This window comes from Paenibacillus hodogayensis (assembly GCF_039536325.1).
Taxonomy (GTDB): Bacteria; Bacillota; Bacilli; order Paenibacillales; family NBRC-103111; genus Paenibacillus_AB; species Paenibacillus_AB hodogayensis.
In genome coordinates this window covers 1-57089 of sequence record NZ_BAAAYO010000013.1, presented here as the reverse complement: position 1 = coordinate 57089, position 57089 = coordinate 1, and the positions used below count along the sequence as shown (strand labels likewise).

At 58.5% G+C, this 57089-nt stretch carries 55 protein-coding genes, 1 other RNA gene and 1 riboswitch (1 of these 57 running past the window's edge); of the genes, 36 read left to right on the top strand and 20 right to left on the bottom strand.

Features of this window, described 5'->3' with window-relative positions; all coding sequences use genetic code 11:
• Positions 1–1526: the 5' portion of a hypothetical protein gene (locus tag ABD796_RS26415; protein ID WP_344913792.1), read on the bottom strand. It extends 118 nt beyond the left edge of the window; only the first 1526 of its 1644 coding nucleotides appear in the window; it begins with the start codon at positions 1524–1526; its stop codon lies off the left edge, out of view.
• 217 nt (positions 1527–1743) lie between these two features.
• On the opposite strand from ABD796_RS26415, the gene ABD796_RS26410 reads away from it, so the two are divergent.
• On the top strand, positions 1744–2136 hold the full coding sequence (locus ABD796_RS26410) for a VOC family protein (protein WP_344913789.1): 393 nt from the start codon (positions 1744–1746) through the stop codon (positions 2134–2136).
• Positions 2137–2559 (top strand): DUF6157 family protein, encoded by a 423-nt coding sequence (locus tag ABD796_RS26405; protein ID WP_344913786.1) that lies wholly within the window; start codon positions 2137–2139, stop codon positions 2557–2559.
• A gap of 77 nt (positions 2560–2636) precedes the next feature.
• Here the strand turns inward: ABD796_RS26405 and ABD796_RS26400 are convergent, their stop codons facing one another.
• The 6 genes from ABD796_RS26400 to ABD796_RS26375 form a co-directional block, all read right to left on the bottom strand.
• Positions 2637–4190: an MDR family MFS transporter gene (locus ABD796_RS26400; RefSeq protein WP_344913784.1), complete on the bottom strand. Its 1554-nt coding sequence runs from the start codon at positions 4188–4190 to the stop codon at positions 2637–2639.
• Positions 4191–4383: 193 nt separating this feature from the next.
• The gene (locus tag ABD796_RS26395) at positions 4384–5415 is read right to left on the bottom strand and encodes a FecCD family ABC transporter permease (protein WP_344913781.1); all 1032 of its coding nucleotides are present in this window, start codon (positions 5413–5415) and stop codon (positions 4384–4386) included.
• Complete coding sequence (locus ABD796_RS26390; protein ID WP_344913779.1) at positions 5412–6479, bottom strand: FecCD family ABC transporter permease; 1068 nt, start codon at positions 6477–6479, stop codon at positions 5412–5414. The genes ABD796_RS26395 and ABD796_RS26390 overlap by 4 nt, the downstream gene beginning before the upstream one ends.
• On the bottom strand, positions 6476–7474 hold the full coding sequence (locus ABD796_RS26385) for an ABC transporter substrate-binding protein (protein WP_344913776.1): 999 nt from the start codon (positions 7472–7474) through the stop codon (positions 6476–6478). Before ABD796_RS26385 ends, ABD796_RS26390 begins: the two co-directional genes overlap by 4 nt.
• Positions 7475–7623: 149 nt before the next feature.
• Positions 7624–7950 (bottom strand): antibiotic biosynthesis monooxygenase, encoded by a 327-nt coding sequence (locus ABD796_RS26380; RefSeq protein ID WP_344913773.1) that lies wholly within the window; start codon positions 7948–7950, stop codon positions 7624–7626.
• Positions 7951–8052: 102 nt separating this feature from the next.
• Positions 8053–8508: a DinB family protein gene (locus tag ABD796_RS26375; RefSeq protein WP_344913770.1), complete on the bottom strand. Its 456-nt coding sequence runs from the start codon at positions 8506–8508 to the stop codon at positions 8053–8055.
• A 210-nt stretch (positions 8509–8718) separates the two neighbouring features.
• On the opposite strand from ABD796_RS26375, the gene ABD796_RS26370 reads away from it, so the two are divergent.
• Positions 8719–10008: a WD40/YVTN/BNR-like repeat-containing protein gene (locus ABD796_RS26370; RefSeq protein ID WP_344913767.1), complete on the top strand. Its 1290-nt coding sequence runs from the start codon at positions 8719–8721 to the stop codon at positions 10006–10008.
• A gap of 90 nt (positions 10009–10098) precedes the next feature.
• Here ABD796_RS26370 and ABD796_RS26365 read toward each other — a convergent pair whose 3' ends face one another.
• The 6 genes from ABD796_RS26365 to nikR form a co-directional block, all read right to left on the bottom strand.
• Positions 10099–10704 carry an ABC transporter ATP-binding protein gene (locus ABD796_RS26365; RefSeq protein WP_344913764.1) on the bottom strand — a complete coding sequence of 202 codons (606 nt, stop codon included), beginning with the start codon at positions 10702–10704 and terminating at the stop codon, positions 10099–10101.
• A complete protein-coding gene (locus ABD796_RS26360) occupies positions 10694–11617 on the bottom strand; it encodes an ABC transporter ATP-binding protein (protein ID WP_344913760.1) in 924 nt (307 codons plus the stop codon). The genes ABD796_RS26365 and ABD796_RS26360 overlap by 11 nt, the downstream gene beginning before the upstream one ends.
• Before the next feature lie 28 nt (positions 11618–11645).
• A complete protein-coding gene (locus ABD796_RS26355) occupies positions 11646–12515 on the bottom strand; it encodes an ABC transporter permease (RefSeq protein ID WP_344913757.1) in 870 nt (289 codons plus the stop codon).
• Positions 12512–13504 (bottom strand): ABC transporter permease, encoded by a 993-nt coding sequence (locus ABD796_RS26350; protein WP_344913754.1) that lies wholly within the window; start codon positions 13502–13504, stop codon positions 12512–12514. Before ABD796_RS26350 ends, ABD796_RS26355 begins: the two co-directional genes overlap by 4 nt.
• 88 nt (positions 13505–13592) lie before the next feature.
• Positions 13593–15161 carry an ABC transporter substrate-binding protein gene (locus ABD796_RS26345; protein WP_344914583.1) on the bottom strand — a complete coding sequence of 523 codons (1569 nt, stop codon included), beginning with the start codon at positions 15159–15161 and terminating at the stop codon, positions 13593–13595.
• Positions 15162–15473: 312 nt separating this feature from the next.
• On the bottom strand, positions 15474–15992 hold the full coding sequence (nikR, locus tag ABD796_RS26340) for a nickel-responsive transcriptional regulator NikR (RefSeq protein ID WP_344913751.1): 519 nt from the start codon (positions 15990–15992) through the stop codon (positions 15474–15476).
• Positions 15993–16116: 124 nt separating this feature from the next.
• On the opposite strand from nikR, the gene ABD796_RS26335 reads away from it, so the two are divergent.
• Both ABD796_RS26335 and ABD796_RS26330 read left to right on the top strand, forming a co-directional pair.
• Positions 16117–16362, top strand: a complete 246-nt coding sequence (locus ABD796_RS26335; RefSeq protein ID WP_344913748.1) for a DUF7662 domain-containing protein — start codon at positions 16117–16119, stop codon at positions 16360–16362.
• 165 nt (positions 16363–16527) lie between these two features.
• Positions 16528–17091 (top strand): FAD-dependent oxidoreductase, encoded by a 564-nt coding sequence (locus ABD796_RS26330; protein ID WP_379119182.1) that lies wholly within the window; start codon positions 16528–16530, stop codon positions 17089–17091.
• 128 nt (positions 17092–17219) lie between these two features.
• On the opposite strand, the gene thrC is transcribed toward ABD796_RS26330, so the two are convergent.
• Positions 17220–18467 (bottom strand): threonine synthase, encoded by a 1248-nt coding sequence (gene thrC / locus ABD796_RS26325; RefSeq protein WP_344913746.1) that lies wholly within the window; start codon positions 18465–18467, stop codon positions 17220–17222.
• 127 nt (positions 18468–18594) lie between these two features.
• On the opposite strand from thrC, the gene ABD796_RS26320 reads away from it, so the two are divergent.
• The gene (locus tag ABD796_RS26320; protein ID WP_344913743.1) at positions 18595–19491 is read left to right on the top strand and encodes a LysR family transcriptional regulator; all 897 of its coding nucleotides are present in this window, start codon (positions 18595–18597) and stop codon (positions 19489–19491) included.
• Between the two features lie 7 nt (positions 19492–19498).
• Here ABD796_RS26320 and ABD796_RS26315 read toward each other — a convergent pair whose 3' ends face one another.
• Positions 19499–20890: a cryptochrome/photolyase family protein gene (locus ABD796_RS26315; RefSeq protein ID WP_344913740.1), complete on the bottom strand. Its 1392-nt coding sequence runs from the start codon at positions 20888–20890 to the stop codon at positions 19499–19501.
• Positions 20891–21171: 281 nt separating this feature from the next.
• Between ABD796_RS26315 and ABD796_RS26310 the strand changes: the two genes are divergently transcribed.
• From ABD796_RS26310 to ptsP, 10 genes are all read left to right on the top strand, one after another.
• Positions 21172–23208, top strand: coding sequence for a BglG family transcription antiterminator (locus ABD796_RS26310; RefSeq protein WP_344913737.1), 2037 nt, complete (start codon positions 21172–21174; stop codon positions 23206–23208).
• Positions 23205–24347, top strand: a complete 1143-nt coding sequence (locus tag ABD796_RS26305; protein WP_344913734.1) for an amidohydrolase/deacetylase family metallohydrolase — start codon at positions 23205–23207, stop codon at positions 24345–24347. The genes ABD796_RS26310 and ABD796_RS26305 overlap by 4 nt, the downstream gene beginning before the upstream one ends.
• Entirely contained in the window at positions 24338–24700 is a 363-nt protein-coding gene (locus tag ABD796_RS26300; RefSeq protein WP_344913731.1) for a hypothetical protein, read from the top strand. Before ABD796_RS26305 ends, ABD796_RS26300 begins: the two co-directional genes overlap by 10 nt.
• Before the next feature lie 43 nt (positions 24701–24743).
• Entirely contained in the window at positions 24744–25115 is a 372-nt protein-coding gene (locus ABD796_RS26295) for a glycine-rich SFCGS family protein (protein WP_344913728.1), read from the top strand.
• A gap of 10 nt (positions 25116–25125) precedes the next feature.
• Positions 25126–25917 carry a DUF4311 domain-containing protein gene (locus ABD796_RS26290; protein WP_344913725.1) on the top strand — a complete coding sequence of 264 codons (792 nt, stop codon included), beginning with the start codon at positions 25126–25128 and terminating at the stop codon, positions 25915–25917.
• Positions 25917–26567 carry a DUF4310 family protein gene (locus tag ABD796_RS26285; protein ID WP_344913722.1) on the top strand — a complete coding sequence of 217 codons (651 nt, stop codon included), beginning with the start codon at positions 25917–25919 and terminating at the stop codon, positions 26565–26567. Before ABD796_RS26290 ends, ABD796_RS26285 begins: the two co-directional genes overlap by 1 nt.
• Before the next feature lie 126 nt (positions 26568–26693).
• Positions 26694–27806, top strand: a complete 1113-nt coding sequence (locus tag ABD796_RS26280) for a DgaE family pyridoxal phosphate-dependent ammonia lyase (RefSeq protein ID WP_344913719.1) — start codon at positions 26694–26696, stop codon at positions 27804–27806.
• Complete coding sequence (locus ABD796_RS26275) at positions 27803–28534, top strand: KDGP aldolase (RefSeq protein WP_344913717.1); 732 nt, start codon at positions 27803–27805, stop codon at positions 28532–28534. The genes ABD796_RS26280 and ABD796_RS26275 overlap by 4 nt, the downstream gene beginning before the upstream one ends.
• A gap of 15 nt (positions 28535–28549) precedes the next feature.
• Positions 28550–28810, top strand: coding sequence for an HPr family phosphocarrier protein (locus ABD796_RS26270; protein ID WP_344913715.1), 261 nt, complete (start codon positions 28550–28552; stop codon positions 28808–28810).
• Positions 28811–28957: 147 nt separating this feature from the next.
• Complete coding sequence (gene ptsP, locus ABD796_RS26265; RefSeq protein ID WP_344913713.1) at positions 28958–30667, top strand: phosphoenolpyruvate--protein phosphotransferase; 1710 nt, start codon at positions 28958–28960, stop codon at positions 30665–30667.
• Positions 30668–30759: 92 nt separating this feature from the next.
• On the opposite strand, the gene ABD796_RS26260 is transcribed toward ptsP, so the two are convergent.
• From ABD796_RS26260 to ABD796_RS26250, 3 genes are all read right to left on the bottom strand, one after another.
• Complete coding sequence (locus ABD796_RS26260; protein WP_344913710.1) at positions 30760–31230, bottom strand: C40 family peptidase; 471 nt, start codon at positions 31228–31230, stop codon at positions 30760–30762.
• 5 nt (positions 31231–31235) lie between these two features.
• Positions 31236–31375: riboswitch (cyclic di-AMP (ydaO/yuaA leader) on the bottom strand.
• 363 nt (positions 31376–31738) lie between these two features.
• Complete coding sequence (locus ABD796_RS26255; protein WP_344913707.1) at positions 31739–32563, bottom strand: hypothetical protein; 825 nt, start codon at positions 32561–32563, stop codon at positions 31739–31741.
• A 15-nt stretch (positions 32564–32578) separates the two neighbouring features.
• On the bottom strand, positions 32579–34558 hold the full coding sequence (locus ABD796_RS26250; protein ID WP_344913704.1) for a M1 family metallopeptidase: 1980 nt from the start codon (positions 34556–34558) through the stop codon (positions 32579–32581).
• Between the two features lie 127 nt (positions 34559–34685).
• Here ABD796_RS26250 and ABD796_RS26245 point away from each other — a divergent pair, with 127 nt between their 5' ends.
• Positions 34686–35180: a YwhD family protein gene (locus tag ABD796_RS26245; protein ID WP_344913701.1), complete on the top strand. Its 495-nt coding sequence runs from the start codon at positions 34686–34688 to the stop codon at positions 35178–35180.
• Between the two features lie 185 nt (positions 35181–35365).
• Here the strand turns inward: ABD796_RS26245 and ABD796_RS26240 are convergent, their stop codons facing one another.
• Positions 35366–37438 carry a transglycosylase domain-containing protein gene (locus tag ABD796_RS26240; protein ID WP_344913698.1) on the bottom strand — a complete coding sequence of 691 codons (2073 nt, stop codon included), beginning with the start codon at positions 37436–37438 and terminating at the stop codon, positions 35366–35368.
• Positions 37439–37673: 235 nt separating this feature from the next.
• Here ABD796_RS26240 and speE point away from each other — a divergent pair, with 235 nt between their 5' ends.
• The 3 genes from speE to argS all read left to right on the top strand — a co-directional run bounded on the left by speE (position 37674) and on the right by argS (position 40728).
• Complete coding sequence (speE, locus tag ABD796_RS26235) at positions 37674–38504, top strand: polyamine aminopropyltransferase (RefSeq protein ID WP_344913695.1); 831 nt, start codon at positions 37674–37676, stop codon at positions 38502–38504.
• 113 nt (positions 38505–38617) lie between these two features.
• Positions 38618–39058, top strand: coding sequence for a YwiB family protein (locus ABD796_RS26230; RefSeq protein WP_344913692.1), 441 nt, complete (start codon positions 38618–38620; stop codon positions 39056–39058).
• Positions 39055–40728 (top strand): arginine--tRNA ligase, encoded by a 1674-nt coding sequence (gene argS / locus ABD796_RS26225; protein WP_344913689.1) that lies wholly within the window; start codon positions 39055–39057, stop codon positions 40726–40728. Before ABD796_RS26230 ends, argS begins: the two co-directional genes overlap by 4 nt.
• Positions 40729–40789: 61 nt before the next feature.
• On the opposite strand, the gene ABD796_RS26220 is transcribed toward argS, so the two are convergent.
• Positions 40790–41953: a S8 family peptidase gene (locus ABD796_RS26220; RefSeq protein ID WP_344913686.1), complete on the bottom strand. Its 1164-nt coding sequence runs from the start codon at positions 41951–41953 to the stop codon at positions 40790–40792.
• Between the two features lie 432 nt (positions 41954–42385).
• Here ABD796_RS26220 and rpoE point away from each other — a divergent pair, with 432 nt between their 5' ends.
• The 16 genes from rpoE to ABD796_RS26140 all read left to right on the top strand — a co-directional run bounded on the left by rpoE (position 42386) and on the right by ABD796_RS26140 (position 56691).
• Positions 42386–42961: a DNA-directed RNA polymerase subunit delta gene (gene rpoE, locus ABD796_RS26215; protein ID WP_344913683.1), complete on the top strand. Its 576-nt coding sequence runs from the start codon at positions 42386–42388 to the stop codon at positions 42959–42961.
• A gap of 397 nt (positions 42962–43358) precedes the next feature.
• A complete protein-coding gene (gene pyrG, locus ABD796_RS26210; protein WP_344913680.1) occupies positions 43359–44993 on the top strand; it encodes a CTP synthase in 1635 nt (544 codons plus the stop codon).
• Between the two features lie 167 nt (positions 44994–45160).
• Positions 45161–45553: a response regulator gene (locus tag ABD796_RS26205; protein ID WP_344913676.1), complete on the top strand. Its 393-nt coding sequence runs from the start codon at positions 45161–45163 to the stop codon at positions 45551–45553.
• A gap of 146 nt (positions 45554–45699) precedes the next feature.
• On the top strand, positions 45700–46554 hold the full coding sequence (gene fba, locus ABD796_RS26200; RefSeq protein ID WP_344913673.1) for a class II fructose-1,6-bisphosphate aldolase: 855 nt from the start codon (positions 45700–45702) through the stop codon (positions 46552–46554).
• Between the two features lie 94 nt (positions 46555–46648).
• The gene (locus tag ABD796_RS26195; protein ID WP_344913669.1) at positions 46649–47935 is read left to right on the top strand and encodes a UDP-N-acetylglucosamine 1-carboxyvinyltransferase; all 1287 of its coding nucleotides are present in this window, start codon (positions 46649–46651) and stop codon (positions 47933–47935) included.
• 66 nt (positions 47936–48001) lie between these two features.
• Complete coding sequence (gene rho / locus ABD796_RS26190; protein ID WP_344913666.1) at positions 48002–49279, top strand: transcription termination factor Rho; 1278 nt, start codon at positions 48002–48004, stop codon at positions 49277–49279.
• Between the two features lie 30 nt (positions 49280–49309).
• A complete protein-coding gene (locus ABD796_RS26185; protein ID WP_344913663.1) occupies positions 49310–50563 on the top strand; it encodes a radical SAM family protein in 1254 nt (417 codons plus the stop codon).
• A 116-nt stretch (positions 50564–50679) separates the two neighbouring features.
• Positions 50680–50877, top strand: coding sequence for a 50S ribosomal protein L31 (gene rpmE, locus ABD796_RS26180; RefSeq protein WP_344913659.1), 198 nt, complete (start codon positions 50680–50682; stop codon positions 50875–50877).
• A 74-nt stretch (positions 50878–50951) separates the two neighbouring features.
• Complete coding sequence (locus ABD796_RS26175) at positions 50952–51341, top strand: hypothetical protein (protein WP_344913657.1); 390 nt, start codon at positions 50952–50954, stop codon at positions 51339–51341.
• Positions 51342–51394: 53 nt separating this feature from the next.
• Positions 51395–51660, top strand: an RNA gene (gene ffs, locus ABD796_RS26170) — signal recognition particle sRNA large type.
• 166 nt (positions 51661–51826) lie between these two features.
• The gene (locus tag ABD796_RS26165; protein WP_344913654.1) at positions 51827–53248 is read left to right on the top strand and encodes an ATP-binding protein; all 1422 of its coding nucleotides are present in this window, start codon (positions 51827–51829) and stop codon (positions 53246–53248) included.
• A 76-nt stretch (positions 53249–53324) separates the two neighbouring features.
• Positions 53325–55064, top strand: a complete 1740-nt coding sequence (gene dnaX / locus ABD796_RS26160; protein WP_344913651.1) for a DNA polymerase III subunit gamma/tau — start codon at positions 53325–53327, stop codon at positions 55062–55064.
• A 19-nt stretch (positions 55065–55083) separates the two neighbouring features.
• On the top strand, positions 55084–55395 hold the full coding sequence (locus ABD796_RS26155) for a YbaB/EbfC family nucleoid-associated protein (protein WP_344913648.1): 312 nt from the start codon (positions 55084–55086) through the stop codon (positions 55393–55395).
• Between the two features lie 23 nt (positions 55396–55418).
• Positions 55419–56018, top strand: coding sequence for a recombination mediator RecR (gene recR, locus ABD796_RS26150; protein WP_344913644.1), 600 nt, complete (start codon positions 55419–55421; stop codon positions 56016–56018).
• 138 nt (positions 56019–56156) lie between these two features.
• Entirely contained in the window at positions 56157–56426 is a 270-nt protein-coding gene (locus tag ABD796_RS26145) for a YaaL family protein (protein WP_344913641.1), read from the top strand.
• 1 nt (position 56427) lies between these two features.
• The gene (locus tag ABD796_RS26140) at positions 56428–56691 is read left to right on the top strand and encodes a pro-sigmaK processing inhibitor BofA family protein (RefSeq protein ID WP_344913638.1); all 264 of its coding nucleotides are present in this window, start codon (positions 56428–56430) and stop codon (positions 56689–56691) included.
• The last annotated feature ends 398 nt before the right edge of the window (positions 56692–57089 follow it).

Sequence of the window (57089 nt, the reverse complement as noted above, 5' to 3'; positions counted from 1 at the left end):
TAATATTCGTAGAGATGGATGTCGAACAGAAAGGTGCGCTCATCGGGTTTTCGCTTTCCGCTCAATTCGAAGGCCATATGATGCGGGTTGGAAGTGCCGCGGAAATAAGCGTCCGCTTCCAGCGGTTCTTTTACGGCCTTCCACGCATCGCTCACCCATCTCAGGCCATTTTCCGGATCGCGATGAGTCCAGGCCGTTGCAAATTCGTTGGCCGCCTGCAGAGCGAACAAGTAATCCCGCGTAACCGGCAGCGCCGTGTTTGTTGCCGTGCCGTCGGGCAGCTTAAGCTCCTCCAGCGGTACAAGCGAAGCGGCAACGAACAGCAACTGGTCCGCATTGTACGGCTTAGCCGTGCTGATGGAAATAAACGTCGATCCCCGCTGTAAATACCACCCGCCCCCGCCTTCATCCGGTCCGATCCATTGTGCGGAGAAGCCCGGAAAGAAATGTTTGGTTCCGGAAGCGGGATCGACTTCCGGCGGCTTCAAGTCCGTTTTGGACTGATAAATGGAGAAGTGGGGGAAAGTCATCTTTAGAACTCCGTTCGGCTCTTCCCGCACGTCCACCCCGTAGTCGGTCGCGATGCCTTTGCGCGGCACGAGCGGCTCGAAGATGCGCAAGGCGTCCGCCTGGTTGCGAATCTGCAATGCCTCTTCGGGAGTGTACGGAATCGTGACGAACCGATCGGAATAGTATTCTTCGCTTGAATATGAAGCAAATTGGGATAGATGGTTCTCCTTCAACCAGTACAGGCGCACTTGAGACAAATCGGTGCCGAATGACGCCTCTATCGCTCCCTCGTCGGTTATACGGACTGCTTCGGCCTGCAAGGCGTCATTAAGCCTGGACCGTTCGATATGACCGTCCTTCCAACGGTAAATGGTGGTGTAAGGGATCGTTCCCGAACTGGCCGTCACTTCGGGCAGACCGTCGTGATCGACGTCAATTTGTACGGCATGCCCGTCCTCCACAAGCAGCAGCGGCTTCGGAATCCCGTCCTCCACATCGATGTAACGCGTCATCGAGGCAGCCGCGCCGACCATGCCCTGTATTTGGATGACCTGCTTGCGGAACAGCATGATGTTCCTGACGATCAAATTGTCGTCTTGGTCATAGCGATAGCCGGCTACCGTTCCAATGTCGTAGGTGATGCCGTCACGGATCAGAGCCGCATGGAGATAGTCCGGGTCCGTCTTATGCGCGTAGATGACGACTTTTATTTCCTTGGCTTGGCCGGCGGCATATAGAACGACTTCCTTTACGATGCGTTCCGCCTGTTCAAACCCTTCTTTCAGCACGCGGACATCCCCTGTAGTCGGGTAGGTCTCCCAGGATAGCGGCAGCGGTACGTCTTTCGTATCCGGACCGGCATCCGCGGGAAGGAGGGAGACCGCTCGGGCGATGGAGGTTCCCTCCGAATATTCAGGCAGCGATGTCGCGGCACTCCCTGCCGGTGCGAGAGAAGACTGGCATCCCAGGGCCAGAACGCATAGCGTAGCAGCGGCTGCAAGTCGCGTTGCTTTCATGGAAATCACTCCCAATTTATACTATACTAGTTGGACGTAAGCAAACGGTTGTCGGTTTAGTTAACCCCGAACAAGCAGCCGCAATCGATGCCGTAGTAGCCTGCATGGCCTGCCTGTTATGTTAAAATAACAATAGCGCCACTAAGAAAGCACACAAGCCAGATTCGGGACGAGCTTAGGGAACGGAATCTGCTGCGAGTAAGGAGCGGATGAAAGATTGAGAATAACCGGAATTGACCATATGGTGCTAACTGTCGCCGATGTGGACGAAACGTGCCGATTTTATAACCGGGTACTGGGTATGGAAGTCGCGACATTCGGCAACGGAAGGAAGGCGCTCCAGTTCGGCCGGCAAAAAATCAACCTGCACCCGCACGGCGGCGAATTCGAGCCGAAAGCGCACCGGCCGGTGCCCGGATCCGCCGATCTGTGCCTGGTGACCGATATTCCTCTCCGCGAGGTGGCGGAGCATCTGGAGCGCTGCGGCGTTGCGATCGAGGAAGGGCCTGTCGTCCGGACCGGAGCGGCCGGGCCGATCTTGTCGATTTACGTCCGCGATCCGGACCTCAACTTGTTGGAGATTTCCAATTATGAATGGGAGGGACCTTGAATGGAGTGGAACTACTACAATACCTTTATTACGTTAGCGCCGGATTGTCCGGCGGAGGAAGGTACGGTACCGCCGGACAAGAAGGACGGGAAGACGAAAGCGGGCATCGAATACGAGCTGGTTTCCGCACATCCGTACGGATATTCCCAGGAGGAGCTGATGTTCGAGGTTCATGTCCGTCATAAAGGGATATCGCCGGAGGAACTGGAAGCGAAAGGGACGCAGATTCGTGACGAGTTTTTTCAGAAGTCGCATGCATGCATGAGGGCGTCGATGCTGCCCAAGAAGTTCGGTTGGGGACTGCATTTCAACGAAGCCGGCAAAGTCGCGCTCGTACCTGCCGATTCGGAGCAGTACCGCAGCTTCGTCGAAGGCCGGCAGGGCGAGCTGAAGCTGCTGGCCGCTATGCGGAACAGCCGATAAGTAAAAGCCTCCAAACCCACTTAAGGAGTGGGGATGGAGGCTTTTGTTTGAATCGGGTGACGGGGTCTGCTCGTGCTTCATCCGTGCGACGCCGCATAGGGCTCCGATTCCCCGTCGGGTGCGGAGGGGGCCGCGACGGGAGCGAGCTTTTCCTTGCTCATCATAATCGCGGCAACGACGGCCAGAACGGCAGGCAGCAGGCTGCACAGAAAGGTGAAAGCGATGGAACCGGACAGTCCGCCCGTAATGGTCTCCAGCAAGGAGCTGGGGATTTGCCCTCGTGTGGCCGGGTCCAACAGCGCATGGGGATCGCTAAAGGCAATTCCTCCTTCGGAGGGCCCGCCGTTTCCGGCAAAAGCGTCCGTGAGCCGGCTCGTCATGGAATGGCTTTGGATGATGCCGCAGATCGTAATGCCGAGCGCCATGCCGAGCGAACGAAGGAAGTTGAACGTGGAGCTGGCGGCGCCCCGTTGGCTGGCCGGGAAGCCGTGAATGACGGCGTTGCTGAGAACGGAGAACGAAGCGCCGATGCCCAGCCCGACCATAATCATATAGATCGTTACTTCCAGTCTCGATGAGGCTGCAGACAGCGTCGTCAGCATGGCCAGCCCGACCACAAGCAGCAGCAGCGTCGGAATCATTACAGTACGGTACGGGATTTTGGCAATAAGAAAGCCTCCGACGGTAGCGGTGATGACCGAGGCGAGCATCATCGGCAGCAGCACCAGTCCGGAATTCACTGCGCTACCGCCGAGCACTCCCTGCATGAAGATCGGAATGTAGACGGATGCGGTGACGAATGCCGCTCCGCTCAGCATGCCGATCGCATTGCTGGCGGCATACAGCCGGCTGCGGAACATGCGGAACGAGATGATCGGCTCTTCGGCCCGCGTTTCGGCGAGCACGAACAGAACGGCCAGCATGGCGAAGCCCGCGAATAAGCCGATGATCGGCAGGGAGCCCCATGCATACTGTTTGCCGCCGAGCTCTAACGCGAACATGAGACAGACGGTCGCTCCGATGAGCGTCGCGGCTCCGCCCCAATCGATGCGTTGTCTGGCGTGAACCGGCGATTCCTTGTAGTACCCGAAGATCAGGACAAAGGACAGAAGACCGAGCGGCAGATTGATGTAAAAGATCCATTCCCAATGCAGGTAGTCGGTCAGATAAGCGCCCAGCAGCGGTCCGAAAATGCTCGACATGCCGAATACGGCGCCGAACAGCCCGCCCAGCTTCCCGCGATTTTCCGGAGCGACGACGTCGAACATGATCGCGAAGGCGATCGGGACGAGCGCGCCGCCGCCGATTCCTTGAACTGCCCGGTAAATGCTGAGCTGGACGATCGAGGTCGCCGTTCCGCATAGCATGGAGCCCAGAATAAATACCACGATGCCAAAAATAAAAAACCGTTTGCGTCCGTACATATCGGACAGCTTGCCGAATATCGGCATGCCGGCCATTTCCGCGACCATATAGGCCGATGTAACCCAGACGAATTTATCGAGCCCGCCGAGCTCTCCGACGATCGTGCCCATAGCGGTGGCGACGATGGTGTTGTCCATAGAAGCCATCAGGATGGCAAGCAGAAGGCCTGCCAGGACGACGCCGGTTTTGTTTGTTGCTGTACGCATGAGTTTCATTCCTCTCCTTGACCCTTGGTTTGATGTCTTTCCTGTTTTCAGTATAGCCCCCTTCCCTGACAGTCTGTGTCAGTGGTCCGAAACGCCTTCGGGCAAATTTTCGCAGCGTTTCCGAGCCGCTTTTCGCATCGTAAAATGAACAGGACTGCGCCGGCCGCTCCAACGGCAGTACGCAGTCCTGTTCTTATTTTCGCGTCAACAAATAAAGAAAGTACGGGGCGCCGACGGCCGCCACCACGACGCCGACGGGAATCTCCAACGGTTGTACGAGCACCCGGCCGATCGTATCGGCGGTCACGACGAGCGCGGCGCCGAGCAGGGCGGAGGCCGGCAGCAGCAGCCGGTACTGAAGGCCGATCGTCCTGCGAGCCAGATGGGGAGCGATCAGTCCGACGAAGCCGATGCTCCCGGCTACGGCTACGGCCGTACCGGCCAGTCCGGCGGCAATCGCCATGAACAGCACGCGCTCCCGCTGGACGCTCACTCCCAGACCGACGGCCAGCTCGTCTCCAAGATCCAGCAGATTGAGCCGGTTCGCTTTGTAGATCGCGAAGGGGAGCAGGGCGGCAATCCAGACGAAGGCGACGAGCACGTACGTCCAGTTCGTGCCCCAGATGCTGCCCGTCATCCATATTTTGACGAAATCGTAATTGTAGGCGTTCATGCGGTAGGTCAAAAACAGCATCAGTGCGCTGATGCCGGAGCCGACGGCAATGCCGACCAGCGCGAGCCGCAGCGGGGCGATTCTCCCCTTGCGGTAGGACAAGGCGAAGACGAGCGTCGCGGCCGCGGCCGCCCCCGTAAACGCCATCAGGGGAAGCATGTAGACCGGTGCGTATTGGATTTTGCCGTATCCGAAGGCGATGTAGGCCACGACGGCGAGGCCCGCGCCCGCATTGATGCCGAGAATGCCGGGGTCGGCGAGACCGTTTTGCGATACGCCCTGCATGATCGCTCCGGAAGCGGCGAAAGCGGCTCCGACGAGGATGGCGATGGCGATGCGGGGCAGCCGGATATGCAGCAGCACGATCGAACTGTCGCCCGTCCCCATGCCGAACAGCGTACGGACCGTTTCGGCGGGCCCGATGCGCAGCAGTCCCGTATTCAGACTGATCAGAACGGCCGCGATCAAGAGAACGAGCAGCAGCGTAAAATAGGCAAGCTTGCCGAAGGAGCTTGCCCGCCGGCGGCGGCTGATGGTCGCTGCGCTTTTCATGTGCCGCCGTTCCTTTCTTTGCGGGCCAAGTACAGGAAGAACGGAACCCCGATCAACGCCGTAAGGATGCCGACCGGCGTCTCCTGCGGAGGATTGACGAGTCTGGCGATCGTGTCGGCCGTCACGAGCAGCGCCCCGCCAAGCATGCCGGAGCAGGGGATGACGTAACGGTAATCGACGCCGATCAGAAACCGCGTCAGGTGCGGGATCACGAGTCCGATGAAGCCAATCGGCCCGGCCACGGCGACAGCAGCGCCCGTCAGCATAAAGACGGTGAGCGAGCCGAGCAGCTTTACTCGTTTCAGCCGCTGGCCCAGTCCGGCCGCCACTTCGTCGCCGAGGCTAAGCAGCGTGATGCTGCGGGACAGCATCAGGGCGGAGAGGACCCCGGCGACCGTCCACGGCAGTATGGCGCGCACGTCCTCCCATTTCACCCCGGCGATTCCGGCCGCATACCAGTACATGACCTCCTGCGCGATGCCGTAGTAAATTTGGATGCCCTCGGACAGGGCATGCAGCATGGCGCTGACGGCGGCGCCGGCAAGCGCCAGCCGAACGTGCGCGTTGGCTCCCGAGGCAAGGGAGGAAGAGATCGTGCCGGCGGCATAGACGATCAGCGTGCCGAACGCGGCCCCGAGCAGGGAGACGAAGATCATCCGTTGATACGAAAGCCCGGGGAACAGCGCCATGGCGATGACGAGCGCGAAGCCCGCTCCGGCGGATACGCCCATCAGACTCGGGCTGGCCAGCGGGTTGCGGGTCATGCCCTGCATCATCGCGCCCGATATGCCGAAGCAGGCGCCGACGAGAACGGCAGTAAGAGCGCGCGGCAGACGGACCGACATCACGGTATAGTGCTGCACCTGGTTTTCGTCGTAGTGCAGCAGGGCGTTCAGCGCAGTGTCCAGTCGGATATCGGCCGCGCCCGTAGTGACGGATAGCGCGAGACCCGCCGCAATTGCCGTGCCGGACAGCAAAAGAAGAAAAGAAGGACGGAGCCTTCTTTTCTCGGAAATGGCGGCGGGACCGCCGCTCGGTTTTGAGGGATGCGCGGCGCCGCTCATCCGCCCAGCAGTTCCTTATTGACTTCGTCCACGAACAGATTGTATAGCGTCAAGCCGAAGCCGGTTTTCGTGCCGCGGATCGGCTTCATATACATATGTTTGTTTTGAACAGCTTTCAAGCTTTTCCAGAGTGGAGTCTGAATGGTCGCGTTCATTTTATCCACGTAGTCGGGAACGTTGATATCGAGCAGGAAAATATGGTCCGGGTTAATTTCCGGCAGTTTCTCCAGCGCGATTTTGATTTCGTTGTCCTCGTCGGCCAAGCCGGCCGGATATTTGAGGCCGAGCTGCTCGTAGGCGATTTTGCCGAGCGGACTCTTGTTGCCGAGAATCCGGGTATCCTTATCCGTTACTTTGAAGAAAACGACGGTTTGGTCGCCCATTTTGGCGGCAAGCTTATCCTTCAGCACCTTGGTCTTGTTGTCAAACTCCTGAAGCTTCTGCTTGGCCAGATCGGTTTTCCCTACGGCTTCGCCGACGTCGAGAAACACCTTGCGCCAATCTCCTTCCATATCCTTGGTGGAGAAGATCAGAGTCGGAGCCATTTTGCTCAGGGCGTCGTAGGGTTTGGAATGGTTCTTTTCTTCCCCGAGAATCAGATCGGGCTTCAACTGCAAGATTTTCTCCAGACTCGGAGCGGCCGATTGCCCGACGGATTCGGTGCCGCTTAGTTGGGGAGTGATGTAAGGCTCGAAGTCGCCGGCTTCGCGTACGACGGCGCCCACCGGCTTGATGCCCAAGGTGATCAGATGATCGGTCAGATGCGGCGTCAAAGCGACGACGCGGGCAGGCGCAGCGGGCACTTCCGTTTGGCCCATCGTATGGGCGACGGTCCGTTTCTTCGCCTCGGGGGCTGCGGGGGATGAAGTCCCGGATGACGAATCGGGTTTTGCAGCTGTCGGGGCGGCGCTATTGCCGCCGCTGCAAGCGCTGAGGAGCAGCAGAACGGCCAGAGCCATCATAAAGCCAGGCACAAATTTGTGGAATGAACGCATGAAAACGAACCCTCTCTTTTCTATAATGATAATGATAATCTTTATCATTATCATTATAATGGCAATATTTTCATCCGTCAATGGACATAAAAAAAACGCCGCCTCCGGTTTCCCTGGTGGGCGGCGCTTCCGTGCAGCAGCGATTCGCGTTACTGACGGGGCCCGTCTATGACGGTTTTGACATCGAACATGTTGACGGTCGTGCTGATCAGATAGTCCGGCTTCGGCTGTCCGCGGCTGTTCCGATGGCCTTGGATATGGGCATCGCTCTTCTCCCAGTTTTTCCACGCCTGTTCGGACTCCCAGCGGATCAAGATCATCACCTCGTCCGTCTCTTCCTTTTTGCCCCGGTTGACCATGACGGTAAAGTCGATCAAGCCTTCCATCCCGTGGACAGGGCTCTCCCGGCTGAACCGTTCCACGACCTGCTCGGCATGTCCTTTCGCAACCACGATCGTTCTTGTTTGAATAAGCATATGCGCCCTCCTGTATCCAAACGAATCTCAAAGCCAGTGAGACATTTCCTCTTCATTCTAAATGATAACAATAATCATTGTCAAAGGAGGTTGGCTTATCCGTTAAGGTTTATGGCGGAGCAGGAAAGCTTCGATCTGGGCTTCATGATGCCGGTCGTGCTCCACTACGTATTCGCGGATGTAAGACTCCATCTGAAGGCGCCGGGCTCCAATAAAAAAGCTAATGCCGCTCTCGTGAACGAAAGAACAGGCTTCGGCAAGCTCGTTCCTCGTGGCGGCAAAATGATCGATCATCTCGGCTTTTTGAATACGGAGGGAGAACAGTTCGGCATTGCGGTTAATCGATTGCCGGTTGGCCATTTGCAGCACGGCTCCTTGCGTCATTTCGGGAATCATCTGCTCCAGAGCGTACGTATCCCATAGCCAAATATGGCCGACGATTTCATGGATCGACCATTTGCCGGGCAAGATCGGGTTGTACCAGCTATCCGCGGCTCGCCGGCCGGCTTCCTCCACGAATGCTGTAAAGCGACGCAGCTCCTTTAACGCTGCTTCCATCGGTATATCACTTCTATCGGTCCTCTTTCGATTGGATTTAAGCAAACACATTCGCCTCGGGGCTCCGATTTCCTTCCCGGCCGTAGAGGAATTTCATGGAATCGCCGTGAAAGATGGACGCAAATCCAGCAACACTTTGTGTGGAGCGCACGTCTATTGGGTATATAAAGAGAAAGCCTATTTGAGCTAAAGAGCGGAGGAGTAACCATCATGACCTTTACTAGACTATTCCGAATGTTTCTATTAACCTGTGCGTTGGCCGTTGTGCTCGGGGCTTGCAGTCCGAAAGCAGGCGAGTCGGCACAGCCGGCATCCCCGCCAGCTTCGGGGACCGGAACGAACGGCGGCTCGCAGAGCCCTGATAAGCCGGCGGACGGCGGCGCCGGAACGCCGGGCACGACATCTCCGGTTACGGGTTCTCCGGCACCGGGAGAAGCAGCGGGAGGATCGGCACAGAAGCCCCCGGCCGCAGTCAAGATGGACCGCATTACGGCGATGCGATTGGCGGACGCCAAGTCCGGCTGGGTTGGCGGCGACGGCTGGATCGCCCGCACGGACGACGGAGGTGCTACATGGACGAAACCTTATAGCGTGAAGGGCATCGTTCATCAATTGTTCGCCTTGAACGGGCAGGACGTTTGGGCGGTTGTCGGAGCGGAAGGTGCTGCGGCAGACGCCAAAAAGGTCGAGCGCAGCCTGCTCGTCTCCAAGGACGGTGGTTCATCCTGGACAGCCGCGGGCACCGTGCCGAACGCCGGTTTCCTCCACTTCGTAGCGAAAGAGGAGGCGTACAGCGCCAACGCCAAAACGACGGACGGGGGAAAAACGTGGACGACCTTGCCCGTTCCGGAAGAATTGGCGGTCGATCCGTACTTTCATGACGCCGCCAACGGCTGGGCCGTCGCGCTGGAGAAAGACATGATCGTCGTGAAACGAACGACCGACGGAGGAAAGACGTGGCAGGACGTCATGTCCCGAAAGACGGTATCTCAAGTGACCGGCGGATCGATCCGTTCGGCCGGCGCGGAGGACGCCTGGGTCGAGCTGATCGGGGAATCGGGCATGACGCAGACGTCCTACTCCTTATTCCATACGACCGATGGGGGCAAAACGTGGCAGACGGTGCTGGCCAATTCGACGGCAGGAGCCGGTCCGGCTCCCGGATTCCCGATCGATCATTCGGACGGGCCGAAAAACGGCGGCAACAAGCCCGGTCCTCTGTACGTAGTCAATCCGCAGGTAGCCTTCATGGGCGGCCAGTGCATGGCATGCGACAAGCCGAATACAATCGGTTGGACGACGGACGGCGGCAAGACATGGGTGAACGGCGAAACGGCCTTCACCGGCTACGGCGAGCAGCTGCTTGCGATCTCCGATGCCCATAACGGCTGGTGGATCTGCACGGACAACGCGGAGCCGGCGGTCATGTATACGACGGCGGACGGCGGGAAGACGTGGAAAAAGGCGCATACGTTCGAGAAGCCGTCCCCGCAGTCTTAACGAACGAAGAGCTGGAAGAGACCGTCTTGTACCCGATACGACAAAAAAGCTTTCCAAGCCGATGCGCACAGCGGCTGGGAAAGCTTTTTCTCATGACCGGGAGTCCAGTTGGATGAACGAATCGCAAAGCCGCTCGAGCAGACTCCGCTCGTGACTGACGACAAGCACGCCCAGATTGCGCTGCCGCGCGACGTCCAGAATGGTGTGCCAGAGCTGGGCTTGCGTAATGGCGTCCAGCATCGTTGTCATCTCGTCGGCGATCAGATAACGGGTGTGCGGGCCGAGCGCCCGTGCGACGCAGATGCGCTGCAGTTCCCCGCCGGACAATTCGTTCGGATACCGGTCCAGCCACGAATCGGCGATGCCGAGCATCGCGCGGAGCGAGGCATCCGGCGTCCAGCCCTCGTTCAGGCTGTATTTGACGCGGAGGCGGGGGTTAACCGCCTTTTCCGGATGCTGGAAGACGAGCTGGACCGGCGAGTAGCCTCCGTCCGGCAAAGCCTGTCCGTCCAATAGCACCTCTCCCTCCGTAGGCGAGACGTATCCGGCCAGCATGCGTCCGACGGTCGTTTTGCCGCAGCCGCTCGGGCCGGATAGGCCAACGATTTGTCCGGGAGACAGAGAGATGTCGAAGCCGCGCACGATCCACGGACCACCGCCGTACCGAAACGCCAGCTTGCGCCCTTCAAGTGGCATGGATGCACCTCGCTTTTCCGTTGCGCAGCTCGCGCATGACCGGACGTTCCGCGCCGCAGGCCGCCGTGGCGAGAGAGCAGCGCGGAGCGAACAGGCAGCCTGCGGGCAGCTCGCCGGGTTGAGGCTGTCCGCCGTGGAGCGGCTCAAAGCCGTTCTGCGGCAGCGCCCGCCATAACGCGCGGCTGTATGGATGACGCAGCCGGGCGCCATCCTGTGAGAAGTCTGCGGCCGGGGCCACCTCGACCGTCGTCCCGGCATAGAAGACGGCGACGCGATCGGCAACCTGCAATACGGATTCCAGATCATGAGAGATAAGCAGAATGCCGGCCCCGTTATCGGCTAGCTCCCGCAGCTGCCGGACCGTCTCCTGCACGATGGCGGGGTCGAGCCCGGGAGTAGGCTCATCGGCGATCAGTAGTCTGGCGCCGCTGATCGTGGCCATCGAGACGAGCACCCGGCGGGCCATTCCTCCGGACAGCTGATGCGGGTAGCGCCGCTCTACGTCCTGGGCCAAACGGTAGCGGGCGAATGCCGCACGCTGCTCCCCGAGCGGATCGCCGGCCCGAACCGAGCTGCGCACCTGCGCCCCGACCCGCATCAACGGGTCCAGATAACCGACCGATTGCGGCACGAGCGCAATGTCCTTTCCGCGCAGCGCTTGCTGCCGCCGGGTCGTCAGCTCCTCGCCGTCGAAGCGGATCTTGCCGCCCGTGCTGGCGTTGCCGGGCAGGATGCCGAGGATGGCGTGCGCCAGCAAGCTTTTGCCGGAGCCGCTTGAGCCGATGACCGCTACGATCTCCCCGCTGTTCACGTCCAGCGTCATGCCCTGAAGCACCTGCAGCTTCGTTAGCTTGAAGCGTCCCGTATAGGAGGCGAATGCGACGGACAGATCGTCCACTTCCAATAAAGGCATTGCGGTTGTCCTCCTTTTGCCGTGTCGGCTATTCATGCGTCTGCCGAGGGTCCAGCAGCAGGCGAAGCTGCTCCCCGGCCACATCGAAGGCGCGCACGACGAGCAGCAGGCATAGGCCTGGGAAGAAGGCCAGCCACCACAGGCCGGTCGACAGGTAGCGCATCGATTCCGATAAAATGATGCCGATCGCCGGCTGATGCGGCGACAAGCCGAGCCCGATGAACGTAATGGACGCTTCGTGCAAAATCGCATGAGGGAACAGCAGCAGCAGCCCGACGAGCAGGTGCGGGAGCAGATGCGGAAGCATATGCCGCGAAGCCGTCCACCAGCGGGACTTGCCCATTCTCCGGGAAATTTGCACGTACTCGGCCGTTTTCAGCTGGAGCACCTCGGCCCGGATGACGCGGGCGAGGCTGGGCCAGTGGGTCAGGGACACGCCGATGATGACCCCTTTCATGCCCCCGCCGAAGACGAAGGCGATCAGGATGAGCGTCACGAGATGGGGGACGCTCAGGAATAAGTCGATCAACCAGCTGACGATCCGGTCCGCCGTGCGGCCCATGGCCGCCGCCAGCCCGAGCAGGGCCGCGATGACGACGCTGGCCGCGGAGGCCGCTAGTCCGACGCTGACGCTTAGAGCCAATCCTTTGACCGTACGGGTGAACATATCCCGTCCGAGCCAGTCGGTGCCGAAGAGATGGGACCACGACGGCGCCAGATTGCGCCACTCCAGCCGGGTGGACAGCGAATCGTTGCCGAGCAGCGCGCCGCCAAGCCAGACGGCCGCGACGAGCAGTACCGCCAGGCCGGCCGTCGCCGCGGCGCGCTGTCGGCCGTTCAATTGCAACGCGCGTCCGCCGCTCAGCCGAATGCCGGCATTTTTCTCCTGTTGTCTCATGACAGCCGCCGCCTTTCTTTCAGCCTAGGATCGACGAGACGATAGACGATATCGGCGATCAAGTTGCCGCTGAAAACGAAGATGGCGCTGAACAGGACGATGCCGAGCAAGAGCGGCACGTCGCCGCGAAGCCCGGCTTCCACCGTCGCCTGGCCAAGCCCCGGGTAAGAGAATACTTGCTCCGCCAGCACCGCTCCGCCGAACAGCTCGCTGAAGGAAGCGAAGTGCAGCGTGATGGCGGGAAGGGCTATGTTGCGCAAGCCATGACGGCGGAACAGTACGAAGCCGCGCTCCCCGCGCGCTCTGGCGAACAGCACGAAGTCGCTCGCCAGCACGTCGATCAGCTTCTGCCGCGTATGCAGGGCGATCGGGGCGATGCCGACAATGCTCAGCGTCAGTGCCGGCAGCAGCATATGCTGGAGTCTTTCGCCCCACGTCACTTGTCCGTCCAGCACGCCGGCCGGCGTGCCGAGGCCGACGGGCAGCCAGCCGAGCCAGACGGCGAATACCATCAGGAGCAGCAGGCCCATCCAGAACGTCGGTGTCGAGGCGAGCGTGTAGCAATACCATTTAATGAAGCGATCGGTCCACCGGCCCTTGTTCATCGCCGCAACGATGCCGGCCGTGAAGCCGAGCAGGCCGGAGAGTACCCAAGACAAGCCCATGAGGGCGAACGAGCTGGCGAACCGCTCGCGGATGACGTCGGCCACCGGCATACGGTAGATCATCGACGTGCCCAGATTGCCCTGCAGAAGCGCCGAGCCCCATTGGAGGAACCGTTCCAGCGGAGGCCGGTCCAGTCCCCAATATTCGGTGATGAGCTGCCGCTGCTCCGGCCCGACCCGCATCATGTCAGCGCCGATATAGGCCTGAATCGGATCGATCGGAGAAGCGTTGACCAGCGCGAACGAGATGATGCTGATCGCGGCCAGCAGCGTGACGAGCCGAAACAGCTTCATGCCTGCGTACGCGAATACGCGTTGAACCATGGCTAAAACTCCTTTTGCCGCCCGTCTTCGGTAGGGTGCCTATCCGTTCTTATGGCGATTTTTCCAGTGAACGAAGTCGATCGGGCGGTCACTTCGTCCATGACCATTCTTCGATATTGTCCGTGACCGGCCAGCCGTGGCCGTGAGGGTGAATGCGCTGTTTGCCGATATCCAGGCCGTCCTTCACCAGATATAGGTGATTGATGTTGACCAGCCAGGCGTAAGGCGCATCGGCCATGCCGCCGACGCCGTTTTTGCCGTCCCATTGCGCTTTTTTCCAGAATTCCATCGCTTCGTTCTCACGTACCGCCTTGAGCGCCTTGTCCATCCATTCGTCAACCGCAGGGTTGCTGTAGAAGCCGGCGTTGTAATATTCGACCCCGCGGTACTTGCTGCTGTACAGGTTGTACATTTCCAGCGGGTCTTGACTGCCCCAGCCCATAAGAACGGCGTTGGCATGCATCATTTTGCCGATATCGTCCCAGCTTTTGCCTTGCACGTCGATCTGAATGCCGAGCGGCTTGATCATGTCGGCCGCGGCGAGCGCCAGCGATTGACGGGTCACGTCGCCGGACGGGTATACGAGCGTAAATTGGGCTTTCAACGCTCCCTTTTGCAAAATACCATCCTTGCTGTCGGCCTTCCATCCGGCATCGGCGAGCATTTGCTTCGCTCCGCTTACATCGGCATCGGTGAATGCGGCGGCCGGGTTGTACCAAGGCAGCCCGTCGTTCACCGTATAGGCGGGGGTGCCGTAGCCTTCGAGCACGCCCTGCACGAGCGCCTTCCGGTCCAGCGCGAGATTGATCGCCTTGCGGATGGCCGGGTCCGCGGTCACGTCATTACCGATCGGATAGCCTTCCTTGGTTTTCGTTCCGGCCTTGACGTAAGGAAACTGAATGCCGCGATTGTCCACGGTTTGCACCGATTCGAGATGCATGCCGTCTACCTTCTGCTTGCTGAAGGCGGCGGGAATGTAGGCGACATCGACTTTTTTGGCCTTGGCGGCGGCATAGGCGGCATCCTCGCTGAGGAACAGCAAGGTCAGCTTGCGGAACGCCGGCTTCTTCCCGTAATAGTCCGGATTGGCTTCGACGATGATCTGCTGTCCTTTGTTCCACTGGACCAGCTTGTACGGCCCGGAGCCGAGGGGCTTCTCTTTGTAATCGCTGCCGTAAGCATGCTTGGGCACGATGCCGGTCGAGACGAGCAGTGCGCTGAAGGTCGATTGAGGCTCTTTCAGCGTAAAACGCACCGTATACTCGTCGGTCGCCTCCACGCTTTTCATATTGGTCAGGTCGATGACCGAGCCTTTGCCCGCGGCTGTCTCGAACGTAAATTTCACGTCCGCGGCCGTGACCGGCTTGCCGTCGGTAAATTTGGCGTCGCGGCGCAGTTGGATGGTCCATACCGTACCGTCGGCGCTTACTTCGTAGCCGTTCGCGGCCAGATCGTTCTGAATCTTCATCTGGGCGTCGCGCTTCAGCAGGGTGCTCTGGAACAGCGGCGAACCGTAGCGCCCCCAGCCCGTAGTCGGATCGAAGCCGTCCTCGGGCTCCGCGCCTACGGCCAGGACGAGCTCGTCCGATGCCCCGCCGCCGCTTTTCTGTTTGGCCGAGCAGCCGGCCAGCACGAAGCATACTGCCAGCAGCAGCATGACGGTCCGATATGCAAAAGACTTGTTCAATTTCTCCACCCCGTCTTGGAATATGTAGTAACACGATTCGGACATATTGTAGCACAGGGTGGCGGAAAGAGTAAGTCCTTTTTTGGAAAAAAGAAGCGCATACGCCAAAGAGACATCGTTCCCGGCATCTTGATACCGGTCCGATGTCTGGCATTTAGCATAAGAAGTCTCTACATGCTGGTACAAAGTCAGACCTTAAACGGTATCCTTGGAATGGACCGAATCCCTTGTACCTCAAGGGATCGAGCCTCCGGAATACACAGGATTAGCTCTGACTTTGTACTAGCTCTCCGCGCGCTCTCCGGCGGATGGGCCGGAATGAGCGTGGCGGCCGGCTCCGAGTCCGTGGTGTCCATGGTGGGCGTGTCCGTCCGCTTCGTTCTGCTCGTCCACATACGTCACCGACAACTCGCAATACAGCACGCCGCGGTGCACTTGGATCTGCGACTGCAGCTCCCGCAGCTGATCCAGCCGTCCCCGGACGGCGATGATTTCCAGGCATTGATCGTGATTGAGGTGGACGTGCATGGTGGAAATGATATGATGGTGGTACTGGTGCTGAAGCTCCATGAGCAGCAAGGGGAGCTCGCTCACATCGTGGTCGTATACCATAACGATCGTGCCGGCGACCAATTGTTCCGGATTCAGCCGCCCAGGCTGGAGCAGCGTCTTGCGAACGAGATCGCGGATCGCTTCGGAACGGTTCGTGTAGCCTTGCTCGCCAATGTATTGATCGAATTGTTGAATCAGCTCCGAAGGCATGGAAACGCCGAATCGGACCAGGTCGTCTTTACCGGACATAGGCTCCTCCGCAATACGGTATTTTACAAAATTGTAGCACATTTCAGAGGGATTCACGAACCGCCAGCTAATGTTCAGTATTTGTTCAGCCTGAAACGCTATACTGGGAGATGGGTGAATAACGATGAGCAAATACACGAGGCTGGCGCAATATTTGAACGAGCAGCGCCGTCCCCAAGTGACATTGGCTTTTGAACAGATCGAGCAAATTTTAGGATTTCCGCTTCCCGCTGTGGCCAAAACCGAGCGCCAGTGGTGGAGCAATACGATCAGCGACTGCGATTCGCAAGCGATAGCCTGGCTGAAGGTATTCCGCAGAGTGTCCCACGTTAAGCCGGGCGAGCGCGTGACCTTTGTCCGCGCCAACTGAACCGGTCGCAGCGAAAAAGCTCCCCTTGCCGCATCGGGCAAATGGGGATTTTTTGCGTTCCTCGCTTCGCAGTTAGTACGCAGAAAGCGCTTATTTCCTTTTGACTTACACTTTTTGTATACTAATGTATAGAAACATAATCCAGCTTTCGAGGAGGCAATGCGTATGTACGATGTTGTGATCGTTGGAGCCGGCCCGGCGGGGGCCAGTGCGGCCCTTTTTGCGGCCAAAGCCGGTAAAAAAGTGCTGGTTGTGGACAGCGACCAAAGCGTGACGAAACGGGCTTGGCTGGAAAATCATTACGGAGTGGCGGAGATCAGCGGTCCCGATCTGCTCGAGACGGGCAAGAAGCAGGCGGCCAAGTTCGGAGCGGAGTTCGTTTCCGGCAAGGCGAGCGGCATCTCCCGCGGAGAAGCAAGCGTTCAAGTGCAAACCGAAGGCGCTTCCTACGAGACGCAGCATGTCATCCTCGCCACCGGCTTCCTGGTCGATCTGGCTGAAGCGGCCGGACTGGAAACGACTCCGGGCACGGAGCCTCGGGTAAAGACGATATTCAAAACGGATGCGCAGGGCAGAACGAACGTAGCGGGCGTCTGGGCGGCGGGTACGTGTGCCGGCGTCAGTGTACATACGATTATTACCGCCGGGGACGGGGCCAAGGTCGCCATCAACGTCATCAGCGAGCTGAACGGCGAACGGTACGTCGACCACGATGTGCTGAAAGCCTAATAAGGCACAACGGCGGAAGCGGTTGTGAACTTGTTGACAACCTGTGGATATAATTGTGGATAACTAAGATAGAACCTCCAAAACCGTTGCTTGGCAAGCGGTTTTGGAGGTTTTTTTGCATGCAACGGTTAATCTGGCTCGAGCGGCCGAGGAGCGGGCTGAACAGTTTGTTTGGAATCTTTCCATAAGGAAAGGGACAACGCAATCGCCTCGGGGTCCTTCAGTAAATGACCGGTTAACAGGCAGGCCGCGGTTTCCTCGGGATGGATCGTTCCGTCGGCGACGAGTCGGCGCAAACCTGCCAGAGCCGCCGCCGAAGCGGGCTCGCAGCCGATGCCGCTCCGGTCGATCCGCGCTTTGGCCTCAAGGATGTCCCGGTCGCTGACGGAGACGGTCACGCCTCGTGCCCGCTCGATCGCGTAACGCAGCGCTTTTGGCCAGTTGGGCGGGTTGCCGATATGCAGCGCCGAAGCGATGGTGGCCGGTTGGTCGACCGGCCGGAGGGAGCTCTCCCGGTTGAGGAGCATCCGGTGAAACGGAGCCGCGCCTTCCGCTTGCACGATGGCGATGCGCGGAACCGATGCGATCAAGCCGATGCGCTTCAACTCATCCAGTCCTTTACCCATCGCCGCCGCATTGCTGAGGGCGCCTCCGGGCAGCACGATCCAGTCCGGCATCCGCCAATCCAACTGATGCGCCAGCTCGAAGGCTATGCTTTTCTGCCCTTCGATCCGCAGCGGGTTGAGCGAATTGCATACGTACAGGCGCATCGCCTCGGCGTGCTCCTCCAAGTAACGGATGCCGGCATCGTAACCGCCTTCGATCCGGACGAGCTGCGCCCCGTAAGCTTCGGTCTGAAGAACCTTACTCAACGATACGCCCTGATCCGGAAGATAGACGACCGCCTCCGCCCCGGCCAGAGCGGCGTACATCGCCATGGACGACGACGTGTTGCCTGTCGAGGTGCAGGCGAAACGAGAATACCCCAGCCAGAGCCCATGCGACACGGCGACGGTCATGCCGTTATCCTTGAATGAGCCGCTCGGATTTTCGCTTTGCGCCTTCAGCCATAAACGCCTGGTCCCTGCATATTCGCGCAGGTCCGCATGTTCGTAAAGCCCGGTATTGCCCTCGTTTTTGGTTACGATGCTGTCCATGGGCAGCTCGGGATGGATCAGCTCTTTGTAGCGCCAGACGCCACCGGATAAAGGGGTGTTGCGCTCGGAAAGACGGACGTCGAACAGCCGCTTCAACCGGTCGGCGTCCAGCCCGCGATCGTCCAGAACCGTATCCAGCAAACCTCCGCATTCGCAGCGGTACAAAGCTTGCCCGCTGCCTGAGGCTTCGCATCCGCATTCCATACAGATAAACCTCATGTCCCATCTCTCCTTGGTAGTTGAACCGACGAAGTCGTATCTATAGAATAAAGGGAACGAAATCATAAAACTAATATATGTTTTGAAGGTAAACATAAATAAAACTTTTGGTATAGGGAGAGCGGCAATGAATGTACATGCGTTTCGCTTGTTTCATGAAGTGGTGATAAACGGTGGCGTGATGAAGGCTTCGCAGCATTTGCATATCAGTCAGCCCGCTGTAACGGCGCAATTGCGAAACCTGGAGAAGGAGCTTGGTCTGGAGCTGTTTCGTCCGAAAGGGAGGGGACTGGCCTTGACGGAAGCAGGGGAACGGCTGGCGGGGATGGGTGGCCGTTTTTTTGCGCTGGAACGGGAGATCGAGCGGGAGGCTGCCCGCATTCGGGACGGACAGCTTGGTCGGCTGCGCATTGCCGCCACCTATTTGCCGGCCAACATGCTGCTGCCCTCGTGGATCGCTTCCTTTGCGGGCATTTATCCGGATGTGGATATCGGACTGGCGACGGTCAATTCCAGGGAAGCGTTCCGCCGGCTGCTGCATCATGAGGCAGATCTGGCTGTAGTCGGGGGAGGACGCGAGCTTCCGCCGGGGCTTGCTCACGAGCCGCTCATGGAGGATGAGCTGTGGTTTGTCGTGCCTGGGGCCCATCCGCTGGCCGGAAGCGAAACGACACTGGCCGCCCTGCTGGTCGAGCCGTTCGTCGTTCGCGAGGAAGGCAGCTCGGGCCGGGAGCTGCTGCTGGCGCTATGCCGGCTGCACGGCCAGCCGCTGCCGCGCATCGGCCTGCAATGCAGCGGTACGGCCGAAACCGTTCGCGCCGTCGCCGCCGGTTACGGAGCGGCGCTCGTCTCTGCTCTCGAGGTGCGGGAGAATATCGCGCGCGGCGAGGTCGGGCGCGTGCGGATCGCGGGGGTGCGAGTCGGCAATCCCATCGGGCTCTATACGCGCGAGGGCGATGCCTTGACCCCTTGTGCAAAACAGTTTGTCCGCTTTGCCCGGTCCGCCTCGGGATTGCCGGAATAGGGACGAATCACAGCGCGGATCCGGGCTCCGGTTCCTTTTCGTCAACCTCTCGCTGCATAGCGCCTGCCGAAGACAAGATTTGTTTGTAGACATCGATAGCACGGGCTCGCGACGCCTTCAGGTCGACGATCGCATGGGGCAGCGGACGATGGATGTCGCGGTCGGAGAAGGCGCGGAGCTGCGGCAGCCAGCGCCGGATATATTCGCCCGCCGGGTCCCATTGCCGGGATTGCGACTCCGGGTTCATGATCCGGAAGTAGGGCGCCGCGTCGAAGCCGAGCGAGGCCGACCACAGCCAGCCTCCCCGGTTCAGAACGTTATCCGCGTCCGCCAAGCGATGACGAAACAACGATTCACCGAAAGGAAATGGAGCCAGCAAGTTTTTCGTGAGAAACATCGCCGTCACCATCCTCAGCCGGTTCGGCATCCGTCCGGTTTCGTTCAGCTGCGTCATGGCGGCGTCAATGATCGGAATGCCGGTTTCCGCACGGCTCCAGGCGTCGACATGGCGATCGCTCAGAATCGACAGGTCGAAATGCCGCTCGTAGCGGAAAAACAACGGATCGAGCGCCGATTGGTACAAGTAGAAATCCCGCCAGGCCAGCTGTCTCCGCCAAGCCTCGTACGTTTCCCCCTCCAACATGCTCTCATAAACGGTGCGGATGGAAATCGCGCCCGTATTGATATATGCGCTCAGACCGCTCGTAGCATCCGTTGCATACCAATCTCGCCGGTCGGCATAGTCCGACAGCTTGCTCCCGACGAACGCACCCAACGCGCGTTCGGGCTCCGTCATGCTTTCTTCGTTCGGCAGCGGCTCGATCCGGAAGGGAGAGCGGTACGCATCCGCGAGCGACTCGTGCAAAGACGCCGTCGTCAGCTGCCGCAGAGAAACGGCCGACGGCGGTTGGAACGTATCGCGAACGAACTCGCTCCATTTGCGATAATACGGGGTGAACACTTTATAGGGCGTTTGCCGTCCGGCATACCGATGAAACTCGTCGGGCTCGGCCAAAGGCTGATCGGACAATACCGTTAGCGGAATGCCAAGCCGCCAGAGCGTCTTTTCGAGCTTTCCGTCCCGCTGGCGGGCGTAAGGCGTATCGTCGCGATGGACCACTACCTCGCACGCTTCGTGCAGCAGTGCGGCTTGCGGAATAATTTCTTCCGGCGCTCCATATACAACATTCAGCTTGGCTCCCTCGCGGCGATACAGCTCTTGCAGACGGGCCAGCATAGCCATAAAATGGCGGCCGCTGGCCGCTTCGGTCCGCCTTTCGGACAAAATGACGGGATCGAGCACAAACAAATGCAAAGATTTGCTCCCTTTTCGGGAAATATAAGTAAAGGCCGGCATATCGGCAATCCGCAAATCTTTGCGGTGAACGAACACGATCATGGTCGGAAGCTCCCTCGGTGTGTAGAAATCGGATCGGTATCGTTAGCAATTCGCAGCGGATATGCTGTTTTCCTGCCGCTAAGCGGAAGCGCGCTCGCTCCGGTTTGCCGGGAAACGCCGGCCAGGGGCGCAGAAGGCTTGCACGAACGGAATTCGGCGGGTTTGCACGAATGATCCTGCAACCGTTGCACGAATGAAAGGGAAACGATTTGTTCTGTTCCGACGTTGCCTAGGACGTATATAATTTGGATATCATCACGTTTGGATCGGAGGGATGGCCGATGCGGCTCCATGCCCGTGCCAGAGAGGTGCTGCTCGCTTTGACCGAGTCGGACCAGCCGTTGAAGATCAAGCAATTGGCGGAACGGTTTACGGTAAGCGAGCGGACGATCAAATACGACTTGGAGCAGATCCGCGAACGGCTCGCCGGCATGGATGCGCAGCTGCTCTCGCGAACGAATCGCGGCGTTTGGCTGGAGGCGGACGCGGAAGCCAGAGGCAGGCTGCGCGAGGAGATGGCCTCCGAGGAGTCGGCTTCGTTCGAGAACGTCCAGGAACGGCAAAACCGTCTTGCGCTCGAGCTGCTGGAGCGGCCCGGCTTTACGACGCTGGACCAACTGGCGGATCGTGTCCAGGCTAGCCGAAACACCGTGCTGTCCGATCTGCAAAAAGCCGCGGACAGCTGGCGCAGCTGGGGCATCCGACTGGAGAGAGAGTCCGGCAAGGGCGTACGTTTAAGCGGGGCAGAGCCGGACAAGCGCCGTCTGCTGCAAGCGCTTGCCGAATCGGCGCTCGGCGGCAGCGATATGCTGCGCATCGTGCGGGGCTTATGGTGGGAAAGCGTCTGGCCGGGCGATATCGCCCGCAAGCTGGCGCCCTACCTGCTCGACGGCGGCGATATGGAGCGTTTGCAGGCGGCTGCGGGAGCCATGCTGCGGATATGGAAAGAACAGCTGGGGCAGGCGGCTTCCGACGAGGCGGCGATCGGTCTGCTGTTTCGTTTTGCGGTTGCCGTGCGGCGGCTTCGCCGCGGCGAGGCTTTACCCAATGGGGCGGACGTCAGCCTGATTCGACAGCCGTTGGAGGCGGAGGAAGCGCTGCATGCTTGTCGGAAGTTGCTGGCGGAGACGATGGAAGCGTTGGGTGTGCGTTCGGCTGCGGGGCAAGGGGATGAATACGACTCCGAAGCGGAAAGCGTCTTCGTGCTCATGCCGCTCCTGTCGGGCGAACCGGGCCGCGACAGCTGCGGGCGGGAGCCGGAAGAGCGCAGGCGGAGGCGGGCGGAGCTGGCTTCCCGGGTGCGCGCCCTGATCGGACGGCTGGAGGAGTACACGGGCTTGCCGCTTGGCCGCGACGCCGAGTTGTACGAGGGGCTGCTCTCGCACCTGGCGCGCAAGGCCGACCGCAGACGGTTCGGCGTGCATGACGTCAATCCGCTGACCGCGGAAATCGCCCGCACGTACCCCGGGCTGTTCGAAGCGGTGAAGCAGGCTTGCCTGTCCCCTCCATGGGCGCAGACGATGCGTACCGACGACAGCGCCGCCGCGTACATCGTCTTGTACGTGCAGGCCGCCATCGAGCGGGACCGCGAGCAGCGGCGCTTCCGCGCCGTCGTGGTGTGCGGAACGGGCAAAGGGACGGCGCGTTTTCTGCGAACGCTTATTCAAAACCGCGTCGGCCATATCGAGGTGGCCGAATGCTGCTCGGTGTCGGAGGCGGAGCAAGCCGTTGCGCGCACGGAGGCCGACTTGGCGATCAGCGTGCTGCCGATGGCGCTTCCGGTCCCCGTCGTACGGGTAAATCCGATCCCGACGGCCGAAGATTTCGAGGCGATCGCGGCCTGCCTGGCGCGCATCGAGCGGAGATCGGACCGGCCTGGAGGGGGCGGGCCGGAGCGGCAAGAGCGCAGCAGCGCAGCGCAGCGCGGAACGGATGGCGATCATGGTCCCGCACCGCTTGAGGGGCTGCTGGACCGACTCGATCCGGAGGTATGGCCGGAGGCGGAGCGAGTCGGCCGGGAGCTGGCGATTCGCGGCTTCGAGCTGACGCAGGCGATCGTCGGCCGGTTCCGGGACCATTTGACGGATGCGGCGGCAGCAGGCTTGTCGCTCCATATTATGCTGATGGTGCAGCGGATCGCCTTCGGTCATCCTTACGAACGGCCGTCTCCGGAACCGGGAACCGGGACGCCCGAGGAGAGTCAATGGGTCGAGACGCTGGCTGGTATATTCGGGCAGCACGGCCTGCCGGCAGCCGAAGGGGAATGGCGGGCTATCGTACGATACTTTCAACCTTCCGGGGAGAGGGGCTTAACATGAGCAGCGCAATCATTATTCGCAATGGAACGATTATCGATCCTTCGCTGGGGCTGAATGGCCGTTACGATTTGAGAATAAGCGGCGGTATCGTGGAAGGGTTGTACCGGCCTGGAGAAGGGCAGACAGCGGACGGCGCTCCGGCCGCCCGGGAATTGGATGCGGCAGGCTGCATCGTCACGCCGGGCTGGATCGATCTGCACGCGCACGTGTACCCGCAGCGGGCGGTGCTCGGCATTGAAGCGGACCGGGTAGGCGTGGAGCAGGGCGTCACGACGGTGGCGGACGCCGGCAGCGCCGGATCGGCTTACTATCGCGAGTTTGCCGATGAGGTTGCAGCCGCGAGCCGCACCGAGGTGCTCGCCTGGCTGAACATAGCCGAGCAAGGGCTGTGCGAGGACCGCGGGGAGCTTGCCGATCTATCGCGGCTTTCCGTCGAGCGGACGGTGGAGCTTGCGCTGGCCGAGCCCGGCATTATCGGCATCAAGGCGCGGATGAGCGGCTCGGTTATCCGGCACAACGGACTGCGGCCCTTGGAGATCGCCAAGGAAGCGTCCCGTGCGGCCGGCGTGCCGGTTATGGTGCATATCGGCAACGCCCCTCCGCGTCTCGGGGACGTGCTCGACCTGCTGGAGGCGGGCGACGTGGTCACCCACGCGTTTCACGGCAAGGCGGGAGGCATGTTCGACGACGGCGGCCGCCTGATCTCCGAAGGGGTGGCGGCGCTGGCGCGGGGAGTCCGCTTCGATCTCGGCCACGGAAGCGCCAGCTTCAGCTTCCGCACGATGAAAGCGGCGCTGGCCGAAGGGCTGGGAGGCTACACGATCAGTACGGACATCTATCGGCAAAATTATGCCGACGGCCCGGTATACAGCTTGGCGGTTACGATGTCCAAGCTGCTGGCGCTCGGCGTGCCGCTCGACAGCGTCGTCGGGGCGGTGACGAGCCTGCCGGCTTCCGTGCTCGGCAGAGCCGGCCGTTTAGGCACGCTGCGCACAGGGACGATCGGCGATGTGACGATCGTGCGGCTGGCGGACAAACCGGTATCCTTCATCGACGCCGAAGGGGAGCGAATGAGCGGCGAATCGATACTGGAACCGGTATGGACTGTAAAAGGAGGGGAGGTGTACCCATGCTTATAGATCAACAGGCGATTCCACCCGTATTGGCGCAGCTTCAGGGCGAGGATAGCGAGAAGGAAGGCGTGAGCGAGCTGCTGCTGGCCGTCCTGCGTCATACCGGCGCCGCCGGTATCCGCTTTACTCCCGAGCAGCTGCTCGCCGTAGGCGCGCATATGCTGGCCGCGCAGCGGCGGGGGGAAAGCGGCGAAGCGCTCCCCGAGGTCGGGGCCGAAACGCTGGAGCAGGTATCCCCGTCGGCGCTCGAGCTAAGCAGGAGCGTGCTGGAGCCGTTCGCGGCAGAACGGCAGTACGTTTGGAACGCGACGGAAGCGCTGCTGCTGGCCGTACATTTCGAAGCGGCTATGGAAGAATAGAGGTTGCACTCATACTGGATTACGTAACGGAGGGAGCATCATTATGGAACAGCAACAGCAGGTAAAAGTCGTCATCGGCGACCGTCTCGGCAAAGGACAGCAGGTGGCCAAAGGGGTGGAAGCGGCCGGAGGCATCGCGATCGTCATCCCCGGCGTGGGCGCGGATATGAAGCTCGGCGACGTGATGAACAAGGAGAACGCCGATTTCGGCATATCGTTCTGCGGCAGCGGAGGGGCAGGCGCGATTACCGCGCAGACCAAATACAAATACCCCGCGGAATACGGATTGCGCTCGGTCGAGCAGGGGCTGACGGCGATTCGCGCGGGCAAGAAGGTGCTCGGTTACGGTTTTATGGATACGGAGGAGTTGGGCCGACGCCTCACCGAACAGTTCATTCAAGCCAAAAGGGGTTGAATCCTCGCTGATGGAATTCGTCGCATTTTTGTTGAAATCGATGGCGGTCGGCGCTTTGGCCGGTTTCGGCGTCGGCGCGGGGGTGGCCCGCATGTTCCATATTCCGGACGTGCAGGGAATGGGCGCCTTTCGCGTGATGGGCGAGTTGGGCGCAAGCGAAGGGAATCCGCGGACGCATGCCAAATACGGAGCGACCTATTTGTTCTCGTCGCTGCTGAGCGTGCTTGGCAGCGGCGCCTTGACGCAGGATGTCGCCGGCCGCGTCATTCCGAACTGGGCTGCCGCCATTCTGTTCAAGCTTCGCGGCGATCCCGCCGAATCGCTGCACCATCCGCGCCGGATGGCTTGGCTCGGCGCGCTGCTCGGCATGGTGCTGGTCGCCGTGCTGAACGGAGCGTTCTGGCTTCTGCCCGAAGCCGCGAAGACCACGGCAGCCGCCGTGCTCGTGCCGGCGGCCGGCTGGTTCGTCAATCCGGTCATGCCGGCAATTTTCTGGCTGGCGGCGATGGATGCGGGCAGGAAGACGGGAATATGGGGAACCGCTCTCGGCGGCGTATCGCAATGGGTGTTCGGCAATGCGGTTCCGGGCATCATGATGGGTATTTTCATCGGCAAGCGGGTCGAGGATATCGGCTGGAACCGCGCGACGGCAGCTTGGGTCGCCGTTATCATCGCGCTCTTGGTCGCGGTCGGGTTTGCCCGGGGAGCCGATCTGCAATTGCTGAACGACATGCATGCGGCAATCCCGGCTTGGCTGGAACGGCTGCATGACGCATTCGGAACCGGGGGAGGGACGCGCTGATGGACGGCAAATCCGGGTTCTGGTATTCCAACCGGACGTTTCCGTTGTTTGCGGCGATTATGGCCGCAGGCGTATTCGCCGGTACGCACTTGTACTACACCGCCCACACGGGCGTCTTCAACGAAATATCGCTGGCGGCCATGTTGACGGCGGCCATGCACGGCGGCGGTTATGGAGCGGCGGCGGCTTACGGCATCAGCTTCATGCTGGCTCGCGTCTTCGAAGGATCGATGACCGGAGTGCTGGATATCGGCGGGGGGATGCAGACCGGGATCGGCGTCGGCATTCCGGCACTGCTGCTCGGCGCGGGCATTACCGCCCCGCTGACCTCGTTCCCGCTCGCGCTGCTGACCGGAGCGCTGCTCGGCTTCGTCCTCGGTTGGATCGTCCTGTGGCTGCGAGCCCGGGCGCAGCGTCCGGATGCCGCCCCGGCAGCCTCGACCTATGGCTCCGACATTATTATCGGCGCGGGCAATTCGGCGGCGCGGTTTCTCGGTCCACTGGTCGTCGCTTCGGCGCTGATGGCCTCGATTCCGGTCGGCCTTGGCGCCTTGGCGGGAGCGATTTTGTTCTATGTTTGGGATAAGCCGGTGGCAGCCGGGGCATTGGTCGGCGCGATGATTTTGGGGATGATCTTCCCGATCGGCTGACGGCTCATGGCTCACGGCCGGGTTGGCACGCTGCCAACACTTCGACGGCTCCGGCAAGTCCGGCTTCAAGCAAGGCAGCCTATCCTATTGGAATTGTCTGTACTGAAAAGGAAAGCGGGTGTAACGATGAGCGCATTTGGCAAATTCGGGTTAAGACAGGTCATCAATGCTAGCGGTAAAATGACCGCTCTCGGCGCAAGCGCCGTTCACGAAGAGGTAGCGCAGGCGATGTCCGAAGCGGCGCGGGACTACGTGGTTATCGACGAACTGCTCGTGGCGGCCGGAAGGGAGATCGCCAAAGCAACCGGTGCCGAGGACGGCTGTCCGACCACCGGAGCTGCGGCCGGCATCGCCATCGCTACGGCGGCGGTCATCGCCGGCACGAATTTATCGCGGATCGAACGGCTCCCCCGCCCCGTCGGCGGCCCTGACGAGATCGTGCTCCAGAAAGGCCATGCCGTGCACTTTGGCGCCTCCGTGACGCAGATGATCGCGCTGGGCGGCGGGACGCCCGTGGAGGTCGGCCATGCCAACCATACGGAGAAAGCGCATTTCACGGATGCCGTCACCGAGCGTACCGCGGCGCTCCTATACATTCAGTCGCACCATGCGGTGCAGAAGGGCGTCCAATCGCTGGAAACCTTGCGTGAAATCGCTTCGGCGAAAGGAATCCCGCTCATCGTCGATGCGGCGGCGGAAGAAGATCTGCATAAATATATCGCGCTGGGGGCCGATCTCGTTTGCTACAGCGGGGGAAAAGCGTTGGAAGGACCGACGTCGGGCTTCATATGCGGCCGGCGCGATCTAATCGAAGCCTGCCGCGCGCAGTACAAAGGAATCGGCAGGGCGATGAAGGTGGGCAAGGAAAATATCGTCGGCCTGCTTACCGCTTTGACGCGTTACGGTTCACGGGAGGACGGCGGCGAAGAACAGAAGCGGCGGATGGAGCTGTTTTTGCGGCAGCTGGACGGCATTCCGGGCATCAAGGGCGGTATTGTCCAAGATGAATCGGGGCGCAGCATCTTCCGGGCCAAGCTGGAGATCGATCTGGCAGCCGCCGGAGTGGACGCGAAGCAGCTGATCCGTCTGCTCGAAGCCGGCAACCCGGCCATTTATACGCGCAATCATTATTCGAATATCGGCATTGTTTTTATTGATCCGCGTCCGCTGCTGCCCGGTCAAGAGCAGCTTATCGCCGACCGGCTGCGCGATATTATCGTAAAGGGGAATCGTACATGAGCCGCAAACCGACAGTTGGATTAAATGTGCTGGCCAAAGATGTGGACAATGCAAGAACGATTACAGACGCCGCTCCGGGAAAGGTCATGATCGGCGTGACGGTCAAACCGTTTGCGACGGTCGAAGCGGCCGTGGAACATATCGAAGCGCTGCATGCCGCCGGCGTCCAAGTATCCGTCGGCCTGGGCGCCGGCGATCCGACCCAGTGGGACAAAGTCGTCCAGGTAGCGGTGCGGACGAAGCCCGTCCATGTCAACCAGGTGTTTCCGGCAGCGGGCTACACGCTCGGGGCGCTGAAGCAAGCCGGCGCTTCCGATACGATTGTGAACGCTCTGATTCAACCGGCGGGCGAACCGGGTAAAGTGATCGTAACGACAGGACCGGCGAGCCGCGACTATGCCGGCGTGCTGTCCTGCGATGCGGCAGCGGCACTGTTGGCCGATATCGGCGTCCATTCGGTCAAGTTGTTTCCGATCGAAGGCACGAAGCGGCTGGACGAGGTAGCCGCCATGGTGAAGGCTGCGGTTGCCCGCGGCATTACGATGTTCGAGCCTACGGGAGGAATCGATACGGAGACGATTGCCCCGATCGTACAAGTGTGCGCCGATAACGGCGCGGAGCGCATAGTCCCCCACATCTATACGTCGATTGTCGACCCGGCTACCGGCTTGACCCGCCTTGACGATTTCAGACAATTGCTGGACCGGCTCGGCAAATGGCTCGGTTAAAGGGGGAGAGCGAATATGATCAGCAAAGAGTTCAAGCTGCTTAATGAAGGAGGGCTCCATGCCCGTCCGGCGACGTTCTTCGCGGAGACGGCCGCCAAGTTCGAAGCGTCCGTCACCGTAAAGTGCAAAGACAAGCAGGTGGACGGCAAGCGCGTGATCGGCCTGATGCGGCTGGGCGCCAAGCAAGGGGACCTGGTCACCATTACGGTAGACGGCCCGGACGAAGCCGAGGCGTTGGACAGCCTGGCCGGTTTTTTGGAGCATGTCGACGCCTGACCGACAGGATGATTACGACTTGGAACCCGTATGCCCCTGCGCAAAGACGGGGCCGCAAGCATGCCCGCATAGGCACGCAGCCGGGCCGTTGGACACGCAATCGGGCGGAGTCCCGGCATACGGGAATGGATAAGGAGGCGACGTGCGATGATCCAAGGATTGTCCGGAGCGCCCGGCATTGCTATCGGGCGGGCATTGCTGCTAAGGCGCAAGGAAACGGCTGCGAAGCAGACCGTCTTGCCGGAAGAGACGGGGCGGGAGCTGCAGCGTATCGACGAGGCGTTCGAGAAAACGAAGGAGCGGCTTCAGCGGCTTCGTGCGGAGACGGGGCTGAAGCTCGGAGAGCGGGAAGCGGATATTTTCGCTGCACATCTGGCCATCCTGTCTGATCCCGAGCTGGAAGAGGAGATTCGCCGCAGCGTAACCGAATCGCATTTCAGCGCGGAGGCGGCGGTTGAAGCGGCCGTCCGGCTGCTCGCCGAGGAATTCGAGGCGATGGACGATGCTTATATGCGCGAGCGCGCCGCCGATTTTCGCGATATCGGGCAAGCGCTGCTCGGGCAGCTGAGCGGGGCGGACGATTCGCGGCTTTCCCGTCTGGAGGAGCCGACCGTATTAATCGCTTACGAGCTGACGCCGTCGGATACGGCTCAACTGCCTCCGCTCGTATGCGGCTTCGTGACGGACGGGGGAGGGGCGACCTCCCATGCGGCCATTATGGCGCGAAGCCTGGGCCTGCCTGCCGTCGTCGGCGCTCGCTCGGCTCTCCAATCGATCGCGACCGGCGACAAGATCGTCGCCGACGGCTCTACTGGCGAAGTGTGGGTGAATCCGCCGGAGGACGTCTACCGGGCTTACGTAGCCAAGCAAGCGGAGTGGAAGGCGCGGCTTGAGGCCGACCGGTCGCTGGCCGGAGCCGAGGCCGTCACGCAGGACGGGCGGACGATCGCGCTAGGGGCCAATATCGGCAGCGCCGCAGAGACGGCCAATGCGCTTGCCAACGGAGCCGAGGAGATCGGTCTGTTCCGTACGGAATTCATGTATATGAATCGCGACCGCGAGCCGGACGAGGAGGAGCAGACGCGCCAATACGAGGCCGTCTTTCGGGCCATGGGAGACCGGCCGGTCGTGTTGCGGACGCTGGACGTCGGTGGCGACAAGGAGCTGCCGTATTTGAACCTGCCTGCGGATCCGAATCCGTTCCTCGGCTGGCGCGCCATCCGGCTCTGTCTGGACCGCCCCGGCCTGTTCGCCACACAGCTGCGGGCGATGCTGCGAGCTTCGGCGGCGGGCGGTTTGCTGCGCATTCTGTTTCCGATGATCTCCACGGTAACCGAGCTCCGCCGTGCCAAGGAAGCGGTAGCGCAAGCGGCAGACAGCTTGCGCAGGGAAGGCTTCGCCGTGCCGGAGCGATGGGAGACCGGCATCATGATCGAGATTCCTTCGGCAGCGTTGATGGCCGACGTGCTGGCGGCGGAAGTCGATTTTTTCAGCATCGGCACCAACGACCTGACCCAGTACACACTGGCGGTGGATCGGATGAACGAGCATATCTCGGCCCTCTACGATTCGTACCATCCGGCCGTGCTCCGCCTGATCCGACACGTAGTCGAATCCGCGCGGGGGCAAGGCAAGCGTGTCGGCGTCTGCGGCGAAATGGCCGGGGATTCGTCAGCCGTGCCGCTTCTTGTCGGTCTGGGCGTAGACGAGCTGAGCATGAACGCCCCGGCTCTTCCGTCCGTACGCGCCGTAGTGCGCGGGCTGCGGCATGCGGAGGCGGCAGAGCTGGCGCGCGAGGCGCTCCGGCTGGAGGATGGACGGCAGGTACGGGAATTGCTGGCCCGGCGTCGCGCCTGAGCCTAGCTTTACGGCTATAGAAGAAGACAAGCCCTGCCATGCGGGTAACCGCGATTGGCAGGGCTTGTCTTGTCCGGCGGAACAAGGCCGGATTACTTGGCTTCCTCCGTCAATTGGGTGTACAAATCGTCCCCAATGACGCGGCGAGCGGAAACGTAACGCGTCTTGTAATATTTCTCGCTGAGCTTGTTCTTGATAACGCCATCGCCGGTAGCCGAGTGGATGAACTCGTCGTTGCCGAGATAGATGCCGACGTGGGAAATCCCTTTGCCGTCGGTGTTGAAGAACACGAGGTCTCCCGGTCTGAGGTCGTTCTTGTCGACCCAAGAGCCTTCCTGAGCTTGCGATTTGGATTGATGCGGCAGCTCGATGCCGATCTGGTTGAATATGTACATCGTGAAGCCCGAGCAGTCGAAACCGCTCGTAGTCGTTCCAGCCGTCTTGTACTTCGTGCCGATCAGGGCGTTGACGGTTTTGTCGAGATTGGTGTCTGCGAAAGCGGTACCAATCTGCGCGAACAACAGAACGACCATGGTGGTGATGACAATGGCTGCCTTTTTCAAAAGACGCGGACTCCTTCCGGTGCCTACGAGGTTAGCTGAGGGTTCGGTTGAAGGTGCCCTATGATCACTTGAATGCGAGATCAATTCACCCGGAGTGGTTCCCCCGTTTCCCGGCAAAAAGCCAGGAATTCGGCATGTTTCGATTTTTTTGTTTCCGGGTAAATATAATTCGTCATTTCTATCGGAATTCCTGCTTTTCTCCTATATTTTTTTCAAAAATCCCGATTTATTTTTTGCGCAGCGAAAAGGCCTTGCCGCAGCAAGGCCTTTCGTCTGTCGTCAATCGGTATACGGTTATCCGCCAGGGCAATCGCATGAGACACAGTGCGGCTACGCAGAGAAGGCGGAGGGGGGCCTTTGGGTCCGCAAAAGCGAAGCGGTCGCCTTTGAAACCGGATTCCGCCTGCTATGACCCAAACTGGGAATCCGGTTTCAAGTGCGATTGGAGGAGCAAAGGGTCACCGTAGCCTCGCTTTGCCGCCGATTTTTCTTATGCGATTGCACTAGGTTATCGGTCGGAAGCCGTATCCGCGGCATATACGTGATATTGGGCGGCAATCGTCCACAGCTTGAACAGCAGGGTGACGATGTGGAACAGCTGCTGCAGGACAAGTGCCGATAGGCCGGCCCAGACCAAGGAGGTGGACAGTGCGGCGGCGGTCGCTGTTCCGGACATCGCCAGCAAGACGAGCGCAACGGCGGCAACCACCGGCAGCTTGCGCAGGAACAGTCCGAGCGACTGGCTTAACCGTTCTCCCTGCGTTTTGCCGAGTTGAATATAAATGAAGCAGAGGCGGATCAGGAAGCCGTACGCGATGTATGCGGCGGCCCATGGCAGCAGCGCAAGCCCGAGCGACGTATAATCGCTTTCATGCGCGAAGGCGTTCTTCGCAATCGGATACAGCCAGTACAATGGGGCGAATGTAAGCAGCAGTTGAACGGCATAGTAGACGAAGAACGGTTTACCCAGATGCCGGATTCCTTGCAGGAACCGGTAGCCGGAATTGAGCCGGGCGTGATGCAGCGAGTAGTAGACGCCGGCATTAAGCAAGGGAGTCAGCAGCATGCGCGCGGCTGCGAAGGCGATCAACAGCGCGATCGTATGGTGGCTAATATCGGTTTTCATAAGCCGGAACTGGCTTTCGGCCAAAAACAGCTGAGAGGCGTCCGGCGTCAGGTGGGTGCCGGGAAACCGGTGCATCAGCGGCACGACAATCGACTTGATGACGGACAGCAGCAGGAAGCCCCAGACGAAATGGTACAGCCACAAAACGAGCAGCAAAAACGTCTGCGAAGCGGTTGTGCGGAAGCCTTCTTTCAGATAGCGGATCATTTAGCGTTGTTCACCTCACCACGCGACCCCGTTCAGCAAGGTCTCGATCAATTTGGCGATCCCGATATTCCAGCGCACTTTCCACTTGTTGTCGATATTCACCTGCATAAAATTGTTGATTCTTCTCGTCTCGAGCACCATCGTCATTTGGGGATCGACGGCCGCCCACGCCAAAGGCGATTCGCTCGTAATCGTGAACAATACCTGCGGGTCCCGGCCGTCCCAGCTTTTGTCCACCACCGAGCCGTCCTCGAAGCGGAAACGAACCGGCACCTCCATGTAATGACCGCCGTATTTATGGATGAGAACGGAATTTTCGTACACGGTCTTGTCGCCCTGCTGCACCTTGCGAATCTGGACGCTTTCCACCGCATAGTCGGTCATGCCGCCGCCATACACGAATTGGTTGAAATATTCGCTCCAATCCTTTTTCGTAACGCCCTCCAGCACCGCTTGAAAGTCGGCCGTGGCCGGATGCCGGAATTTCCATTTCTCGAAATACGTCCTCATTGCCTGGAGCATCTGTTTTTGCCCGATCTGCTTTTCGATGCCGACGAGCACAAGCTTCGCCCGCGTATAGACGTTGTCGGCGTACCCGCCGTGACCGCGGTACTGCCAGGACGGCAGCTTAAGCGGTTCCGGATGGGTCATGTAGCTGGCTTCCAACGGATAGTTCGGCTTGACTCCAAATTCGCTCGCCATAATTAGGTCTTCCGCGTATGAAGTGAAGCCTTCGTCGAGCCACGCCTCTTCGAATTCGTTGCTGGCGACCATACCGTACCAATATTGATGGCCGATCTCATGCACGATGACGCGCTCCAGCTCGTAGCCGTTCGTATCGCCGGCAGCGTCCCAGCCAGTAACGAGCGTAGGATACTCCATGCCGCCGGCGCCGTTGCCGCCCGGAGGGGGGACGACGATCGACAGCGTCGAATAAGGATAAGTGCCGAACCATTCGCTATACTTGGCCAGAGAACGCTTGGCCGCATACAAATACCGGTCTTTCAACGACTGGTGGGCCGGATCGAGATACAGCTTGATTTTCACGCCGGGCACGTTGGGAGCGGAGAACGGTTCCTCCACGTACACGAAGTGCGGAGACGCGGCCCAGGCAAAGTCATGCACGTCGTCGGCATAAAACTGATACGTCTTCTTGGTCCCGTCATCCGCGGCAGGCTTGGTCGGAAATCCGGTCGCCGCGACCGTGTAGCCGGTCGGCACCTGGATGCGCACGTTATACATCCCGAAATCCGCATAAAACTCCGAATTGCCATGATATTGGTGAAGATTCCAGCCTTCTTCGGCCCGGCCCCGCGTTCCCTTGGGCTCGTATACGGCAACCTTGGGAAACCATTGGCCGGCCATGACGAAGTCGCCACTGTATCCCATACGGGCGAACACTTCTGGAAGCTTGACCGAAAAATGAAGCTTCAACGTCGTCTCTCCGCCCGGAGCGACCGGCTTCGGCAGCCGAATTCGCATGAGCGTCTGATCCTGCTTGTTGCCGTCGTCCGGCTGTACGTACTGCATCTGGGACGTTAGCTCGATGCCGTCCTCGGTGACGGCCGATTCGATGGCCATGCTGCCGAAGCTGTTTCCCTTCATCTCGTCCTGGCGCAGCTTGCCGCCGGATTCGCGCATGAAGGTAGACTTCTTGGACTGAAAAGCGTTCGGATACAGATGAAGGTAAAGCTCGCTGACGGGCTGGGAGCCCGGGTTTTTCCACGTTAACGACTCGGCGCCGGTTAACGTTTTCTGCTGAGGGTCCAGCTGCACGGAAATATGGTACGCGACGATGTGTTTGCTCAGCGGCTTGGGCGCTTCGTTTCCTGCTGGCGCCGGCGGCTCGAGTGCTTGTGGAACGGGCTCGTGCAGGAAGGACGAAGATGCGTAGGACCCGGGGCGTTCCGCAAACCGGACGAACGTGAATGTCGCGGCGCCGAGAGCGAGCAGGAGAAGCCATATCGTGCTGCGTTTGAAAAGTCGGTTGATCATAAACGTTTCTCACCCCGTTGACAAGCATCTACAGCATGTATATGTTTGCTTTTGCCGGAATATTAGCTAAAATAAATAGGAGCGAAAAAACGAATATTCACCAGATGGATAGATGGAAGGTGATTAGATGGAGAATCAGGAAAAACCGAAGAAGCTGTCGTTGAACGTGGTAAGCACGAAGGAGCACAAAGGCTTCGGCGCGGGTGCGCTTGACTTGTCCAATTTGTCCAGCGTCATCATCGACGGGGATCAGGCATACATCGATCTGGGCGCGATTCATGCGAAGAGCAAAATCGAGCGCGGAATCAAATTTTCCACGAACAAGGACGACGTGCCGAACGGCCGCAAATGCTGGATCGTGTGGGTGAACGTCGGGCGTACGGAGGAAGGTCCGTTTTATTCGGGTGTTGCCGCCTGCGAGATGCTCGTGGACCCGGAAGCGAGACGGGGCTGGAAAATTCTCGCCGACCATGTCAACAAGATGGACTATGCCTTGAAGGGCCGCATCATTTTGGACGGTCTTGACGAAGCGGAGAAGAACGCGCTTCGCAGCTCGTTGATCGGGCATAACGCCGAGTGGTGGGAGCGGTCGGGAGACACTTTGAAACAAGGCTTGGCCTGAGATCGGCTATAGTTGCCGGGGACCGCGATAAGCGGGCTTTCGGGGGGCTTGCTTTCATTTGTGTCGATTGTGTGTCAGCCGTTGTGGGAATGAAGCTTCTCGGTTAAACTAATTGGAGTATATTTGCACAATATACTAGGACAGCAAAAAGGCAGACGATAATCGTCTGCCTTTTTGCGTATTTTTTAATCGTTCCACCAGCGCTTCAGATCGTCCCACCAGGAGCCGCTCTTCTTCGGCTCGGCCTTCCCATCGGCCGGCGGGGCGCTGCCGTGCTCGGAGCAATATTCCGTCGGCTCCGTTCCTTTCACGAACACCTCCGAGCGCGCGTTCGGACACCGGTCCGTCGCCAGCTTGCCGGTGGCGGGATCGATGTAGACGCTCGTGACGTTGTCCGGCATCGGGAACAGCTTCGGCGGTATGGCCTCGAGCGCCTGTTCGGTGAAATCGGCGAAAATCGGAGCGGCCTTGTACGAATCGAGGGAACTGATCATCTTGTCGCGGTCGTAGCCGACCCAGACGGCCGTCGCCAGCTCCGGCGTAAAGCCGACCAGCCAGGCGTCGGTATCCGTCGTACCGGTCTTGCCCGCCACGGGCCGCTTGATGGTACTCGCGACGCGGCTGGCCGTACCGCCGGGCTCGAACACGCTTTTCATCAGATTGGTCAGCGTATACGCGTATTCGGGCTCCACGACTTTCTCCTTGACGGGCTTGGCCTCATAGAGCAGCTTGCCGGTCGAGCTTTCGATCCGCGTAATGACGGTCGTCTCGATCCGCGTGCCTTGGTTCGCAATCGCTCCGAACGCGCCGGCCATTTCCAGCGGACTGACCGGATACGTCCCCAGCGCGAGCGACGGCAGCGGCTCCAGGCGGCTTGTAATGCCGAGCTTGCGCGCCGTCTCGATGACTTTATCCGCCCCGACCTGCATGATCGTCTGAACGGCGAATATGTTGTCCGACTTGGCGATCGCCTCGCGAAGATCGATCAAGGCGTTCGGGTATTTGCCGCCAAAATTGCTCGGAGTGTACGTCTTGCGGCCATTGTCGTACGTAAACGCCGTCGGTTCGCTCTTGAACCGGCTGACGGCCGTGAAGCCGGGCTGCTGCAGGGCGGTCAAATAGACGAACGCTTTGAAGGCCGAGCCCGGTTGGCGGCTGTTCGAGACGGCCCGGTTGAACTGGTTCTCGCCGTAGTCCCTGCCGCCGACCATCGCTTTCACGTAACCGTTGCGCGGGTCCACGGCCACGAGGGCGGCTTGCAGCTCGCCCGTATCGCCGCCGGTCAACTGCCGCGACACGGAATCCTCTGCGGCCCTCTGCATCGTCAGGTCAAGCGTCGTGTAGACGCGAATGCCGCCTTCGTCGAATTCCCGCTCGTCGATGCCGAGCCGGTTGATGGCCACGGACCGGACATAATCGCGGAAATAAGGGGCCAGCACGATAGCGCTTTTTTTCTCCGCTGGCCGGATGTTCAACTTCTCGGCCTTGGCTGCTTCGGCTTGCTGGACGGTAATGTAGCCCTGGTTGGCCATCTCCGTCAAAATGAGCTGCTGCCGCTCGACGGCGTTATCCATATTAAAGTAAGGAGAGTAGTAACGGGGGCCTTTAGGCACTCCGGCGATCATTGCGCATTCCGCGAGCGTCAGGTCCGCCACGTCTTTGCCGAAAAACAGCTTGGCCGCGGACTGCACTCCGTAGGCGGAATTGCCGTAATAGGTCGCGTCGTTCAGGTACATCTCCATAATCTGGTCTTTGCTGAGCTGCATCTCCAACTGCACCGCGTACATCGCTTCTTTCATTTTGCGCGACCAGGTACGGTCCTGGGTCAGATACAAATTGCGGGCAAGCTGCTGCGTGAGCGTACTGGCGCCCTGCACCCGGCCCATATGCTGCACGTTAACCAAGGCCGCGCGGGCGATGCCGCGCAGATCGAGGCCGACGTGATCGTAAAACCGTTTGTCTTCAATGGCCAGCGTCGCATCCACCAAATACTTCGGCATGTTCTTTAAAGGAACGAACTCGCGGTTTTCGCCGCCCTGGAACGATGCGATCAGCTCTCCACGCATATCGTACAGCTGCGAGGGCTGAGTGAACGTACCGACGGGGAGCGCCTGCGTCCGCAGATAGAGCGCGCCGGCGACCAGACAGGCTACGCCGAGCAGGCCGCAGCTGAATAGAAAGGCGACAAACTTGCGCAAGCGCCTTTTCCCGCGTCCTTGCCTCGTCCGGCTGCTGCGTCCGTTCCCGGTGTGCTCCATGACGGCTCCCCCCTAGTTGGCGATGTTTGGAAAATTGCTATTTTACCAGTATGGGAACAGATGGGGCGAGCTATTCAAGAAGGAACAAGAAAAAAACGCCGGCTTTTCATGGCAAAGCTTCGTTCGAAGGCGCCATGAAAGGGGCGGTTGCATTTTCGCATCGTTTTACTATAATACAAGCTGTGCCTTATGTTACAATGAAACGAGCGATACAGCGGAAGGAAGGGATGACCCCATGGAATTGTGGTACACCGAGAAGCAGACCGAGGATTTCGGCATTACGGCGAAGATTAAAGAAACCCTCGTGAGGGAGCAAACGGACTTTCAGGACTTGGCGATTATCGATACGGCCGAATGGGGCCGCATGCTCGTGCTGGACGGCATGGTCATGACGACGGTGCGCGACGAATTCGTGTACCACGAGATGGTGGCTCATCCTGCCTTGTTCAGCCACCCGAATCCGCGGCACGTGCTGGTCGTGGGCGGCGGAGACGGCGGCGTCATCCGCGAGGTGCTGAAGCATCCCCAGGTCGAGAAGGCCGTACTGGTCGACATCGACGGCAAAGTCATCGAATATTCGAAAAAATATTTGCCCGAAATCGCCGGCTGGCTGGACGATGCCCGGGTAGAGGTGATCGTCAATGACGGATACATGCACATTCATGATCATAAAAACACGTACGATGTCATCATGGTCGATTCGACCGAGCCGGTCGGTCCGGCGGTAGAATTGTTCAGCCGCGGCTTTTATCAAGGCATCTACGAGGCGTTGAAGGAAGACGGCATCTTCGTGGCGCAGACGGACAATCCTTGGTTCAAGGCGGACTTGATCCGTACGGTAAACCGCGACGTGCGCGAAATATTCCCGATCGTTCGCGTATACGGGGCGAATATTCCGACCTACCCGAGCGGTCTGTGGACGTTCACGCTGGGCAGCAAGACGCACGATCCCGTGCAGGTCGACGAGAGCGCCATTCCCGAGATCGAGACGAAATACTATACGCCTCGTCTGCATAAAGCGGCGTTTGTGCTGCCCAAGTTCGTCGAGGATTTGCTCAAGTCTTAACATTTCCGACCGATTCGAAAGATGAAGGGCGCCCTTCATCTTTTTTTCAACCTTTAGGACGCCCCGCACTTCGACGAAGGTCGGAGGCGATGCGGGAGAGCGGGGGAACGCCGATGACGAAGCCGGAGACGCCGGTAAGCCGCAAGCGCCGCGTGCGCGTTCGTATCGAGAGCAGACAGTCGGGGCAGAAGCAAAGCTGGCTGGCCCGCGGAGAGCTGTATGCGGTGAACGGCATGTTTTACTTGCGCTACGACGAACCCGATACGGATATGGGCCGGACGACGGCTACGGTAAAATGGGACGAGTCGCACATCAAGGTGATCCGTCACGGGGATGTGCGGTCCGATCTCACGTTCCGTTCCGGAACGCGAACTGTGGGCAGCTACGAGCTGCCGCAGGGACGTATGGAGCTGGAAGTAATGACGCATGGCATCGACCGCAAGCTGACCGACGGTTTGGGCATGCTCTCTTGGAGCTACGATATGGTAGCCGGGGGCGCGCCGGCCGGCCGGATGCGGCTTGCGCTTACGATCGAGGAGGAGCTCACGGAATGAGTGTCATTGAACGCGCGGAAGCGCTAGTGAAGGAAGCGATTGCGGAGGCGATCGTCGAGGCCGGCATTGCCGAGCGGGAGCAGATCCCTCCGGTCGTGCTTGAAGTGCCCAGAGAGAAAGTACATGGCGACCTGGCCACAAACGTGGCCATGCAGCTGAGCCGACTTGCCAAGCAGAATCCGCGGCAAATCGCGGAGCGGCTGGTCGAGCGGCTGGACAAGAAGAAAGCGTTTATTGCCAAGACGGAGATTGCCGGTCCGGGCTTTATCAACTTTTTTATGGACCGCAGCTATTTGTACGGTGTCGTGCATGAAGCGCTGGAGGCGGACGAGCGGTATGGACGGGTGCAGTTGGGCCGGGGGAAGAAGGTTCAAGTGGAGTTCGTCAGCGCCAATCCGACAGGCAGCCTGCATCTCGGTCATGCCCGGGGGGCGGCAATCGGCGACGCGCTGTGCCACGTGCTCGATTTTGCCGGGTATGAGGTCAGCCGGGAATACTACATCAATGACGCTGGCAACCAGGTGGACAATTTGGCCAAGTCGATCGAGGTCCGGTACTTGCAGGAGCTCGGTCAGGCGGCGGAGATGCCGGAGGACGGTTATTACGGGGAAGACATCAAGGGTTTCGCCAAGGAGCTGCTGGCGCAGGAGGGCGAGAGACTCGGCGCGCTGGCGGAAGCGGAGCGCCAGGCGTATTTCAAAGCGTACGGGCTGGAGAAGGAGCTTGATAAAATCAAGCGGGATTTGGCGCGTTTCCGGGTTTCGTTCGACGTTTGGTACAGCGAGACATCCTTGTACGAAACCGGTAAAATCGCGCCTGCCCTCGAGCAGCTGCGCGCGAATGGACATATTTTCGAACAGGACGGGGCTACCTGGCTGCGTACGACGCCTTACGGCGACGACAAGGACCGGGTGCTCGTCAAGAACGACGGCAGCTACACGTATCTGACGCCGGATATCGCCTATCACCGCACCAAGTACGAGCGCGGCTTCGACGAGATGATCAACATCTGGGGGGCCGACCACCACGGTTACATTCCGCGTGTGAAAGCGGCCATGACCGCGCTCGGTCTCGATCCGTCCAAGCTGACCGTACTGATCGCGCAGATGGTCAGTCTGTTCCAGAACGGCGAGAAGGTGAAGATGTCCAAGCGGACCGGCAAAGCGGTCACGATGGAAGATTTGATGGACGAGGTCGGCGTGGATGCGATCCGTTATTTCTTCACGATGCGCAGCAACGATTCCCATCTCGATTTTGATATGGACCTGGCGATCTCGAAGTCCAACGATAACCCGGTGTTCTATGTGCAATACGCCCATGCGCGGATTTGCAGCATTTTCCGCCAGGCGGAGGAGCAGGGGACGCCGGCGGCTCCGCACGGTCAGGCCGACCTGTTCGCATTGACTACCGAAGCGGAATACGATCTTTTGCGCAAAATAGGCGAGCTTCCGGCGGAAGTGGCCGAAGCGGCCGCGCAGTACGCCCCGCATCGGCTGGTCCGCTACGTGTACGAACTGGCTTCGCAGCTTCACAGCTATTACCGGGCCGAGCGGGTCATTACCGAAGACCTGAGGCTGACTCAGGCCCGCCTCGCGCTGCTCGGCGCCGTGCGCGTCGTCCTGCGCAATACGCTGGCGCTGATCGGCGTATCGGCTCCGCAAAGCATGTAGGCGCCGCGCCCGAAGGGCTGCCTCTGCCCCGTCCGAAGCGGGGCGGGGAGGCTTCCCGGTTCTACGGCGGGGATAAATGCTTCAAAACGCGAACGGCGTCGATCTCGCCGGCTTTCGCATGGGAACGCGATTTGAGGCCGGAGATGGGATTGGACGTCTTCTGCAGCAGCGCCTTGATCTCCGACGGCGACAGTCCCGGACGGACGGACAGCATGAGGGCGATCACGCCCGATACGTGCGAGGTTGCCATGGACGTGCCGCTCAACTCCATATATTTGTGCTGCAGCCAGGTCGATTTGATTTTCTCTCCTGGCGCATACAGATCGATCGACTTGCCCCTGTTGCTGAACGGGGCTATTTTTTTGTTCGCGGCGGTAGCGCCGACGGAGATCGCCTGGGAAAATCTCGCCGGGTAATCGATGGCCGACTGCTTGCCTTCGTTGCCGGAGGAGGCTACGACGGCTATACCGGCCTTGTTGGCGTTGCGTACGGCGTCGTGAAGCGATTTGCTGCGGTTTTTCATGCCGAAGCTCATGTTGATTACATGCATCCGGTTGCGGACGCACCAGTCGATGCCGAGCACGATATCCGAGACGAAAGCCGTGCCGTTATGGTCGAACGATTTGACGGGATGAATGATCGCGCTGGGCGCCACCCCGACAAGGCCCGAATCGTGGTTGGATGCAGCGATCGTGCCGGCGATATGCGTGCCGTGTCCGTTGTCGTCGGTCGGGAGAAGGCTGCGGTTCAGCAAATTAATGCCCCGGGACACTCGCCCCCGCAGATCGGGATGCAAATAGTCCACGCCGGTGTCGATGACGCCGATCCGGATGCGGTTGCCCCGGGTTTCCCGCCACGCCTCGGGCGACTTGATCTGCCGGACGCCCCAGGGGATGGAAGGGCCGGTATGACGCAAAGCCGCCGCCTGCTGCATCGGACGGGCCTGGGCGAAATGAACGCGGATGGAGATATCTTCTTCAATAAAGCGGATGCTTGGATGGCGCAACGCCGGGAACCCGGATTTCAGCGTACACGAAATCGCGTGGATGATGGAGATCGGCTGAATGGCCCCTTTGACGGGAAACAGCTCTCCCGCTTTCCCGAGGGCGGCCACAAACCGTCCGTACGCCGATTTGTTCCGGAAATGAATGATATGGCGCCTGGCGTTGGTCGGAGACGTTCCGATTGCTTCGCGCAGCATGCGCAGCAGCGCCGATTCGCTCAAGTGAATTCCCTCCCCTGCTTCCTCATGTCGGTACTTGATATGATATGAACCTGTACGATCCGCCCGCATGAGATGAGCGCCTTTTTTCGCAAAAGTTAGGCTTGCGGTTGTGTCATTGATCGGCGGCCCTCATAGTATGAATGGAGGGCACCCGCGGGCGCTCTTCTCGTACGCAAGGTGGTGAACGGACGTTCATCGGCCAAGCGGATACAGTCCTTAAGGAAGCCGGAAAACGGCTTCCTTTTTGTATGGAAACGCGCTGCGCAATTTCGGGAGCGGGCATAGTTGCATTTTTGAATAAAATAGGTTTTACTTAATGAAGATAATGGGCATTTTAGAAGAGGGAACGTCTCTTCCGCGCCGAATGCGGGCGCCGGGGAGCCAGGATCGGTTGTTGCCATTAGACCATGTCGGGAAAGGAAGTGTTTGGCCATGAGCAGCTCCTATACGCTTAAAATTGATGCCGAGAAGGCTAAAGAAATGCCGATGGTCGATCTTGCGTTCGAAGTATTGAAAGCGGCCAAAAACCCGTTTTACTATCGGGATTTGATGCAGGAAATAGCCAAAATCAAAGGCTTGTCGGACGAAGAAGTGATGCAGGTTATCGCACAGCTATATACGGAAATTAATATAGACGGAAGATTCGCATGCGTCGGCACGAACCTGTGGGGCCTGAAACGCTGGTACCCTGTAGAGAAATCCGACGATGCGGCGGTAGGCTCCTCCAAGCATCCGCGCATCATCAACGACGATGACGACGATGACGATTACTATACGGAGGAAGAAGAAACCGAAGAAGAGTACGAAGCCTACGAGGGCGAAGAGGAATTCAGCGGCGAAGAGGAAGACTTCTATCAGGACGAGGAAGCGATCGACGACGCCGAGATCGAGGAAGTCGAAGGCGAGATTGCCGAGATCGACGAGGAAGCCGAAGAAGAAGAGGACGAGTTCGAGGACGGCGAAGAAGGGGAAGACAGCGAGGACGAAGAGGAAGAAGACAAGAACTGACCGGGCTTTAGACCGAAGTCTTTCCTCCTAGAAATTCGTCCGACGGCCGGCGCAACCGGTCAGGCCATGCGGCGCTGCGGGACCAAGGGTGCATGCGATAGCCGCTTTTTCCGCACCGTTCGCGGTCGGCTTGCTCGGGCACGCCGTACCGAAACCGGGATGGCGGCGCCTGCCGGCGTCTGGCCGAGCGACTGCCTGCCGGGCGGTCCGCGAACAGTTGCCAAGGCTCCCTTGACAGGCTCCCGGCTACCGGGTAAACTATGTTTTGGGCTACAGATTTACAATTCGTTTAGCGAATCCGACTAAAGTGCCCCGTCTCGGCGGGAGTCACTTTTATTTTTTTTGCCCGCATACGCGGGTGACTGGCTTTACAGACTTGAACGGAGGTTTTACAAACGTGACCAAGTATATTTTCGTAACAGGCGGCGTCGTTTCTTCGCTCGGTAAAGGGATTACCGCGGCTTCACTGGGGAGGCTGCTCAAAAACCGGGGACTCAAAGTGACGATTCAGAAATTCGACCCGTACATCAATGTCGATCCGGGTACGATGAGTCCTTACCAGCATGGGGAAGTGTTCGTCACCGACGACGGTGCGGAGACCGATTTGGACCTCGGACACTACGAACGTTTTATCGACATCAATTTGTCCAAAGCGAGCAACGTAACAACCGGCAAAATCTACTCGTCCGTCATTACCAAGGAGCGCCGCGGGGAGTATTTGGGCGGTACCGTTCAAGTGATTCCGCATATTACGAACGAAATCAAGGACCGGGTATTCCGGGCCGGCCGGGAAACCCAATCCGACGTCGTCATTACCGAAATCGGCGGCACCGTCGGGGATATCGAGAGCTTGCCGTTCTTGGAAGCGATCCGGCAAATCAAGAGCGACATCGGACGCGACAATGTCATGTACATTCATGTGACGCTTATTCCGTATTTGAAGGCAGCCGGAGAGGTCAAGACGAAGCCGACCCAGCACAGCGTCAAGGAACTGCGCAGCATCGGCATCCAGCCGCAGGTGATCGTATGCCGCACGGAGCATCCGCTTGCCGAAGACATGAAGCGCAAGCTTGCGCTGTTCTGCGACATCGACGCGGAAGCGGTGATCGAATGCCAAGACGCGAGCACGCTGTACGAAGTGCCGATGATGCTGCGGGAGCAAGGTCTTGACGATATCGTCGTCAAGCATCTGAAGCTCGATGCGTTCCGCAATCCGCCGAATATGACGGAGTGGGAGCAGCTTGTCCATAAAGTGAAGTCGTTGCAGAAGAAGACTGAAATCGCCATCGTTGGCAAATACGTCGCTCTCCATGACGCTTATTTGAGCATTGTCGAGGCGCTTGGCCACGCGGGCATCGACTGCAATACCGAAGTGGATATACGCTGGGTCAACGCCGAGGAAATATACGATCACAATGCGGAAGAGCTGCTGCAGGGTGTGCAGGGCATACTCGTGCCGGGCGGCTTCGGGGATCGCGGCATCGAAGGAAAGATCTCCGCCATTCGCTATGCGCGTGAGAACGACGTACCATTCTTCGGCATCTGTCTCGGCATGCAAGTGGCCGTCGTGGAATTTGCGCGTTCCGTTGCCGGTCTGGAAGGAGCGAACAGCTCGGAGATTCATCCGACCACGCCTTACCCGGTTATCGACCTGCTGCCGGAGCAAAAGGACATCGAGGATCTGGGCGGAACGATGCGTCTCGGTCTGTATCCGTGCAAGATCGCCGAAGACTCGCTGGCGATGAGCTGTTATGAGGACGAACTGGTGTACGAGCGCCATCGTCACCGGTACGAATTCAACAACCAATACCGCGAAGCTTTGGAGTCGGCGGGCTTGAAAATTTCCGGGACGTCTCCCGACGGAAGATTGGTCGAAGTGATCGAGCTGCCGGGTCATCCGTGGTTTCTGGCGGTTCAATTCCATCCGGAGTTCACGTCGCGTCCGAATCGCCCTCAGCCGCTGTTCCGTCAATTCGTGCGGGCGGCCGTCGATATGGCCGAGCGTTCCAAGGAAGTTCCGGCGCTTCAATAACGGCGCGAAGCCGGGCTAAATCATTAACTTATTTGTAAAAACTTACAACTTTCTTCACAACCCAGCAGGAATACGACGATCGGCATCGAATTTATAGCGTTAAGGTAACAGATTCTCCATGCAGATGTCGGCTAGTGTTCATGCAAAGTTGTGAGGAGGTTTGATGATTGGATAAGAAGAAAGTGTTGATTGTCGACGATCAAAATGGTATCCGCGTATTGCTCGTGGAAGTGTTCAGCAACGAAGGGTATAATACGTTTCAGGCGTCCAACGGCAAACTGGCGCTTGAAATCGTCCGCAAGGAATCGCCCGATCTCGTATTGCTTGACATGAAAATACCGGGTATGGACGGTCTGGACATTTTGAAGCACATCAAACAAATCGACACAAGTATCAAGGTGATCATGATGACCGCTTACGGAGAGCTGGACATGATTAAAGAAGCGACCGATTTGGGGGCATTGACGCACTTTACGAAACCGTTCGATATCGACGACCTGAGGCAGGCGGTTAACAATCAGCTGCGCTCGGATTCGCCCAGGCTTGCGATAGGATCCTGATGAAGGGTCCTTTTTTCTTTGTCTCTCAAAACCCGGGAGCCCTTGCGGCTTGCAGGGAGTTACCATTTCGCGGACGAGTGTGCTATAATGAACCAGTATTGCTCTCGGATCTTAATTCAACGAAGAACGTTTAGGAGGAACGACCAATGCCACTTGTTTCAATGAATGAATTTTTGCCTAAAGCGAAAGAGAATAAATTTGCGGTCGGACAATTCAACATGAACAACCTGGAGTTTGCCCAAGCGATTACGGACGCGGCCATCGAAGAAAATTCGCCGTTTATTTTTGGCGTAAGCGAAGGCGCCCTGAAATATATGGGGATGGAATATACCGTAGCGATTGCCGAAGCGGCAGCCAAGAAATCCGGCCTGCCGATCGCTCTGCACTTGGACCATGGCAGCAGCTTCGAAGTTGCGATGAAATGTATCCGCGGCGGCTTCAGCTCCGTCATGTTCGACGGTTCGCATTACACGTTGGAAGAGAACATCCGTCTGACGAAGGAAGTCGTGAAGGCGGCCCGCGCTATGGGCGTATCCGTCGAAGGCGAGCTCGGCACGATCGGCGGCGTCGAGGACGACATCAGCGTTGACGAGGAGCATGCCAACCTGGCGAAGCCGGAGGAAGCGATCCGTTTCTATGAAGAGACCGGAGTCGACTGCCTGGCTATCGCGGTAGGTACGGCGCACGGCATGTACAAGGGCGAGCCCAAGATTCACTACGATATTATCGAACAAGTAGCCAAGGCTGTTCCGGTGCCGATCGTGCTCCATGGCGGTTCCGGCGTTCCCGACGAGGCGATTCGTCTGTCTGTCGCCGCAGGCGTGGGCAAGATCAACGTCAATACCGAGAACCAGGTCGCATGTACTGAAGCGATCCGCGAAGTGCTGGCCAAGGACGCTGTCGTATACGACCCCCGCAAATATTTGACGCCTGCGCGCAAAGCGATGGTAGAAGTCGTCAAAGCGAAAATTCGTTTGTTTGGCAGCAGCAACCAAGCGTAAATCGATGCGGATGCGGGAAACTCGCCGACGGGAGAGGTCTTGGCGGGTTTCCCCTCTGTAGTTTTCGTGCGCGGGTCAGGGGGAATTTGCAGGAATGACGGGAAAACTTATGGTCGCAGGAGGCCGGCCGCTCCGGGGAACGGTTACGATTAGCGGAGCGAAGAACAGCGCGGTCGCCTTAATCCCTGCGGCAATATTGGCGGAAACGACGGTCGTGCTGGACAATCTTCCTCTCATTAGCGACGTCGGTATTTATACCGAGCTGCTAACGGAGCTGGGGGCAAGCGTACAACGGAACGGCGACCAGATGATCATCGACCCTGCGTCGTTGAAATCGGTCCCGATGCCGAACGGGAATATCAAGAAGCTTCGTGCATCGTATTATTTGATGGGAGCGCTTCTCGGAAGGTTCGGGGAAGCGACGATCGGATTGCCGGGAGGCTGCAATTTCGAGCCGAGGCCGATCGATCAGCATATGAAGGGCTTCGAGGCACTCGGCGCGGAAGTCAGCAATGAGTATGGAAGCCTGCGTATCCGGGCGAAGCAATTGCGCGGGGCGAAAATTTATCTGGATGTCGTCAGCGTAGGGGCGACGATCAACATTATGTTGGCCGCTTCTCGCGCCAAAGGAATCACTCTGATCGAAAATGCGGCCAAAGAGCCAGAAATTATAGATGTAGCTACTCTGCTTAACGCTATGGGCGCCAAAATCAAAGGCGCCGGCACCGAGACGATCCGTATCGAAGGCGTCGACTCGCTGCACGGCTGCCGTCATTCGATCATTCCCGACCGAATTCAGGCCGGCTCGTATATGATCGCCGCGGCGGCTACCCGCGGGGATGTCGTGATCGATAATGTCATCCCGAAGCATATGGAAGCTTTGACCGCCAAACTGCAAGAGATGGGCGTTCATATTTACGAGATGGACGAGTCGATACGCGTCGTAGGTCAGCCGGAATACGAGAGCGTGGATGTCAAGGCGCTCGTTTACCCCGGATTTGCCACCGATCTTCAGTCCCCGATGACCAGTCTCCTCACCCAAGCGAAAGGCGTCAGCATTCTAACCGATTATGTGTACAATAACCGTTTCAAGCACGTTCCCGAACTGATTCGCATGGGCGCGAAAATCAAGGTCGAGGGACGCTCGGCGATTATCGAAGGCGGTACGTTGTCCGCCGCCAAGGTGAGAGCGACCGATCTGCGGGCCGGAGCGGCGCTGTTTACGGCTGCACTGACCGTGCCTTCCGGCGTCACCGAAATTGGAGGAACGGAGTACATACACCGGGGCTACGAGAATCTCGTGATCAATTTGCGCAATTTGGGTGCCGAGGTATGGGAAGAGGAAAGCTCGGAAGTGGCTTCCGCCGGAAGAATAGATTGAAAGAAAATCGGAAATGATAGATTGGAATGCCTTCCGAATTAATTGAATAGTGTGGTGGATGAATTTATGGATATGCATCTGGCTCAGCTGGAGCAGTTGAAATTGACCGACTTGTACAAGTTGGCCAAAGAGCATCAAATCCCGTCCTACGGCCAAATGAAGAAAAAAGAATTGATTTTTGCTATTTTACGAGCCCAGGCCGAAAAGGGCGGTTTGATGTTCATGGAAGGCGTGCTCGACGTGCTGTCGGAGGGATACGGCTTCCTGCGGCCGATCAACTACTTGCCGAGCGCCGAGGATATTTATATTTCCCAATCGCAGATCCGCAAATTTGATTTGCGCTCCGGCGATATGGTGTCCGGCAAATGCAGGCCGCCTAAGGAAAACGAACGGTATTTCGGCTTGCTGCAAGTCGAAGCGGTAAATGGCGAGAAGCCGGAAACGGCTGCGGAACGGCTTCACTTCCCGGCCTTGACCCCACTTTATCCTCAAACCAAGTTCGTACTCGAGACGACGCCCGCGCAAATTTCTACCCGCATTATGGATTTGCTCAGTCCCGTCGGGATGGGTCAGCGCGGACTTATCGTGGCCCCTCCGAAGGCAGGCAAAACATTGCTGCTCAAAGAAATCGCCAACAGTATTTCGTTGAACTACCCGGAAGTGGAGCTGTTCGTGCTGCTGATCGATGAACGTCCGGAAGAAGTGACGGATATGCAGCGCTCGGTCAAAGCCGAAGTGGTCGCTTCCACGTTTGACGAACTGCCGGAGAACCATATCAAGGTAGCGGAACTGGTGCTGGAGAGGGCTCAGCGTATGGTCGAGTCCAAGAAGGACGTCGTTATTCTGCTGGACAGCATCACCCGTCTGGCGCGCGCGTACAACTTGGTCATTCCGCCTTCGGGACGAACGTTGTCCGGCGGTATCGATCCGAGCGCGTTCCATCGTCCGAAGCGGTTTTTCGGCGCGGCGCGCAACATCGAAGAGGGCGGAAGCTTGACCATTTTGGCGACGGCTCTCGTGGAGACCGGTTCGCGGATGGATGACGTCATCTACGAAGAATTTAAAGGAACGGGCAATCTGGAGCTGCATCTGGACCGCAAGCTGGCGGAACGCCGTATTTTCCCGGCGATCGACATTCGCCGCTCGGGTACGCGCCGCGAAGAAATGCTGTTGACCAAAGAAGAGCTCGACAAGATTTGGGCAATCCGCAAAAATATGAACGACTCGCACGACTTCGTCGATGCCTTCCTGAAGAAGCTCGGCGATACGAAAACGAACCGCGAGTTTCTCGATACGTTGGAAGCGAAGCCGGACGGCAAGCGCGTGAAAAACTCCGCTTCCTGATAAACTGATTTGGAAAAGAAGGGAAAGCTCATGCATCTGGTATATGCGGATGAAGCCGGCAACGTATTCGACCATCCGGAATGGTCGGCTCTCGGCCGCAGCGGCGACATGATTACGGAAATATGGGAGGACGAGCTGATCCCGCTGCCGGAAGGCGCGACGATGGTCAGCTTGCCGAATACGCGGGCGATCGGCTGGAACGAAGCTGCGGAAGCGATGCAGCCCCTCGACGGGCCGTACACGGCGGTTGGCGCGCTGCTCCCGCAAGGGTTTACGCGCCTGCTGCTGCCCGGCTATGTGAAGAGGGACAAGTCGCAGATGCTGCCCTTGTTCGGCTATACGGCGGTTGTGTGGAAAGACGGGAAGTTCTACGTAGCGGCCAGGCAAAGCGACGATCCCGAACCGTGGAACCCGCGCAATTGCGACACGCGGGAGCTGGGCATCGGCGTGGAACGCCTGCTTCAGACGTATCCCGACAATCGGCTGTACCAGCACTTGTCCAAATGCGCGCTCGAATACGAATGCCTGACCGCTTCCAACACATTCCTTTCGCGGCTGGAAGGGGCGGTACCCGTATCGTTCTCGTGCAACGCGGGCTGCTACGGGTGCATATCCGAACAGCCGGACGACAGCGGCTTCCCCGCTCCGCAGACGCGTATGAACTTCAAGCCTACGGTGGACGAGATCGTCCAGATTATGCTGGAGCATCTGCGCACTCCGGAAAGCATTATCAGCTTCGGACAAGGCTGCGAGGGAGAGCCCTCCACGCAAGCCAAGCTGATTTTGGACGCGATTCGGCGCGTGCGGGAGCAGACCGATCTCGGATACATCAACATCAATACGAACGCCGGTCTAACCGACCATATCCGGGCTATCGTAGACGCCGGTCTCGACTTGATGAGGGTGAGCACGATTAGCGCTTTGGACGACCATTACAACGCTTACTACAAGCCGCGCGGATATTCGGTAGCCAATGTGGAGAAGTCGTTGACGTACGCCTCGAACAAAGGCGTGTACACGTCGATCAACTATTTGGTATTTCCTGGCGTGACGGACCGCGAGGAAGAAATCGAAGCGATGCTTGGTTTCGCCAAACGGACCGGACTGCGTCTGATTCAGCTGCGCAACCTGAATATCGATCCCGAAGGGTATCTGAAGCTTATTCCGCAGCCGAAGGGCGATGTATATGGGATGAAGCGGATGATCGAGATATTCGAAGCGGAGCTGCCGGACGTCATCATCGGCTCTTATACGCATATTCCGCCGCAGAAGACTGCCCGCTAGTTTGCTGCCAAAACATGCAGTTGCGTTCAGACAAGCATGCGTGCTATAATGCGGTCATGTGTCCATATAACTCTGGGTCACCAATGAGACTCAGGGCGGAAAGAGGTGAAAGGTTCATGAAAACAGAAATTCAACCGAAATATTTTGTAACGACAGCGACTTGCGCTTGCGGTAATACGTTCGAGACTGGCTCCGTTAAGCAAAATCTCCGTGTGGAAATTTGCTCGGCGTGCCATCCGCACTTCACGGGTAAACAAAAGTTTATCGATGCCGGCGGACGTGTTGATAAATTCAAGAAAAAATACGGTATTTAATTCCAATGTACGTTTAGCGTACATGCATACAACGACCTCTCTTGGCCATCCTAAGGCCAAGGGAGGTTTTTTTAATGAAACGGTTAGGGCGGCTTCTCATTCCTGTGGTCTTTATTATGCTGCTGATTTCGGCCTGCGGGGCGAAAGGCGGCGGCACGCAGCAGGTGAAAACCTACAACAATGACGGATATTTGGGCATTACCAACACGAATCCCAGCATGCCGATGACCCCAACTTATCATACGTATGAAGTCGATAACGCGATGATGCGGGATGCGGTTGTGCCGATTTCCGGCGTACGCAAAGTGCGCATTACGACCCACGGCGCGAATGCGACCGTGAGACTGACGGTTCCCAAAGAGCTGGCTCCGGAAGAAAAAGCGCGTATTCAGACCGAGGCGCTGCAAGCGTTGCAGCAGGCGGTTCCGCGGTATGATTTCAAGGTTACGCTGAAAGACGGATAACCGCATGTTCCTGAGGTTGAAGTTTGTCCGCCAATCGGCTATACTATGTATTACCGTGCTAGACGGGGAGGTAGCGGTGCCCTGAACCCGCAATCCGCTATAGCGGGGTTGAATTCCTGTTTTCGGTCTTGTCGATGTGAGGTCTGACTTTTACACGAAGTGTTGACGGTCGGGTCCTCCGCAATGGGCGCTTGTGAACCCGGTCAGGTCCGGAAGGAAGCAGCCGTAAGCAAGATTGTTCATGTGCCGGAGGAGTGCCTGACTCGAGCTAACCGGTAGAGGTTCCGCTTGGATCGCATGATCAACGACAGGTGCACGGTTTACCAATCGCATACGAAGATGCTTTGATGCACCGGATAAACGTTACAGACGTTTATCCGGTGTTTTGGCATTTGGAAGGAAAAAACAGTTGCGAGTAGAATTGTATAACTAGGGGGACCGAGGCCGTTTGGGTTCGGATATAAAAATACAAAAGGTGGTATTGCATGGACAAGTTCCGGATCTCAATGCCGTCTCCACAAAGCTTTATCCGTTCGTGGGGCGCGGCCTGCGCCGCCATTTTCGATGAAAGCGGGCTTCTTGTCGATTACAACAGGCAGGCAACCAAGTGGATGAACGGAAACTGCGATATAGGGAAATCGTCCATATCGTCCTTGCTGCCCAAGGGGATGGATTGGAAGTTTCTGCTCCGCCAATGCGAGGACAGCGAGGATATGGACGGGGCCACGGTAGTGGATTTGCGGCTGGGCGCCGAACAGGAGGTTCTGACGCCATGCCGGTTGTACCGGGCGGAGAGCCAGGGGGGCCGGTTGTACGTGCTCGGTATTCAGGAGCGGACCTGCGGCGGAGAATTAAGTCTGCTTCAACAGTTTTCCGGCTCGTTCGTGAAAGATGTCAATCTCGGGCTGCTTCTCGTCGATAACGAATTCCGGCTGGTGGATATTAGCGAGCTGGCCTGCGCTATTCTGGGGATCGACCGGAGACGCTCAATCAACCGTTCGATGGACGACATTTTTCGCTCCGTGCCGAAAGAGCACCAGCTCGTGCAGCGGACGCTGCTGGACGGCGTTCTCGTGCGCAATCATGCGGTATCGTGGACGAACAACCGGGAGCGGTACGAGTTGCTGATGGACTCCAACCTGATCCGCGATAAAGACGGTCAAGTGGTCGGCGCATACGTCATCTTCAAGGATGTGACGAATTTGCGCTCCTTGGAGCAGCAGGTGCAGCGCAGCGATCGTTTGGCGATGATCGGCCAGATTGCGGCCGGAACCGCTCATGAAATCCGCAATCCGTTGACTTCGATCAAAGGCTTTTTGCAAGTGCTCAACCGGACGTTTGACCAGAACGGTATGGAGCGCGAGCAAGGGTATACGGATCTGATGCTGGCCGAGATCGATCGGATCAACGAGCTGGTGGGAGAGTTTTTGCTGCTCAGCAAGCCCAAGCATGTCACGTATGACAAAATAGACGTTTCCTCGGTGCTGCGCGACATTTTGCCGATCATTAACAACCAGGCTGTGCTGCATAACGTAACGATCCAATACGAATCGGTTTATCAAATGCCCAAAATCGTTGCCGATAAGGAGCTGCTAAAGCAGGTTTTCATCAACCTTTGCAAGAATGGAATCGAAGCTATGGTGCAAGGAGGGACATTGACGATAACAGAAAAGGTCGAATACCGCGAGCGGAAAGTGCATGTCGAGATTCAGGACGCCGGACCCGGCATCCCGGCGTTTTTGATCGATAAAATTTTCGATCCGTTTTTTACGACCAAGGAAAGCGGTACCGGGCTCGGACTCTCGGTATGCCAGCGCATTATTCACGATATCGGGGGGCATATCCGGGTTTCCTCCAAAGGCTATGGAACGACGTTTACGGTCAGTGTGCCCTTCTCGCCGGAGTAAGCGGGCGTTGGTCAAATGCAAGCCGTATAGTGTATAATAGGGAGACCATAACGCTAATTACGGTGGGAGAGTCGGAATGGCGCATATCGCTTTATACCGCACCTGGAGGCCGCAGGCTTTCCGGGATATCGTCGGACAACAGCATATCACGCAGACGCTGCAAAACTCGCTGCGCGAAGGGCGGTTGTCTCACGCCTACTTGTTCAACGGCCCGCGGGGAACGGGCAAGACGACGGCGGCCAAAATATTGGCCAAAGCCGTCAACTGCGAGAACGGGCCGGCGGAGGAGCCGTGCAACACGTGCTCGGCTTGCCGGCGCATAACCGAAGGCGCGGTTATGGACGTGGTCGAAATCGATGCTGCCTCCAACCGCGGGGTGGAGGAGATTCGCGACATCCGCGAAAAGGTCAAATACGCGCCTACGGAAGTGCGTCAAAAGGTATATATTATCGACGAAGTGCACATGCTCACGACGGAAGCGTTTAACGCGCTGTTGAAGACGTTGGAGGAGCCACCCGCTCACGTCATGTTTATATTGGCGACGACCGAGCCGCACCGGCTGCCGGCGACGATTATTTCCCGCTGCCAGCGCTTCGACTTCCGCCGCGTACCGCTGGAAGAGCAAGTTTCCCGGATATCGTATATATGCGGCGAAGAGGGCGTGACGGCGGAGAAAGAAGCTTTGCAATACGTCGCCCGACTGTCGGACGGGGGTATGCGCGACGCCCTGAGCCTGTTGGATCAGGTCATCGCTTATACCGGCAACCATGTAACCCTTCAAGAAGTGCTGGGGATTACCGGCGGGATCGGTCTGGAGCAGTTCGGACGCCTGGCCGAAGCGATCGTCGGCCGCGATGCCGGAGCGGCGCTAGCCTGTATCGAGCATCTGATGCAGGAAGGAAAAAGCGCGGAGAAAAGCATCGAAAACCTGCTTTATTATTTCCGCGACGCCTTGATGCTCAAGCTTGTGCCGAATGCCGAGGAATGGACCGACCGGATAACGGACGCCGAGACGTTCCGCGGCATGATCGACTCCTTTACGACCGATCGTCTGTTCCATTGCATAGACGTATTGAATCATTACCAGGCGGAGATGAAATATTCGGCTCAGCCGCAGACGATTTTCGAAGTGGCGGTCCTGAAGCTGTGCAGTTCGTCCGGAGCGGCCGGCTCGTCGTCCGCCGCCGCTGCGCCGGCCAAGGAAGAGAATGCGGGTAATGCCGACGTGGCTTCCTTGAGCCGTAAAATTGCCCAGCTGGAGCAAAAGCTGGAGCAATTGCTGAAGAGCGGCGTTCCCGCCCAGCCGGCGGGCAAGGAATCGCGCGAGCGGCCGTCCGGAGCGGGAGGGCAGCGCTCTCCATCCTCCGCGGTCGCCACGAAGCTTGGCGTCAAGCTCGACCCGTATGTGCCGCATGCCGATTCGCCGGCGCTCAAGCAGGCGCTCGGCAAGTGGGGGCAGGTGCTGCAGCAGGTGAAGGAACGCAAAATTACCGTCCATGCCTGGCTCGTCGACGGCGAGCCGGTGGCGGTAACCGAAGATACTTTGCTGTTGGCATTCAAGAGCGCCATGCACCGGGAAACGACGGAGAAGCCCGCCCATAAGGAATTGATCGAGCAGGTGCTGCGCGAGCTGCTTGGTCAACCTTACAAGCTCGTCACCGCTATGATCAAGGACTGGAAAGAAACGCAGGCGGGCTCTGCCGAGCAGCCCGAGACGATGCGGATGGAAGAACCCGTCCCTGCGGATACGCGCGACGATTTCGTCGACGAAGCGATCAAATTGTTCGGCGAAGATCTGGTTGTCGTCAAAGAATAAACCGAAAGGATGATGAGAAATGAACAACATGCAGCAAATGATGAAACAAGTGAAAAAAATGCAGGAGCAAATGATGAAGGCGCAGGAAGAGCTTTCCGGCAAAACGGTGGAAGGCAGCGCAGGCGGCGGGGCCGTTACGGTAACCGCCACCGGACAACGCAAAATTACGAATATCGTCATCAAGCCGGAGGCGGTTGATCCGGAAGACGTCGATATGCTGCAGGATCTTGTGCTGACCGCGGTGAACGACGCTTTGACCAAGGCCGAGCAAATGGCCGAACAGGATATGGGGCGTCTGACCGGCGGGATGAAACTGCCTGGCATGTTCTAGTCGATGAAAAAGGAGCCATTCCCTTGTTTTACCCGGAACCTATAGCTAAGCTGATCGACGCCTTCTCCCGCTTGCCGGGAGTAGGGCCGAAAACGGCAGGCCGGCTCGCCTTCCACGTGCTGCGCATGAAGGAAGATGACGTGCTCGATTTTGCCAAATCGCTTGTCAGCGTAAAGCGCAATCTGCACTACTGCTCGGTCTGCTGCAATATTACGGACGTCGACCCTTGCCGGATTTGTCAGGACAAAACGCGCGACGGTTCCGTCATATGCGTGGTGCAGGAGCCTAAAGATCTGGTCGCGCTGGAACGGATGAAAGACTTTCACGGGTACTACCACGTGCTTCACGGGGCGATATCGCCGATGGAGGGGATCGGTCCCGATGAGATCCGCATTGCCGAACTGCTGAAGAGGTTGAGCGACGAGAAGGTGCAGGAGCTGATATTGGCTACCAATCCCAATATCGAGGGCGAATCGACGGCGATGTACTTGTCCCGTCTGGTCAAGCCTTTTGGTTTGAAGGTCACGCGTATTGCCCATGGGCTGCCCGTAGGGGGCGATCTGGAATACGCCGACGAGGTTACGCTTTCGAAAGCGCTAGAAGGCCGAAGAGAACTTTCTTGATATCAAGCTGTACGGTGCAAAAGGCCGTGCGGCTTTTTTCTTGTCCTTAACCGTTCCGTTGTTCTAAATCGCGCTTCCGTCCCATATGGTTCAGTGAGCGGGAGTTTGACAAGGAACCGGGACAGGAGCGTGAGGGACATGTTATGGCGGTTGTTCGGGATCAAGCCGCAAGCGGCAGATCCGTATTGGAAGGACAAGCAGGAGCTGTTGCAGGAGATCCGGGTTGCGCAAACCGATTGGCAGCATGCGCTTTACAGGCTGGACTATGCGGCGGACCAGGATCAGATCGATTACGCTATCTTTGCTTTGGAAGCGGCGGAGAAACGGTATGAAATGCTGCTGAGAAGCGCAAAAAAGCTGAACGTGCACGCGCTCCATGCCGGCATGGGCAGAACGGCGGAGGGATAAGATGCATTTTGTATGGCTGGGGCTGCTGATCGTATCTTCCCTGCTGCTGATCATTACGCTTGTTCGCCGCAAAGGGTCGTGGCAATGGTTGGGATATGCGATGCTTCACATTGTCGTAGCGGCGTTTTTGCTTTATTTCGTTAATCTGGTCGGCACACAATATGATTTTCGGATTCCACTCAATATTCCGACAGTGGCGACTACGATAATTTTGGGGGCGCCCGGCATTCTTATGCTGATCGGATTGAAAATCGTGCTGCTGTAGGCCGAAGGTGCGGCCCTTTATAAATAATGCGGACAAGCTCGAAAAAAAGACTTGAACAGGGCCGCCCAATCGTGGTATAGTGATATTCCGCCTGTTGGACAACACCGTATCGCAAAAAGCAAGCGAAAAAAGAATTTTAAAAAAAAGCTTGCAAGAAGATAGGCGAGTGTGCTATATTAAAGAGGTCGCTAAAAACGATATACGACAAAAAGCGACAAGTTATTGCTCCTTGAAAACTGAACAATGAGCGTGCAAGGCGAGCTCGAAAGAGCTTGCAAAAGTCAGTACGAAATGAGCAATCTGCTCTAGAATAAACGGTGACTTCCGCGAGGGAGTGATCGACCTTATTGGAGAGTTTGATCCTGGCTCAGGACGAACGCTGGCGGCGTGCCTAATAC

What these genes read in the sequence shown, in the direction of transcription:
- ABD796_RS26405 (WP_344913786.1), top strand. Translation starts at nt 2,137, where the DNA reads ATGGAGTGGAACTACTACAATACCTTTATTACGTTAGCGCCGGATTGT.
- ABD796_RS26400 (WP_344913784.1), bottom strand. Translation starts at nt 4,190, where the DNA reads ATGCGTACAGCAACAAACAAAACCGGCGTCGTCCTGGCAGGCCTTCTG.
- ABD796_RS26395 (WP_344913781.1), bottom strand. Translation starts at nt 5,415, where the DNA reads ATGAAAAGCGCAGCGACCATCAGCCGCCGCCGGCGGGCAAGCTCCTTC.
- ABD796_RS26390 (WP_344913779.1), bottom strand. Translation starts at nt 6,479, where the DNA reads ATGAGCGGCGCCGCGCATCCCTCAAAACCGAGCGGCGGTCCCGCCGCC.
- ABD796_RS26385 (WP_344913776.1), bottom strand. Translation starts at nt 7,474, where the DNA reads ATGCGTTCATTCCACAAATTTGTGCCTGGCTTTATGATGGCTCTGGCC.
- ABD796_RS26380 (WP_344913773.1), bottom strand. Translation starts at nt 7,950, where the DNA reads ATGCTTATTCAAACAAGAACGATCGTGGTTGCGAAAGGACATGCCGAG.
- ABD796_RS26375 (WP_344913770.1), bottom strand. Translation starts at nt 8,508, where the DNA reads ATGGAAGCAGCGTTAAAGGAGCTGCGTCGCTTTACAGCATTCGTGGAG.
- ABD796_RS26370 (WP_344913767.1), top strand. Translation starts at nt 8,719, where the DNA reads ATGACCTTTACTAGACTATTCCGAATGTTTCTATTAACCTGTGCGTTG.
- ABD796_RS26365 (WP_344913764.1), bottom strand. Translation starts at nt 10,704, where the DNA reads ATGCCACTTGAAGGGCGCAAGCTGGCGTTTCGGTACGGCGGTGGTCCG.
- ABD796_RS26360 (WP_344913760.1), bottom strand. Translation starts at nt 11,617, where the DNA reads ATGCCTTTATTGGAAGTGGACGATCTGTCCGTCGCATTCGCCTCCTAT.
- ABD796_RS26355 (WP_344913757.1), bottom strand. Translation starts at nt 12,515, where the DNA reads ATGAGACAACAGGAGAAAAATGCCGGCATTCGGCTGAGCGGCGGACGC.
- ABD796_RS26350 (WP_344913754.1), bottom strand. Translation starts at nt 13,504, where the DNA reads ATGGTTCAACGCGTATTCGCGTACGCAGGCATGAAGCTGTTTCGGCTC.
- ABD796_RS26345 (WP_344914583.1), bottom strand. Translation starts at nt 15,161, where the DNA reads ATGCTGCTGCTGGCAGTATGCTTCGTGCTGGCCGGCTGCTCGGCCAAA.
- nikR (WP_344913751.1), bottom strand. Translation starts at nt 15,992, where the DNA reads ATGTCCGGTAAAGACGACCTGGTCCGATTCGGCGTTTCCATGCCTTCG.
- ABD796_RS26335 (WP_344913748.1), top strand. Translation starts at nt 16,117, where the DNA reads ATGAGCAAATACACGAGGCTGGCGCAATATTTGAACGAGCAGCGCCGT.
- ABD796_RS26330 (WP_379119182.1), top strand. Translation starts at nt 16,528, where the DNA reads ATGTACGATGTTGTGATCGTTGGAGCCGGCCCGGCGGGGGCCAGTGCG.
- thrC (WP_344913746.1), bottom strand. Translation starts at nt 18,467, where the DNA reads ATGAGGTTTATCTGTATGGAATGCGGATGCGAAGCCTCAGGCAGCGGG.
- ABD796_RS26320 (WP_344913743.1), top strand. Translation starts at nt 18,595, where the DNA reads ATGAATGTACATGCGTTTCGCTTGTTTCATGAAGTGGTGATAAACGGT.
- ABD796_RS26315 (WP_344913740.1), bottom strand. Translation starts at nt 20,890, where the DNA reads ATGATCGTGTTCGTTCACCGCAAAGATTTGCGGATTGCCGATATGCCG.
- ABD796_RS26310 (WP_344913737.1), top strand. Translation starts at nt 21,172, where the DNA reads ATGCGGCTCCATGCCCGTGCCAGAGAGGTGCTGCTCGCTTTGACCGAG.
- ABD796_RS26305 (WP_344913734.1), top strand. Translation starts at nt 23,205, where the DNA reads ATGAGCAGCGCAATCATTATTCGCAATGGAACGATTATCGATCCTTCG.
- ABD796_RS26300 (WP_344913731.1), top strand. Translation starts at nt 24,338, where the DNA reads ATGCTTATAGATCAACAGGCGATTCCACCCGTATTGGCGCAGCTTCAG.
- ABD796_RS26295 (WP_344913728.1), top strand. Translation starts at nt 24,744, where the DNA reads ATGGAACAGCAACAGCAGGTAAAAGTCGTCATCGGCGACCGTCTCGGC.
- ABD796_RS26290 (WP_344913725.1), top strand. Translation starts at nt 25,126, where the DNA reads ATGGAATTCGTCGCATTTTTGTTGAAATCGATGGCGGTCGGCGCTTTG.
- ABD796_RS26285 (WP_344913722.1), top strand. Translation starts at nt 25,917, where the DNA reads ATGGACGGCAAATCCGGGTTCTGGTATTCCAACCGGACGTTTCCGTTG.
- ABD796_RS26280 (WP_344913719.1), top strand. Translation starts at nt 26,694, where the DNA reads ATGAGCGCATTTGGCAAATTCGGGTTAAGACAGGTCATCAATGCTAGC.
- ABD796_RS26275 (WP_344913717.1), top strand. Translation starts at nt 27,803, where the DNA reads ATGAGCCGCAAACCGACAGTTGGATTAAATGTGCTGGCCAAAGATGTG.
- ABD796_RS26270 (WP_344913715.1), top strand. Translation starts at nt 28,550, where the DNA reads ATGATCAGCAAAGAGTTCAAGCTGCTTAATGAAGGAGGGCTCCATGCC.
- ptsP (WP_344913713.1), top strand. Translation starts at nt 28,958, where the DNA reads ATGATCCAAGGATTGTCCGGAGCGCCCGGCATTGCTATCGGGCGGGCA.
- ABD796_RS26255 (WP_344913707.1), bottom strand. Translation starts at nt 32,563, where the DNA reads ATGATCCGCTATCTGAAAGAAGGCTTCCGCACAACCGCTTCGCAGACG.
- ABD796_RS26250 (WP_344913704.1), bottom strand. Translation starts at nt 34,558, where the DNA reads ATGATCAACCGACTTTTCAAACGCAGCACGATATGGCTTCTCCTGCTC.
- ABD796_RS26245 (WP_344913701.1), top strand. Translation starts at nt 34,686, where the DNA reads ATGGAGAATCAGGAAAAACCGAAGAAGCTGTCGTTGAACGTGGTAAGC.
- ABD796_RS26240 (WP_344913698.1), bottom strand. Translation starts at nt 37,438, where the DNA reads ATGGAGCACACCGGGAACGGACGCAGCAGCCGGACGAGGCAAGGACGC.
- speE (WP_344913695.1), top strand. Translation starts at nt 37,674, where the DNA reads ATGGAATTGTGGTACACCGAGAAGCAGACCGAGGATTTCGGCATTACG.
- ABD796_RS26230 (WP_344913692.1), top strand. Translation starts at nt 38,618, where the DNA reads ATGACGAAGCCGGAGACGCCGGTAAGCCGCAAGCGCCGCGTGCGCGTT.
- argS (WP_344913689.1), top strand. Translation starts at nt 39,055, where the DNA reads ATGAGTGTCATTGAACGCGCGGAAGCGCTAGTGAAGGAAGCGATTGCG.
- rpoE (WP_344913683.1), top strand. Translation starts at nt 42,386, where the DNA reads ATGAGCAGCTCCTATACGCTTAAAATTGATGCCGAGAAGGCTAAAGAA.
- fba (WP_344913673.1), top strand. Translation starts at nt 45,700, where the DNA reads ATGCCACTTGTTTCAATGAATGAATTTTTGCCTAAAGCGAAAGAGAAT.
- ABD796_RS26195 (WP_344913669.1), top strand. Translation starts at nt 46,649, where the DNA reads ATGACGGGAAAACTTATGGTCGCAGGAGGCCGGCCGCTCCGGGGAACG.
- rho (WP_344913666.1), top strand. Translation starts at nt 48,002, where the DNA reads ATGGATATGCATCTGGCTCAGCTGGAGCAGTTGAAATTGACCGACTTG.
- ABD796_RS26185 (WP_344913663.1), top strand. Translation starts at nt 49,310, where the DNA reads ATGCATCTGGTATATGCGGATGAAGCCGGCAACGTATTCGACCATCCG.
- rpmE (WP_344913659.1), top strand. Translation starts at nt 50,680, where the DNA reads ATGAAAACAGAAATTCAACCGAAATATTTTGTAACGACAGCGACTTGC.
- ABD796_RS26175 (WP_344913657.1), top strand. Translation starts at nt 50,952, where the DNA reads ATGAAACGGTTAGGGCGGCTTCTCATTCCTGTGGTCTTTATTATGCTG.
- ABD796_RS26165 (WP_344913654.1), top strand. Translation starts at nt 51,827, where the DNA reads ATGGACAAGTTCCGGATCTCAATGCCGTCTCCACAAAGCTTTATCCGT.
- dnaX (WP_344913651.1), top strand. Translation starts at nt 53,325, where the DNA reads ATGGCGCATATCGCTTTATACCGCACCTGGAGGCCGCAGGCTTTCCGG.
- ABD796_RS26155 (WP_344913648.1), top strand. Translation starts at nt 55,084, where the DNA reads ATGAACAACATGCAGCAAATGATGAAACAAGTGAAAAAAATGCAGGAG.
- ABD796_RS26145 (WP_344913641.1), top strand. Translation starts at nt 56,157, where the DNA reads ATGTTATGGCGGTTGTTCGGGATCAAGCCGCAAGCGGCAGATCCGTAT.
- ABD796_RS26140 (WP_344913638.1), top strand. Translation starts at nt 56,428, where the DNA reads ATGCATTTTGTATGGCTGGGGCTGCTGATCGTATCTTCCCTGCTGCTG.